Below are 57,671 nucleotides of genomic sequence, written 5' to 3' on the forward strand. Positions count from 1 at the left end.
ACACGCTGGCCGTGCACGGGCCGTCCTTCCCGTCCGTGCTGATCCAGCGCCCGGGCGGCAACATCACCGTCAACGCGTCCGGCACCGGCTCCTACGTCCAGGGCCTGAAGGTGAACGGGACGGCCACCAGCCACAACTACCTGCGCTACCCGGACCTCGCGTCCGGCGGCACCCTCGACTTCACCATGGGCGCGGCGCCCAGCACGAGTTGGGGCACCGGCGCGGGCGACGTCCCGCCCTCCTTCCAGGACGGCGCGACCCCCGTCCCCGCCGCCCCGGAGCTGGGCGCGAACCTCGCCCTGGGCCGGCCGACCAGCGCCTCCGCCCCGTGCGCCGCGGCCGAGTCCGCGGACAAGGCCGTCGACGGCAGTCTGCAGAACAACAGCAAGTGGTGCTCGAAGACGGCCGGTGCGAGCCTCCAGGTCGACCTGGGCTCGGCGCAGCCGGTCGGCTCGGTGGTGCTGGAGCACGCCGGGCTCGGTGGCGAGAACACCGCCTGGAACACCGCCGCCTTCCAGGTGCAGACCAGCACGGACGGCACCTCCTGGAGCACCGCCGCCACCGTCACGGGATCGCGTTCCAGCCGCACCTACAGCCCCTTCCCGGCCCGCTCGGCCCGGTACGTGCGGGTGGTGTTCTCCACCCCGACCAACACCGGCGGCGACCCCTCCGCCCGGCTCTACGAACTGGAGGCGTACGCCACCGGGCCGGGCGCCGGGTCCGGGCCGGTCACCTCGGGCCTGAACGGCGCGAAGTGCCTGGACGACTCCGCCTCCGGAACGGCCAACGGCAACCGGATCCAGATCTGGGACTGCAACGGCAGCGGCGCCCAGAACTGGACCAGGGTCGGCGACACCCTCCAGGTGCTCGGCAAGTGCCTGGACGTCACCTCCTCGGGCACCGCCGCCGGCACCCCGGTCCAGCTGTGGGAGTGCAACGGCAGCGGCGCCCAGCAGTGGCAGGCCGTCAACGGCACCCTGGTGAACCCCGACTCCGGGCGCTGCCTGGACGTCCCGTCCTCCGACACCACCAACGGCGTGCAACTGCAGATCTGGGACTGCAACGGAACCGCCGCCCAGAAGTGGAACCTGCCGGTCTCCGCGTAGCCGGGGCCGCCCCGCCGGTGCCGCCCGCCCCCCGCCCGGGGTGCGGGCGGCACCACCGTTCGGGGCGCCACGGTCAGCCGGCGGCGTCGAGCAGGTCGAGGGCGCTCTGCTGACAGCCGTAGTCGGTGCTGCCGGGGCCGCCGGCCCAGTGCGGGCCGTACTGGTCGAGCGGGTTGCGGTCCTTGGCGTGGGCGGAGTCCGCCCAGGCGGTGAGGGCGGGCGTGTAGGGGTGGTCGGGCAGCTGGGCGTCGAGCCGGTCCAGGCCGCGGACGTAGGCGCCCTTGAAGGACGGTCCGTCGCCGGTGCAGTCGTCGCCCTCGCCGGGTTCGCGCAGCACGCCGCCGCTGGTCAGGCGGGTGGTGGAGGCGTCGGCGAGGGTGCGGGCGGTGGTGAGCAGGGTCGCGTCGCCGGTGGCCCGGTAGAGCTCGGTGAGGCCGCCGAGGACGACGCCCTGGTTGTACGTCCAGGTGGGTTGGCCGTTGTTGGCGCAGGCGTCGTTCAGGCCGTCGTTGACCAGGTGGTCGGCGTTGACCATGCCGCTGCCCCGGAACCAGTTCCACTCCTCGCGGGCGCGCTGGAGGTAGGCGCTGTCGCTGGGGATGCGGTTGTGCAGGGCGGCGGTGAGCTGGAGGTAGAGCTCGTTGGTGACGGCGTTCTTGTAGGTGCTGCCGGTGTTCCAGCGCACTCCGCCGCCGCAGGTGCCGGTCCAGTTGGCGCTCATGTGGTCAGCGTCGGCGCGGGCGGTGTTCAGGTAGCGGCCGTCCCCGGTCAGGTCGTAGGCGTCCACCCAGGCCAGTCCCCACCAGCCGGTGTCGTCCAGGTACTCGTTGGTGAAGTTGCCGCCCTGGGCGCCGAGGTTCTTGTCGTAGGTCTCGGCGACGGCGTAGGTGTAGCTGCCCATGCCGCTGATCCGGGCGTTGTCGATGACCGCGGTGAGCGCGTTGGCGGCGGTCCACCAGCCGTTGCCGCCGAAGAGCTTGGTGGTGCGGTCGAAGGACGTCATGAGCGCGGTCGCGGCGGCGGTGCGCCGGTCCCAGGCGTTCCAGGTGGTGCGGGCCCAGGGGGTGCAGGCGACGGCGCCGCCGACCTGGCCGCAGGCCCGCAGCGCGCCGACGCCGCGGTTGTTCCAGTCGTCGACGTTGTACATCAGGGTGCGCCGGCCGCTGCCGCCCGCGGGCACCCTGGTGTCGCCGAGCTTGCTGCCGCCGCTCCAGGTCCGGCCGCCGTCCGTCGAGCGGTCCAGCCACACCTCGTCGCCGCCTGCTCCACCGGTGATCGAGGCCCAGCCCATCGCGTCGGCGTCGTCGAAGTGCAGCACGAGCGTGCGGCCGGACAGCGTCGCGGACACCGGCTGCCGGTCCTGCGGGCTGAGGGCGGGGTCGCGGGCGTCGCAGTACTTGTTGCACACCGCCGCGGCGGCGGCCGCGGCCGGAGCGGCGGCGGGCAGGGCCGCGGCCAGGACTCCGACGGTCAGCAGGGTGGCGCGCAGGGATCGGGACACGGGCACGGGAGTCTCCTGGATCGGGTGGGGAACGGCGGGGGTGGACGCCGTCGCGGCCGGGCCGGCGAGGACCCGGCCGCGACGGTCGGTCGTACGGGGGCAGGGCGCCCGGGGCGACCGGAGCGGCGGGGTCAGCGCAGCTGCCACAGGTGGTCGGAGGTGCCGTTGTCGGCGAACTGCACCACCTGCGCGCTGTCCGCCGTCGACATGCCGTCCACGCCCAGCACCTTGCCGGAGTTGCGGTTGCGGATCCGGAACCAGCCGTCGCCGTTGTCGACCAGCTGCCACAGGTGGTCAGCGGTGCCGTTGTCGGAGAACTGCACCACCCGGGCACTGTCCGCCGTCGACATCACGTCGATCCCCAGCACCTTGCCCGAGTTGACGTTCCGGATCCGGAACCAGCCGTCGGCGTCGGCGAGGAAGGTCCACAGGTGGTCGGCCGTCCCGTTGTCGGCGAACTGCACCACCCGGGCACTGTCCGCCGTCGACATGCCGTCCACGCCCAGCACCTTGCCGGAGTTGCGGTTGCGGATCCGGAACGGGGCGCCGCCGGTGCTCCAGGGCGTGCCGGTCGGGGAGGTGGTGGGGAAGGAGGAGATCCGCAGCCGGGCCGCGCCCATCGGGACGAGGGTGACGGTCTCGACCGCCGCGGTGCTGCGGGCGGGGCTGCTCTGCAGCGGGCTCACCACGTGCTGGCCGTCGGCCTGCCACTCGGGGATCCGCCGGGCCGGTACGGTGATCCGCACGGGGGTGCCGGCCTGGGTGAAGGGGTTGGCGGCGAGCGTTCCCCCGGCGGCGGTGAAGACCGGGGACCCGGCGTCCAGCGCGAGGCCGTAGTTCCAGGGCGTGGTGGCGTGGACGGCGTACTCGGGGAAGGCGGCGGTGCCCGCGTACTGCTGGTAGCTCTCGCCGATCCGCAGCGCGTACGTCAGCGGCCCGTGGTCGATCGAGACGCTGCCGTGGTTGGCGCTCCAGGTGCGCACGGTGGTGCGCTGGGGCAGGCGCAGCACCACGGTGTCGCCGTCGTGCCAGGTCCGGTTGACGACGGTGTACGCCGGCCCGGCAGGTGCGTTCACGGCGGCGCCGTTGACGGTGAGGGCGGGCGCGGCGCACCAGCCGGGGACGCGCAGGTACAGCGGGAAGGCGAGCGGCTTCGGGGTGCTCAGGCGCAGTGTGACGGTCTCGGCGAAGGGGTAGTCGGTGGTCTCGGTGAAGGTGACGGCCGTGCCGTCGGCGACCTTGGCGGTGACGGTGCCGGCGGCGTACATGGCGGCGGCCAGGCCGTTGTCGGGGGTGGCGAGCCAGAGTTCTTCCAGGAAGTAGGGCCAGCCCATGCCGTAGTTGTGGGGGCAGCAGCGGTACTGGTCGACGCCGGGCTGGTACGCCTGCATGGCGAAGCCGTTCTGGAACTGGCCCTGGGTCTTGGGGGTGTTGTCGAGGTCGACGCTGTTGGCGCTGGTGACGTAGTGCACGGCCTTGCCGTCGGGGTCGAGCGCGGCGGGCAGCGAGTTGAAGGCGAGGTCCTCGCAGCGGTCGGCCCAGACGGGGTCGCCGGTGATCCGGTTGAGCAGTTGGTGGCTGGCCATGAACTCGACGACGCCGCAGGTCTCGAAGCCCTGGCGCGGGTCTCCGTAGCCCGGCCGGGCGTTCTCGTCCCCGGCGAAGCCGCCGCCGGGGAACTGGCCGTACTGCGCCATCACCGCGTCGTAGGTGCGGTACGCGGAACCGGTCAGGGTGGCGGACGGGGAGCGCAGCGCGTACTGGGCGGGTTCGCGGAAGCCCTGCGCGATGTTGACGTTGTGCAGGCTGGGCAGGTTGTCGGTCCAGTTCGCGCCGTGCGCGTGGATCTTGTCGGCCAGGTCCAGCAGGAAGGCGTCTCCGGTGCGGTTGTACAGCCAGAACACGCTGTCCAGCGCGTCGCCCCAGCGCACCGAGACCCAGCTGCTGTTGAACGCGCCGGGCCCCTGGGCGTTCATGTAGCGGAAGAAGGCGCTCAGCAGCGGGACGATCCGGGTGTCGCCGCTGTACTCCTGCCAGCTGCGCAGCGCCCAGGTGAGCGGCAGGAACGGCCAGAAGTCCGGTCCGCCGTTGAGCGAGGTGCGCAGGGCGGTCGGGCCGAAGAAGCCGTCGGACTGCCGGGTGGCGACGATCGCGTCGATCCAGCGGCGGGCGGTGGCGAGGGCGACGGTGTCGCGGGTGGCGATCGCCAGGTCGACGTAGCCGCGCAGCCAGTACGGGACCTCCTCCCAGCCGGGGCGGTCGGGGTGGGTCCAGCCGCTGGTGCTCAGGTCGAGGAAGTGCGAGATCTGGTCGTACCGGCCGCACAGGCCCGCGAGTTGGAGCCGGAGCTGTCCGTCGAGCCAGCCGGCCGCGGTGATGCTGCCCGGGGGCAGGCGGAGGAATGCGACGGGGGCCAGCGGCGCCGCGTTGGGGAAGTAGAGTCCACCGGGAGCCGGGGCGACCGGGGCGACCGGAGCGGCTCCGAGGCGGGTGCGGGGGGCGGCCTGCGCGGCGACCGGGAGGCTCAGCGAGAGGCCGGCACCGACGGCGGCACTGCCGACGAACCGCCTACGGCTCATGGACATGGCACTCTCCTCCGGAAGGCTGTTACAACGTTGGAAAGCAGGGCAACGGCATGACAGCACGCACCGGGCACGAGTGTCCAGAGCAGCGGCGGATATCGTCACAGACCAACTGCCCTGCAATTCAAGGGAGAAGAACCCCACCGGACCGGATCCCCACCGACCGGACCGGTCGGCCCCGCCAGGGCTTCAGCGCCCTGCTCAACGTTGTAGAACCCGGTCGCAGCGGCCTCCACCCGGACGCCTGGCGGCCTTTCGGCCGACAGGACCGCCACACCTCCGGTGCGGGACGGTCGAGTCGACAGGACGACGGGGACGGGACCACGGGAACGGGACGACGGCGACGGGTGCCGCGCGGACCCGGCCTTCCGTACCGCCCCGCTACCGGCCGCCCGGCCGGGGCGGCCAGTGGTCGAGCGGGAGGGGGCCGCGGGAGCGGACGGTGCGGATGGCGAAGGTGGAGCGGGCGTCGCGGACGGGGCCGACGGCGAGGATCTCGTCCAGCAGGACCTGTTCGTAGCTGGCCAGGTCCGGGACGGCGATCTCCACCAGGAAGTCGGCCTCGCCGGAGACCACGTGGCAGGCGACCACCGCGGGGATCGCGCACAGCGACTCCTCGATGTGCCGCGAGGTCTCCCGCGAGTGCTGTTCGACCCGCAGCGCGACGAACACCGTCAGCCCCAACCCGACCCGGTCGCGGTCGAGTTCGGCCCGGTACCCGGCGATCACCCCGTCCGCCTCCAGTGCCTTGGTCCGCCGCAGCGCGGAGGAGGGCGAGAGCCGGACGGCCTCGGCGAGGTCGACGTTGGGGGTCCGGCCGTGCCGCTGGAGGTGGGCCAGGATGGCGCGGTCGATGCGGTCGTACTGGGGGCTCGACATGCTGGGCAGCCTAGTGGTGCCCCGGCGCGATCGTCCCCGCTGCGGCGGTTGCCCGGCATGTCGTGCCGCCTCGCACCGCTGCTGCGGCAGGATCCACCACGCAAACCCGCAGATCCCCGACAGAATCCACCGCGTGACCTGGCCCCTCCCCCGTGGCACGACCTGTCGCCGAACCGCTCTCCGGTGACAGGATCTACCGCGAGGCCCCCTGCGCGGAGCGGATTTCGCCATCGGGTGCCGCGCGATCCGGGCCAGGATCAGGGCATGACCGACACCGCGCCAGCATCCCGCCCCCGTCCCTCCTCGCGTCCCGGCTCCCCTTCCGCCGCCCCCGCCTTCCTCTCCACGGCCGGGGCGTCCGCGCTGTACATCGGCGCCCTGCTCGGCCCCAGCCTGCTGCTGCTCCCGGAGCTGGCGGCCCGCGCGGCGGGCCCGGCCTCGCTGCTGGCGTGGCTGGCGCTGCTCGCGCTGTCCGGGCTGATCGCGGTGGTGTTCTGCGCGCTCGGCACCCGGCTGGGCTCCTCCGGCGGCGTCGCCGGGTACACGGCCGCGGGGCTGGGCGCGCGGGCGGGCCGGGCCGCCGGCTGGTGCTTCCTGGCGGGGGTGGTCGCGGGCGCGCCCGTGGTCTGCCTGATCGGCGGGAGCTACGCGGCGGCGGCCGTGGGCGCGGACGGGGCCACGGCCGTCCGGGCGGGGCTGGGGCTGCTGGCGCTGGTGCTGGCGGTCCGGCTGCTGGGGGTGCGGACGGGGGCGGGGCTGCAACTGGCGCTGGTGTCCGCCCTGGTGGGCCTGGTGCTGTTCGCGGTCCTCGGTTCGGCCCCGGCCGCCCGGGCCGCGCACTGGACGCCCTTCCTGCCGCACGGCTGGAGCGGCGTCGCGCAGGCCGCCCCGCCGTTGATGTTCGCGTTCGTCGGCTGGGAGGCCGCCGCCTCGCTGACCACCCGACTGCGCGACCCGCGCCGCCAACTGCGCCGGGTGGTGCTGATCGCCTTCGCCGTGACCTCACTGCTCTGCCTGGGCCTGGCGGCCGCGACGGTGGCCGTGCTCGGCCCGGGCGCGGGCGGCTCCGTCCCGCTGGCCGACCTGCTGCGCGCCGCGATCGGCTCCCGGGGCCCGCTGCTGGCCGCCGGTGCGGCGGTGGTGCTCACCCTCGCCGCCACCAACACCTACCTGACCGGCGCCGCCGCCCTGCTGGACGCCCTGCTCCCCTCCGGCACCGCCTCCGGACGCCGCGGCTCGCTCGCCGTGGTGGCGACCACCGCGCTGATCGGCGTCCCGCTGTTCGTCCTGGTCGGGACGGGCGTGCTGACGACCGCTCAACTGGTGGCCGTGCCCACGGCGCTGTTCCTCACCGTCTACCTGACCTGCACGGCCGCGGCGGTCCGCGTCCTGGACGGCGCCCCGCGCCTGGCCGCCGCCGTGAGCTGCCCGGCGGTACTGGCCCTGCTGCTGGGCACGGGCTGGCCGGTGCTCGCCGCCGCCGCGGTGGCGCTCACCGCGGCCCTGACCCCCGCGCCCCGAACGGGCGACCACCTGTCGCTCGCACGTTCCGCGGCAGCTCAGGAGGGTTCACCGGCCCGTGGGGTTTGACCCCGAACGACTACCGCGCCGCACCGGGACGGTCCGATGATCGGGCAATGGACCATGCCCCCGGCGATTACCTGTCGCCCCTGCCACCGCTCCCCCCGCTCCCGCCCCTCCCCCTGCCGCACCACCCGCCCTGGCACTGCCACAGCCCGACACCGACGCCGACGCCAACACCGACACCGACCCCCACACCATCCCCCAGCCCGACCCCCACCCCCACTGCACACCCGACGCCGACGCCCGCCCCCGTCCCCACGCCCGCCCCCACGCCCGCCGCGCTACCTCCGACGCCCCATCAGTCCCCGTCCACCTCGCACCACCCCCCGGCCCCGACCCCCCGTCCGCAAGCAGCAACCGTCCGCCCCGCCACTCCCGCCCCCACGCCGACAACCACCGCCACGCCGACCCCGGCCCCGACCGCCACCGCCACGCCGACCCCGACCGCCGCACCCTCGACGCTGGTCGCCGCACCGCCCCCGGACACCCCGGCCGGGCCGGGCCCGATCGAGCCCTCGGTCTGGGCGAGCGTCCTGCTCGTCACCGTCCTGCTGCCGGCCGCGCTCGCGGCCCTCGTCGGGCAGCACTTCGCCTTCTCCAGGAGGAGCCGTTGAATCCCGCTCCGTTGATCGGCGCCGTCGGGGCCATGGCCCTCGCCGTGGGCGCGCTCGCGGTGGCGCACCGGGTGCGTCCCGAGGTTCCGGAGGGTGAGCCGTACCCGGAACCGCACCCGACGCTCGGGGCGATCGGCTCCGGGCTGCTGTCCGGGTTCACCCTGCTGACGGGTTTCCTGATCGCCACCGGCTGGGCGGCCCGCAGCACGGGCATCGTCCCGCCCGACGGCCTGTACGTCGCGGACCTCGCGGCGGGCGGCGCCGTCCTGCTGTACCCGTCGCTCGCGGGGCTGCCGTTCACGCCGCGCTACATCACGGCGGTGTGCCTGTTCGGCCTGCTGGTCGGCTACGTGATGGTGACGGCCGTCCAACTCCGGCCCTGAGCAAGGCCCGGAACCCCGGCGCCCCCGTCGCCGGCCCCGGCGGTGCCTACTGGATGCTCCACCGGTGCGGGTGCCCCGGTCCCGCGGGGCAGGCGAAGACGTTCAGCAGCCCGTACCTGCCGAAGGCGAGCCGGGCGGGACAGGGGTCCTGCAGGTGGCCGGGGAGGAGGCGGTCCTCGACCGGCATCCAGCTGGTGCAGCCGTCCCACTCGTGGCTGTCCAGGGTGAGCAGCAGGGCCATGGGCGCGCCGCAGACCGCGCAGGCCACGGCGTACGGGTCGGTGCCGTGCCACGAGGCGAAGCCGCCGACGCGGTAGCCGGGCGGGATCGACAGGTCGTGCTGGTAGGTGAGCGCCTCGGCGTCCGGGTCCTTGTCCGCCTTCCGTTCCTGCTTCCGCTCCCAGGCGTCGATCCTGGCCTGCAGGCGCGCGGGCAGTGTCCCCGCGTAGGGGTAGGTGGTCACCTGCTCGGGGTGCAGCACGCACGGCTCGGGCACCGCGCCCTCGAAGCCGACCAGGAGCGGCTCCGGTGCGGCTCCCCGGGGTTCTCGCACCTGCTCGGAACGGCGCCAGACCACGCGCAGGTCGAGGTCGTGGCCGCTCGGGCCGTGGGCCTCGAACGGGCACCAGAGCACCTGCAGCAGGTCGCGGTCGTCCGGCCCGACGGGCAGGCCCGGCACGTCCCGCCGGTAGAGCTGGACCAGGCCGACCAGCGGGACCGGATCGGTGTCCGCGATGTCCGGCAGACGGTGTCTCCGCCCCAGTTCCTTCAGCAGGGCCCGCTCGTCGTCCGTCGGCCCCGGGGCCGCGTCGCGCGCCCATGCCTGGGCCAGCAGCCGACGCCGCTGACGGATGTCCGCGATCCGGTGGCCGCGCCCGCGCCGGTGCGGCTCGGTGCACACCGGCCAGGGCTCGTCCGCGGGCCAGAGCAGCGGACCTCCGACCGAACTGACCGAGGCGTCCGGGCGCCCGGCCCGCGGGTGCAGCCGGGTCGTCACCCCGCGGTGGTGGGCCAGTTGCGGGAAGAGCGCTTCGACGTCCGAGGGTCGGGGCGGCGTGGTCCTGGTCATGGCCGACACCGTAGGCCACCGGGCCGGACGGGCCGGATCCGGGATCCGGTCCGTCTGCCGCTACCCGTCCCCGAACGCAGCCGCAACCACAACCACGGCGGGGCAAGGAGGTGCCCCGTCGGCCCACGGGTGGGGGGTGGCCGACGGGGCTGGGGAGGATGGCTCAGGAGGTGGTGCAGGCGGTGCCGTTGAGCGTGAAGGCGGTCGGGGTGGTGTTGTTCGACCCGTAGGTGGCCTGCAGGCCGAAGCTGGTGGAGGCGCCGGCCGCCAGGGTGCCGTTGTAGCCGAGGTCGGTGGCGGTGACGGAGGTCCCGTTCTGGGTGACGGTGGCGTTCCAGGCGCTGGTGATCTTCTGGTCGCCGGGGAACGTCCAGGCGAGCTTCCAGCCGGAGATGGCGCTGCTACCGGTGTTCTTCACCGTGACGTCGGCGGTGAAGCCGCCCGCCCAGGAGTTGGCCCGGTAGGCGATCGAGCAGGACGCGTTGCCGGTCGGCGGCTGCGAGGACGCGGGGGGCGAGGACGGCGGCTGGGAGGTCGGCGGCTGCGAGGTGGGAGGCTGCGAGGTCGGCGGCGTGCTCGGGTCGGTCGCGTTCACCGCCAACTGGTAGGCGATGTCGGGGACGAAGGTCCCCGCCGCGGCGGCGCAGCCGTCGGCCTCGCCCGGGGGCTTGATCCACAGGAAGGCGTCGATGCCGCTGTCGTTGGTGGCGGCGGTCGGGTAGTTGCCGATCTTGCGGCCGGAGGGGTCGCACCAGGCGCTGCCCGAGGGGCCGTTGCCGTTGCGGCTGGTGTCGATGACGGCGTGCAGGTTGCCGGGGTTGCCGAGGGCGTTGAGCACGCCGTGGGCGAAGGAGGTCTCGTTCGCGGTGGTGTTGAAGTTGGAGACGTTGGTGAAGAAGCCGTTCGCGTTGAGCACGCCCGCGCTGCGCAGCCGGTTGGCCTGTTCGGAGGCGGAGTTCCAGGTGGAGTGGCCGCCGTCGAGGTAGACCTTGGCGTTGGGGCTGGCGGCGTGGATGGTGTTGACGGCGCGGGCCAGCGAGGCGAAGCGGTCGTTCTGCTGCTGGGCGCTGAGGCAGGTGGTGAGGGCGATCGAGTCGGGTTCCAGCACCACGATCGAGCGCGAACTGCCGAGCCCGGCGGCGAACTTGCCGACCCAGGCATCGTACGAGGAGAGGTCGGGGGCGCCGCCCGCGGAGGCGCCGCCGCAGTCCCGGTTGGGGATCATGTAGGCCACCAGCACCGGCACCTGACCGGCCTGGGCGGCGGCCGAGGTGACCGTCCGGACGTCGGAGGTGATGGTGTCCGGGCGGTAGTTGGCGAACCAGATGCCCTGCGGCTGGCTGGCGATCCGCTTGGAGATCACCGGCGTCCGGGAGTCCCCGGGGTTGGCGGCGACCCACCGGACGGCCTGGGAGGTCGGGTCCTTGTAGAACTGGGTGCCCGGGTCGAGGCTGCCCTGCACGGCCGCGCCCGCGCCGCCCTGGGCGGCGGCCACCAGGCCGACGGCCGCGGTCACGGCGGCGAGGGCGAGGGCGGCGGCGCGGCGGGTCGGCCGGGCGGGCGGGACGGCGGCGCGACGGTGGGGGTCGGGGGTGTGCACGGTGTGTCCTCCGGGGGTGCTCTCGGGTGGGAGAGGCGGTCGGCATCGAGGTGGGGGCATGCTGACCGGGGACGATGCGGGAACCGGAGCGTGGGAGCGCTCCCGCAGCGAATCGCGGCCGATGCTAGCGGCCCGACCGGCCCCGGCGGCAGGCCCCGCGCACCGCGGACCGCCGCCCCGAACGCCACGGACCGCCGCCCCGGACACCGCGAACTCCCGCCCCGCCGACCGCTCTTGGCGGCCTTTCGCCCGGTCGCGCCACTGTCGAACAGCCGTCGAAGAGGCGCTCCGTACGCGTTGCGTCCCACTTCGGGAGGGGCTCCGAAACCGGTAGCTCCCCGGAAACTTTCACACCGCCGCCCGCCTGCCCATCGGTCCGGGCACCGCCAGGACGCACCTCGCGAGCCTGCTGTCCGAGCCCTGCGCCCGCGGTCGGGTCCACCTGGTCGTCCCGGCCTACGAGTCCGGCCCGGTCACGACCGGCTCCGGCTGACCCCCGGCCCCGCCCGTCCCGCTCGGGCGGCCGCTGGCGGGTTCGGGCAAATCGAGGGTGGCGACGTCCTCCCCCAGCGCGAGCATCCGGTTCAGCAGCGCGGGCCGGCTCAGCAGGGTGTCGCGCAGCCACAGCCCGCGGGCGGTGCGCGGGGCGAGGAAGGGGCCGGTGCGGTCGCCGCCGCGCTGGCAGCGTTCGGCGTAGGGGCGGACGGTGCGCTCGTAGCGGGTGAGGGCGGTGCGGTGGTCGCCGTCGGCGCGGGCGAGTTCGGTGGCCAGGACGTACGCGGCGACCAGGGCGGTGCCGGTGCCCATGCCGCCGATGGTGGCGCCGCAGGCGGCGTCGCCGAGCAGGGCGATCCGCCCGTCGGACCAGGCGGGGACGTCGGCGCGGCTGATCGAGTCGACGTACAAGTCGCGGTCGGCGACCTCGTCGAGGGTGGCGAGCAGCTGCGGGACGGGGTGCGGTAGGTCGGCGAAGCGTTCGCGCAGCAGGGCCCTGAGCGCGGCGGGGTCGTGCCGGTCGAGGGCGAGTTCGGGCGAGGCGAACAGCAGGAAGGCTCCGGCGCGTCCGGGGTCGCGGGGGTCGGCCCCGGCGGCGGCGAGCCGGCCGGGGGTGTTGACACCGGTGGTTCCGGCGGGCAGGCCGAGGCGGTTGGCGAACGGCCAGGTGGCGGCGTAGTAGCCGAGGTGGCGGACGTACTGCCGCTCGGGGCCGAAGGCGAGGGCGCGGACGTGGGAGTGCAGGCCGTCGGCGCCGACCACCAGGTCGAAGCGGCGCGCGGGGGCGTGCCGGAAGGTGACGTCGACGCCGTCGGCGTCCTGTCGCAGGGCGGTGACGGTGTCGCCGAACAGGTACTCGGTGCCGGGGGCGCTGTGCCGGTGCAGCAGTTGGACGAGTTCGCCGCGCCGGATCTCCACCTCGCCCCCGGCGAACTCGGCGGGCAGGTGCAGCCGGGTGCGGCCGCGCAGGTCGGTGAAGGTCATCGGGGTGCCGCCGGTCTGCCGTTCGCGCAGCTCGTCCAGCAGGCCCATCCGCCGCAGCACGGTCAGGTGGGTGGGCCCGCGGAAGTCGACGGCCTGCCCGCCCGCCCGGAGCGCGGGGGCGAGTTCGACCACGGTGGGCCGGTGCCCGTACCGGGCGAGCCAGTGCGCGAGCGCGGGGCCGCCGATGCCGGCGCCGGAGATCAGGATCCGCACGGGGGTCCTCCCTGTTAATTGCGTCCACTGGACGCAGTTCCTTGCTGTGTACGGTAGACACAGTTGCGGGTCGGGCACAAGGCCGGCCCGCGGAACGAGGAGGGGCCGTGACCGAACCGCACCCGGCGCTGCGGCTGCTGTGGGAACCGCCCGCCCGACCGACCAGGGGGCCGAAACCCGGCCTCACCCTGGAGTCGATCGCCCGCGCCGGGATCGAGGCCGCGGACGCCGAGGGCCTGGCCGCGCTCTCCATGCAGCGGGTCGCGGGGCTGCTCGGCCACACCAAGATGGCGCTGTACCGCTACGTCCCGGGCAAGGCCGAACTGGTCGCCCTGATGGTCGAGTACGCCGTGGGCGAGCCGCCGCCCCCGAGCGACGCCCCCTGGCGCGAGCAGCTCACCGACTGGACGCACCGGATGTCCGCCGTCCTCACCGCCCGCCCCTGGCTGCTGGACGCCCTCGCCGCCCCCCGCCCCACCGGCCCGCGCGAACTCGCCTGGCTGGAACGCGTGGTGGCCGCCCTCGACGGCCACGGCCTGTCCGGCGCCGAGCGCATGGACGCCGCCGTCCTGCTCATCGGCCACGTCCGCACCCTCGCCGCCCAGCACCGGCAGTCCACCACCGGCTCCCCCGAGGCCGAGATGCTGCGCGCCCTCGTCCCCCTGATCCACACCCACGCCACCCGCTACCCCGCCCTCGCCGCCGCCCTCACCGAACCCCCCGGGGGCCGCGACAACGCCTTCGACTTCGGCCTCGCCCGCATCCTCGACGGCCTCGCCGCCCTGATCGACCGGCGCACCCGCCCGTGACCCGCCCCCGCCGGGAGGCCCCCGCGGCGCCGTCCCCGACCGAACGGCTCGCCGCCCTGACGGGGTGGCACCGCCCCCGGTCCACCACCACCGACTGGACCCCGGCCGAACGGGCCCTGGGCCTGCCCGTCCCCGGCTCGTTCCGGGAACTCGCCGAACTGTTCGGCCCCGGCGAGTTCAGCCGGTACCTGTTCGTCTCCGGCCCGGGCGACGAACGCACCGCCCACTCCCTCGCGGGCGCGTCGGCCCCCTGGTTCTCCCCCGGCGCCGCCGACCTGCTGCACCCCTACCCGCCGCCCGGCGCACCGGGCGGCTTGGTCCCGTGGGGCGGCACCTGCCACGGCGACACCTTCTTCTGGCTCCCCGGCCCGACCGACCCGGACACCTGGCCGGTCCTCGCCCTGAGCGAGAGCACCGACTGGCACCGCTTCGACCTGACCGCCCCGGAGTTCGTCCTCGAGGCGATCCGCCCGGACGGAACCGTCGCCCCCTTCGCGGTCGGCGACCTCGTCCCGCCGTCCTTCCTCCCCGCCCGCTCCTGACGCCCGAACTCGACCCGCCACCCCGTCGGCCCGCCCCGCCGCCTGACGCCGGATCGGTCCCGTGCGCCGCGCCCGAGCGCGGTGTCCAGCAGTGCCGGTGTGCGGCAGTACGGCGCCGGTTGCAGCGCGGCGATACCGAGCAGGTACCGGGGCGCGGAGTGGACGGTGGCCGTTCCGGCGCGGGCGGCGCCGAAGCCGTCGGCGGCCGGGTTTCGACGGCGGCCACTGCTTCCGCGTCGAGTACCGGAAGCAGCGCGCGCAGCGCGGGTGACGGGCGGTCGGAACTGACGGGCGGTCGGAACTGACGGGCGGTCAGGACTGGCGGCCGCGCGCGGCGGCGCGGTGGCGGCCGCGGCGGCCGGGGGCGCGGGTCGCGGTGACGGCCGCGGCGACGATCAGCGGGGTGAGCAGCAGGGTCATGGTGAGGGTCATCGTGGTGCCTCCGGGTGTCCGGGTGGTCCGGTTCCTGCTGGTGCGGTTACCCGTACCCGGCTCGACCATGTGCTTCGGATCGGCCGGGTCACCCGCCCGGACCGTGCCCCGGCCCTGATCTCGCCCGTTCGGTCGCCCACCGTCGGGTGGTCTTCCCGGGCCGACGATCCGTCAATCTGCTCTACGGGGGCGCTCGGGCAGCACGATCGGCGCGCCCCCGCGCGGGTGCGCGGCGGCGAGCGCGAGGCCGTGCAGGGCGTCGACCACGCCGCGTCCGGCGTCGGCACGTTCCCGGGCGGTCCGCAACACGAGTTCCCGGTGGGGCGGGCCGAGCGCGGCGGTGGGTTGCGTCGCGCCGCAGCGAGCGCCGTTCGGGCGCCCGCGGCCCTCCGCCCCGGCAGGGGCCTACCGTTCGCCCGCCAGCACGGCCAGTTCGCGCAGCCGGGTGAAGTAGTCGGCGGCCTCGGGGTCGTCGGCGAGTTCGGGCAGGATGCGGTGGACGGTCGCTATGCCGGTGCGCAGCGCCGCCCTGCGCCGTTCGTCGAGCGGGCCGGTCAGCGCGGCGGACACGCAGCCGGCCAGGTGGCTGTCCAACAGCACCAGGTCCTCGCCGGCGGGCGAGCGCAGGTAGCAGCTCTGCGGGAAGGGCAGGTGGAGGAAGCCCTGCCAGAGGGTGGCCAGGCGGTCGTCGTGCGTGTCGCTCATGCGGACGATGATGCCCGAGCCCCCGGCCGCCGCGTCACCCGCCCCGGCCCCTCCTCCCGGACACGACGGGGCCCGGCACGGGGCGGTTCCGTGCCGGGCCCTCCCCGCGCCGGCGGCCGCGAGGATCTCCCCGCGGACGGCCGGTTGCGGACGTGACGTCCGGTGACCGCCCGCGGTGGGGTTGATGGGAGTGAGGGGGATTCAGGTGTGGGCGTGGAAGGCCTTCCGGAGGAGTTCGCCGAACTCGGCGGGGTGCGTGGTCAGGCCGGTGTGCCCGCCGGGGAAGTGCTGGAGTTCCGTGCCGAGGCGTTCGGCCAGGAAAGCGGTCGCGCGATGGGGCAGCTCGCCGCGCGAGTCCCGGCCGCCGACCAGCACGAGCCGGTCCGAGAGCGCCCCCAGTCGGTGGATGTCGGGGGCGTAGGCCATGAAGCTGGGCACGATGCTCCCGAGGAAGTACGGCAGGTTCGCCATCGTCCGTTCGGCTCGCGCCGCCGCCTGCGGCGGAAGTGCGGTCCCGGCCTCCGGTGCGGTGGTGTCGCCGCCCTTCTTCAGGCCCGCGGCGAATTCGATCATCGCCGGCCTCAGCCCCTGGGTCCGGAACGTCTCCTGCACCCGTGCGATGAGCGCGCGGTGTTCGGCCGCGTCCGGCAGGACCTCCACCACCGGCGGCTCGTGAGCGACGACGCGTTCGAGGCGTTCGGGATGGGCGGCGAGCAGGTGCAGGGCGGCGATCGCGCCCGAACTGGCGCCGAACACCCGGGCGGGCTCACCGGGCGACAGCAGGTCCAGCACCCGGAGCGCGTCGTCGGCGTGCTCGGCCACGCACTGGTCGGCCCCGGGGTCGTCCAGCGGGCTGCGGGAGATGCCGCGCGGGTCGTAGGTGGCGACGGTGTGCTCGGCGGCCAGGTCGCCGGCGATGCCGTCGAAGGACGCCGCGCCGCCCGCCCCTCCGGGGATCAGCAGCAGGAGCGGGCCCCGGCCGCGCACTTCGTAGTGCAGCGTCGCGCCGTGCACGCGCAGGCTGCCGGTGGTCGGGTCGGTCATGCCGGTTCTCCATCTCGGGACGGGGGCCAGTGCTCCGGGGGAATGTGCAGGGCATCGAGGGCGCGGACCCGGGACCGCTCGGGCGAACGCTCGTACGCGAAGCCGCCCGAGGCCCCGGGGGCGACGAACCCGTGGCAGGTGCTGCGCAGCGGCCGGACCGCGTCGGTCAGGTCGGGTTCCGCCGGTCCGCAGCCGCGCAGCACGCCGTAGGTCGGCTCCGCGGCCGCGATCGTCGCCCGTTCCGTCGTCAGCCCGACCCGCGCCATGGATCCCTCTCAGATTTCCTAGTAGCTCTAGGTATAAGCCAGGGCACCCTAGGAAGGCAAGCCGGGAGCGTGTCCGCGCCGGCGTTGGCGCCGCGGACGACGCGGCACCCCGGTCGGATGGCGTTTCCCCGGTGCCCCGGACCGCGGGGCCCGGGTGGTGACGACGGAAAGCCCTTGCCGACGCACTGTCGGGAAGGCCCCACGGGCCGTTAAATCCCCTGCCGCACCGGCCCCGACGTGCTTGGATGCTCGCCATGGACCGATTGACGCACCGATCGTTCGACGCCCTGGTGGACGAGGCCGCGGCCGCTCCCGTCGAGGGGTGGGACTTCGGCTGGCTGGACGGCCGGGCCACCGAGCAGCGGCCGTCCTGGGGGTACCAGCGCCTGCTCGGCGAGCGGCTCGCGGCCGCCTCCGCGGCGCTGGACGTGCAGACCGGCGGCGGCGAGGTGCTCGCGGGCGCGGGCGCGGCGAACTTCCCGCGGACGATGGTGGCGACCGAGGGGTGGCCGCCGAACGCCGCCCGGGCGACCCGGCTGCTGCACCCGCTGGGCGCCGTCCTGGTGGCCTCGCCCGAGGACGCGCCGCTGCCGTTCGCGGACGGCGCCTTCGACCTGGTGACCAGCCGTCACCCGGCGCGGGTGGACTTCCCGGAGATCGCCCGGGTGCTGGCCCCCGGCGGCACCTACTTCGCCCAGCACGTGGGCGGGCGCACCAACGTCGAGCTCAGCGCGTTCTTCCTCGGCCCGTTCGCCGTGCCCACCGCCCGCGAGCACGAGGTGGAGGCCCGCGAGGCCCGGGCGGCGGGGCTGGAGGTGGTGCAGTGCCGCAACGAGCGGCTGCGGCTGGAGTTCTCCGACGTCGGCGCGGTGGTCTGGTTCCTGCGCAAGGTGGTCTGGACGGTCCCGGACTTCACCGTGGAGCGCTACCGCGAGCGGCTGCGCGACCTGCACGAGCAGATCGAGCGCGAGGGCGTGTTCGTCTCCACGATGTCCCGCACCCTCCTGGAGGCCCGCAAGCCCGCCCGGCCCTGAGCTCCCCGTACGGCCGTCCCTCGCCCACCTGGCGCAAGCGGTCACCCGCACCGGTGACCTGCCGGGTCACCGGGGTGCGCACCGGCAATGCATCCCGCCGCAACGACGCAACGGCAGGGCGCACGGGAGGCGGTCGCAGATGGCAGAGGGAACGGCGGACGGGCGCGCCGAGCTGGACCGCAAGGGCGGGCCGGGGCACACCGTGCTGCTGGCGCTGCTCGCGGCGGTTCCGCTGGTGAAGATCGCCTGGACGGTCGGCGGCGGCTCGCACACCCGCGAGGTGGTCAGCACCCTGGGCGTGCCGAACCTCGGCGAGGTGCTGGTCGGCATGGTGACGACCCGTCCGCTGCTGGGCTCCCTGGTGGCGGTGGTGACCTCCCGGGTGGTGTTCGCCCTGTTCGCGGCCCGCGGCGCCGTCCCGCGCGGGCGCTCGGTGGGCGCGGTGGCCCGGACGGTGGCGCTGACGCTGGTGAACCCGCTGGCGATGGGCGTGCTGTGCTGGGTGTTCTACGGGCCGTGGTGGGGCCTGGGAGTGCTGCTGGCCTCGCTGGCGCTGCGGCAGGGCCTGGTCCAGGAGTACCGCGCGGGCCGCCGCCCCCGTCCGCACGGCCGCCCGCACGACGCGGGCCCGGCCGCCGTCCCCGCGGCGCCGTGGCGGCTGCGGCTGGTGGCGGCCGAGCAGTGGACGGCGCTGCTGCTGACGGTGCTGGTCCTGCCGGTGACGGCGTTCGCGGCCGCGCTGGACGGGCTGGCCTGGGACACCGTCCTGCGCTGCGAGGTCGCGGCCGGTGCGCACAGCGAGCAGTCCCGGCTGATCGAGCTGCGCCGCGTGGGCAACGGCGTGGTCGGCTGGGACCTGCACGCCCGGGAGGTCGTCAACGGCCTGGCCTGCGTCAAGGAGGAGTCGCTGCGGGTCCGCCCGGCCTGGTGGAACTCCTGAGCGGACAGGCGGACGGACGGGCAACAGGCGACAGGCGGACGGGCCGTCAGGCGGGCAGGGTGCGGCGCACGGGGTGGCCGGAGTCGGCGGTGGTGAGCCAGCTGCCGTCGCCGAGCGGGTGGAGGTCGTAGGAGTCCTCGGCGCCGGAGTCGAACGCGCCGAGGATCCGGCCGGTGCGCGCGTCGACCCGGAAGCTGCGGAACCACTCCTCCCCGCTCTCCTCGACCTCGCCGCACAGCACCACCGCGAGGGTGTCCGGGTCGAGGTAGCCGCCGGTCCACTCGACCACGGCCTCGCACTCCTCTCCGTCGTAGCCGAAGTCGTCGACGGTGACGGTGAACACGGCCTCGCCGCCGGGGTAGGCGTGCACGGTGAGGTCCCCCTGCCCGTGGTCGACGGTCAGGAAGTGGCGGCCGTCCGGGGAGAGGTCGATCAGGCAGCGGTCGGTCCACGGGTAGGTCACCAGCTCCGGCGTGCCGTCGGTGAACGAGCCGCGGAAGACGACCGTGCCGTCCTGGCCCTCGCCGACGTCCAGCAGCACCTCGCCGCTGCCGGGGTGGACGAGGTGCACGCCGCCGTGGCCGACGGTCTCCAGGTCGAACCCGCCCAGCGTTTCGCCGGTGGCGGCGTCCAGCACCGTCCACCGGTCGCCGCGGCCGCGGCCGGCCATCGCGTCGGGCTGGTAGAGCCACAGGTGGCGGCCGTCCGGGGAGAGTCCGCAGCTGGGGCGGTGGCCGTAGTGGTCGGACCACTTCGGCTCGATGTCCGAGCGCCACAGCTCGGTGCCGTCCGCGGCGGTGCAGACCGCACTGTCCAGCGTGGCGTAGTAGGCCCGCGTCAGGTCGCGGCCGACCGCGTAACTGGAAAGCTCGTCCCCCTCCCGCGGGTGGAGCACCGCGACGGGCGCCAGCTCGCCGAAGCTCGGGCCAGTGGTGTCGTAGACGCAGATCGCGCCGCCGACCAGGCGGGTGGTGGGCGGACGGTGGGCCCGGGTGTCGCTCATGGGTCCGGACCCTAGCGCGCCCCGCCGACAGCCCCGCCGACAGCCCTGCCGACGGCCCCGCCCGCGACGGCCGGTCAGGCGGGGTGGGGCCTGGTGCACACCGCTGCGGTGCGGTGCGCACGGTCAGCCGTCGGCCCGTTCGGCGGCGACCACGAACACGGTGACGGAGGCCAGGAACGGTCCGTGCGCCAGGTGGTCGAGCCAGTCCCGGGCCTGGTCGCGGGTCAGGTACCCGGCGGTGACGGCGCGTTCGGTGTTGCGCTGCAGGCCGAGCACCCGGTCGGCCTCGCGGACGTCGCGGAAGAGCGGGGTGACGGGGACGACGGAGCGCACGGTGAGGCCGGACCGCGCGGCGAGCCGGGGCAGTTGGCGCCCGATCAGCGGGTTGCGGACGATCCGGTCGGTCAGGTGGCGGGTGAAGGCGCGGGCGGTGGCGGGGTCGGGGTGGTCGACGGCGAGGGTGTCCCAGTCGGGTTCGGCGGCGACCAGCCGACCGCCGGGGCGCAGCACGCGGTGGGCCTCGGCGAGGGCGGCGGCCGGGTCGGCGAGGTGCTGGAGCAGCCGGTCGGTGCGGATACGGTCGGCGGTGGCGGGGGCGAGCGGGAGGCGGTGGACGTCGGCCCGCAGGACGGCGGTGCGCGGCAGGTCGGCGGCGCGTTCGGCGGCCCGGCGGACCATCTGCGGGTCGTGGTCGACGCCCAGGACGCGGCCGCGGGCGGTGGCGGCGCGGGCGAGGGCGGGCAGCGCGGCGCCGGTGCCGCAGCCCCAGTCGAGCAGGTGCTGTCCGGGGCGGGCGTCCAGGGCGTCCAGCAGGACCTGCTGGTAGGCGCGGGCCTGGTCGGTGGCGTTGAGGCGTTCCTGGTAGTCCGTCCGGTCGGGGACGACGGTCTCGAAGAGCTGCCCGGCGACGTCGGCGAGGGCGCCGAGTTCCCGGCCCAGGGCGGTGCGGCCCTCGGCGGTGAGGCGGACGGGGCGGCGACGGCCCTCGCCGGGCAGGTACTCGATCAGTTGTTTGTCGCGCAGCCGGGCGAGGGCGCCGGAGAGGCTGCCGCGGCCGAGTCTGCTGCCGGTCATCCGCTCGATCGCGGTGTTGACGGCGTAGCCGTGCAGCGGTCCGTCCGCGAGTGCGGACAGCACCAGCATCTGGGCGTCGTTGGTGCGCACCTGGTTCCGTTCCTCCGTCCGGCCGCGCTTCTGCATGACACGCGGCGCGTGCTATTGATTGTGCACCATGCGGTCCGCCGATCCGAAAGGCCGTCACCATGCGCACCACCGCCCCGTCGCGCCCCTCCCTGCCCATCCCGCTGCCCGCCCCGCTGCAGGCCCTGCGCGCGGGTCGGCTGCGCCGCCGCCTGGCCGGGGCCGAACTGCCCCGGCACATCGGGCTGATCATGGACGGCAACCGCCGCTGGGCCCGCGAGCGCGGCCTCCCGGACGCCCGGCTGGGCCACCGCTACGGCGCCCGGCACGCGAGCGCGGTGCTCGGCTGGTGCGAGTCGCTGGGGGTGCGGCACGTGACGGTGTTCGTCTGCTCGGCGGAGAACCTGCAGCGGCGCGGCGACCAGGAGGTGGCCTTCCTGATGCAGGTCATCGAGGAGGTGCTGGCCCGCGACCTGGCCGGGCCGCACCCTCGCTGGCGGGTCCGCCTGGCGGGCGACCCGGCCACCCTCCCCGCCTCCACGGCCCGCGCCCTGGAGCGCCTCGCGGCCGCCACCGCCGACTGCCCCACCGGCGCCCACCTGACCCTCGCCGTCGGCTACGGCGGCCGCCAGGAACTCGTCGACGCCGTCCGCGGCCTGCTGCACGCCCACGCCGACACCGGCCGCCCGGTGCGCGAGCTCGCCGAGCAGCTGACCGGCGAGCACATCGCCCGCCACCTGCACACCGCGGGCAGCCCGGACCCGGACCTGGTCATCCGCACCAGCGGCGAGCAGCGGATGTCCAACTTCCTGCTCTGGCAGAGCGCCTACGCCGAGCTCTACTTCTGCGAGGCGTACTGGCCCGCCTTCCGCGAGCTGGACTTCCTACGGGCGGTGGACGCGTACGCCGCCCGCAGGCGCCGCTACGGCGCCTGAGCGGCGGGCCCCGGCCTCGGGGTGTGACGCCTGGGTGTGACGCCCGCCCCTCGTGGGGGGGGCGAGACTTCGTCGGACGAGGTGACGGGCGTCCGACCACCGGGGCGGTCCGAGCGGGCACGCGTCCCGACACTCTCCCCGCCGCCGGCCCGGACGTCCGCTGACCGAAGGACCACGCGCCGTGCCCCGTCGGCAGGTCCGGCGCGACGGTGGGTCGCCCGTCGGCGCGGACCGGCCGCCCGTGCAGGACGTTGAAGGCCGCGAGGCGCACGAGCGTGGTGCCGTTCACCGCCCGACCGTGCAACTATGCTGCGCGGGGCGGGAGTTCCACCGGGTACGGCTCGGCGAAGTCGGCCGAGCGGCTGACCTGCTCCCAGGCGGCCGCCTCCTCCAACTGGCGGCGGGAGTGGTCGAGCGCCATGGTCACCGCGTTGGCGCCGAGCAGCAGGTGGCCCGGGGCGTCACCGCGGCGGACGGTGCGCACGAGGATCTCCGCGGCCCGCGCCGGGTCGCCCGCGGCGCCCGAGGCGCCCTGGCGGACCCGGCGGTTCATCGCGCCGACGGTCTGCTCGTAGGGCTCGGGGACGGGGTGGACGGTCATCGAGTCGCCCGCCCAGTCGGTGGCGAAGCCGCTCGGTTCGACGACGGTGAACCGGATCCCGAACGGCGCGGTCTCCGCCGCCACCGACCGGGTGAAGCCGTCGACGGCGAACTTGGCGGCCTGGTAGGAGGCGATGCCCGGGGAGCCGCCGACCCGCCCGCCGATCGAGGAGAACTGGACGACGGTGCCCGAGCCCTGGCGGCGCAGGGCGGGCAGCGCGGCCTTGGTGACGTGGTAGACGCCCCAGAAGTTGGTCTCGAACTGGGCGCGGAAGTCGGCGTCGTCGGCGCTCTCCACCGGCGAGACGTTGGCGTACCCGGCGTTGTTGACCAGGACGTCGATGCGCCCGAAGCGGGCGAGCGCGGCGTCCACGGCCGCGCGGGCCTGCCCGGGGTCGGTGACGTCCAGCGCCAGGGTGAGCACCCGCTCGCCGTACTGCGCCAGTTCGGCGCGGAGGGCCTCGGGGCGGCGGGCGGTGGCGACGACGAGGTCTCCCGCGTCGAGGGCGGCGGTGACCAGGGCGCGGCCGATGCCGCGGGAGGAGCCGGTGACGAACCAGACCTGCTGCGCAGTGCGCGCTTCTTCGCTCATGCAGTTAGTACAACACCGTTCTCTTAATAACGCAACGCCGTTCTCTTACGCCTTCCTATGATGGGGCCATGACTCAGCCAGCCTTCCGACGGGCCCGCAGCACCGAGGCCAAGCAGGCGCGGGAGACCGCGATCCTGGACGCGGCCCGCGACCTGCTCCGGGCCCGCGGCGTCCGCGACGTCTCCCTGGGCGACATCGCCGCCGAGGTCGGCATGCACAAGTCCGCGCTGCTGCGGTACTTCGAGACGCGGGAGCAGATCTTCCTCGAACTGACCGCGCAGGGCTGGCGGGAGTGGTCCGCGGCGGTGCGCGCCGACCTGGCGGCCCGGGCCGCCGCCACCCCCGCCGAGGTCGCCGGGGCCTTCGCCGCGACGCTGGCGGCCCGCCCGGTGTTCTGCGACCTGCTCGCCCAGGCCCCGCTCAACCTGGAGCGCAACGTCTCGTTGGAGGCGGTGCGCGCGTTCAAGCTGCTCACCCTGCACGAAGTGGCGCTGATCGGCGAGGAGTTGGGCCGCCTGCTGGGCCTGGACGAGGCGCAGGTGCTCGACACGATGGCCACCGCCACCGGTATGGCCGGGGCCCTGTGGCAGATCGCCAACCCCGGCCCCCGGCTGCGGGAGCTCTACACCGGCGACCCCCGCCTCGCGCACGCCGTCGTCGAGGTCGAGCCCCGCCTGCAGCGCGTCCTCACCGCCCTGCTGACGGGGCTGCGCACCCCCTGACCACCCCGGCCGCACCCGGAGGACGCCCCCGGGAGCGGACCCGAGCCGCACCGGGCGGGCTCCGGGCCGGGGCGCCTGTCGGTTCCGCGGGTGCCGGTCCCTTCACCCACTGCCGCCGGCCACGACGGAAGGGCAGCCGGCACCTCGGCGATCCCGGTGTTGCCGGCCCCTGGCCCGCCGACCGGAAGATCCCGTCGTGCAGATGCGCGTGGGTGTCGCACCGCCCGGAGAGCGCGGTCAGCAGCTCCGCCCGCCCGGCCCCGGGCCCGGCCGCCTGCGGCGGCCACTTCCTCCACGTGACGCCGACCGCCCGGTGCCCCACGGCGGAGGTGGCGCCTCACGCCCCCGGTGGCGTCGCGCGCAGGCCGTCGAGGAGGGCGGCGAGGTACCGCCGCGCGGTCTCCGCCCGGTCGGCGGGGGTGCCGCCGCAGACGTTCGCGGCGTGGGCGATGCCGCACACGAGCGGGACGAGGTCGGCGGCGGCGAGGTCGGGACGGACCACCGCGGCCTCGCGGGCCCGGGCGAGCAGCGCGGTGCCGACCGACGCGAGCGACTCCTTGAGCTCGGTGGTGCGCGGCAGGGCGTCCGTGGCCGCGGCCGCGACCGGGGGCAGGGCCGCGTCGGTGACCTGCGCCTCGACGGTGCGCAGCAGGAAGTCGGTGAGGCCGTGCCAGGGGTCGGCCGCGGCCAGCGCCTGCCGTCCGCGGCCGACGAGGTCCTCCAGGCAGGGGGCGGCGACGGTCTCCAGCAGCGCCTCGGGCGTGGCGAAGTGCCGGTAGACGGTGGCGACTCCGACCCCGGCCCGGCGCGCGACGTCGTTGAGCTGCAACGGCGTCCCCCCGTCGACCAGGTCGCGGGCGACGGAGACGATCCGCTCCCAGTTGCGGGCCGCGTCCCTGCGCAGAGGCGTCGTCATGGGCCCATGCTAATCGGATGGTTCATCCGGATGCCCGCCGCTCCCGTGAGGCACCCACCGCAGCGCCGCCCCCGCGAGGCGCCCGCGGCCCGGCGCCTCGCGGGGGCGGCGCTCAGGCGGGGGCGAGCGGTGCGTGCCGTTCGCTGAGCCGGCGGACGGCTTCGACGACGCGGGGGTCGGCCGCCGCCCGGTGCGGGGCGACCGGCTGCGACCGGGGGCCGATGACGAGGCCGGTGCGGCCGGTCAGCGCGCCGTCGGTGGCGGCCGTGACGGAGGGCCCGGCCGCCACGGAGGCGGGCCCAGCGGTGGAGCGTTCGAACCTGCGGCGCACCAGCGGCCACAGCAGGCGCAGGGCGGGCGAGACGATCCTCGGGTCGGCCATGGTGCCGTTGGTCATGTCGGTGGCGGCCCCTCCGGGATCGGCGGCGAAGACCGAGACGCCGGTGCCCTCCAGCCGGGCCGCCAGGTCCAGCGCGTAGGCCAGGTTGGCGAGTTTGGCGCGGCCGTACCAGTGGAAGCCGTAGTAGCCGCCCGGCGGCTCGACGGCGTCGAACGCCCGCTTGGCGACGGCGACCGCGCCCGACGTCACGTTCACGATCCGGCTGGGCGCGCCGGCGGTGAGGGTGGGCAGCAGGAGTTCGGTCAGCAGGTAGGGCGAGAGGTGGTTGACGACGAAGGACGCCTCGATCCCGTCCCGCGTCCCGTGTTCGGCGAACATCGCCCCGACGTTGTTGACCAGCACCGTCAGCGGCTCTCCCCCGGCGGCCCGGTCGTCGGCGATCCGGCGGGCGAGCGCGCGCACCTGGTCGAGCGAGGCGAGGTCAGCGGCCAGGAACCGGGCCCGGTGCGCCGGTCCGGTCGCGTCGATCCGCCGGACGGCCTCGGCCCCCCGCCCGGCGTGGCGCCCCACCACGGTGACCGCGAACCCGGCGGCGGCCAGCCCCAGGGCGGTCTCCAGGCCGATGCCTCCCGTTCCGGCCGTGACCACGGCTGCCTTTCCCATGCGCACCTCCACGCTCCGTCAAACGGATAGGTCATCCGTTTGATCCGGGGAGACCGTAGCACGCAATCGGATGGACTATCCGCTTGCGGCTTGGGCATAGTGCCCGGAGGGCGGGATGAAGGCCCTGTTTCGAACGATCGTCAAGCTGTGCTTGGCGTCCTCGCAGCTCCACAGCTCCTGCGACCCGAGGAGACCGCCGTCACCACCAACTTCTGGAGCGTCGACTCCGGCCCCGTCCACATCCCGCACTCCCACCTCGGCTCGACCGCCGACCACGCCGAGAAGGGGCGCGTGGAACTGCGCCGGGCCCCCGGCGACGCGGCCTCGACCGCGCGGGCCTCGTCCACGGCGGCTACATCGCGACCACCCTGGACGAGGCGTGCGGTCCGACCGCGCCCAGGGCCGGCGAACCCTCGACGCCGTTCCTCACCATGAGCCTTGAGCGTCGACTACGTGCGCCCTCACCCCGAATCGCAAGCCGCTCGCAGCCTCCGCCGCGGGGACGCCGACCGGCGAGGCGACCCGCCCGGGCCCGGCGTCGCACGCCGGGAACGGCCGGGGTCGGGGCGGGGCGTACGGCGGGCGTACGGGAGCACGCCTGGCCTGCGGGGGCGCTCGAGGGTCACGCGGGGAGCGTCAGCGGGCGGGCGGAACGAGCCGGGACGCAATCGGATAAAACAGCGGAAACCGGACAGTGATGCGCACTGGCGAACGAATTGGCATATGACTCGGGACTTTTCCCATTCGCTCATTTGAATGATTACACCAAGATCACGGAGGGATCACCGATCACGACCGCAATGCACCCGACAACGTGATAGGAATAGTTATGTTTTACGGGGGAAGCCGTGCGCCGGGCGGGTCGCCGCCGCACGGCCGTCGCACCGCCGCCCTCCGGTGCGCGGGACGGCCGGATCGGGGGCGGGGGAATACCGGGCATCACGACGGCGGGTCCGGAATGCCGTTCGACGGTGTCGCCGGGCCGACAATCGACTAGGGGTGGGAAACGTGAGCAATCCTTTCGACGACGAATTCGGACGCTTCCTCGTGCTGGTGAACTCCGAGGCGCAGTACTCCCTCTGGCCCGCGCACCTGGACGTCCCGGGCGGCTGGGAACAGGTGGGCGAAGAGGGTTCCCGGCAGGAGTGCCTGGACGTGATCGAGCGGGTCTGGACCGACATGCGCCCGGCCGGCCTGGTCGCGGCGATGGAGTCCGGCACCGGCTGACCCTCCCCGGTCCGCCGCGCGGTGGGATTCCCCCGCGCGCGCACCGGATCGACCGGCAGGGCCGGGTGCCGCGTTCCACGGCACCCGGCGGCATTTCCCCACGCATTCCATCGGGAATTTCCTCCACGGACGCACCCGGGCCGAGCGAACGGCCCGCCCGTGTCCGTGCTGCTCCCGTTCACCGCTGGAAATACCCCCACCGAACAGAGGTGTCGTCGGCATGCCCGAAAACCGTCCCGTCCCGTCGGACGATCCCGCTACCGAACTGCTGGAACTGACCGCGGCTCAGGAGGGCGTGCGGTACGGCCAGTTGCTCGACCCGGACAGCCCGAAGTACAACATCGCCGAGTGCCTGGAGATACGCGGCGGGCTCGACGAGGAGCTGTTCGCGGCGGCGGTCGACCGGGTGCTGCACCTGTGCGACAGCACCAACACGGTGCTGGTGGAGCGGGACGGCCGGGTCCGGCAGCAGGTGGTGCGGCCGCGGGAGCCCCGGCGGCGGCTGCGGGTGGTGGACCTGACCGGGGCGGCGGACCCGACGACGGCCGCGGAGCGGTACATGGCCGAGGAGATGGCCCTCGTCGACGACGTGGCGGCGCCCGCGCACCACCACGCGCTGCTGCGGCTGGGTCCTGACCTGCACTACTGGTACGTCCGCTACCACCACATCGCGGTGGACGGCCTGAGCGGCGCGGTGCTCGCGCGGACCGTCGCCGAGCTGTACACCCGGGCGGTGGGCGGCGCGGACCCGGCGGCGGTGGCGGTGCCGCCGGGCGGCCGGGCGCTGCGCGAACTGGTGGCGGACGAGGCCGCCTACCGGGCCTCGGAGCGCTTCGCGGCGGACCGGGCCTACTGGGTGGGGCGGTTCGCGGACCGCTCGGGGACGGGAACGGGCGGGGGCGGGCTGCTGCGCCGACGCACCGACCGGGACGGCGGGGACGCCGGTGGGCCGGGCGCGGGCGGGCTGCACACGGGCGAGACGCTGGCGCTGCCGGTGTTCGACGGGCTGCGGCGGCTGGCCGCGGGGAGCCGCACGACCTGGAGCGCCGTCCTGGTGGCGGCGCTGGCGGCGTACGCGGCCCGGGTCTCCGGCCGCGAGGAGGTCTGCGTGGGGCTGGCCTCGCACGGGCGTCCCGGGGCGCTGCGGAGCGCGGTCGGGATGACCGCGACGATCCTGCCGCTGCCGCTGGCCGTCCGGCCGGGCGCGACGGTCGGGGAGCTGGTGCGGGCGGTGGCCGCCGAGATGCGCGGGGCGCTGCGGCACCGGCGCTTCCCGCGCGAGCAGTTGGCCCGGGAGCTGAACCTCGCGGACGGCGGGGCGCGGCTGACCGATCTGGTCGTCAACGTCATGGGGTACGACTACGCGTTGGACTTCGCGGGCAGTCCGGCCACCTCCCGGCTGCTGTCGGTCGGTCCGGTCGACGACGTCTCCCTGTTCGTCTCGGAGCGCTCGGAGGGCACCGGTCCGCTGATCGGCTTCGACACCAACCCGGAGCTGTACCACCCCGAGGACGTCCGGCTGCACCAGCGGGCCGTCCTCGGTTTCCTGTCCGCGTTCGCCGCCGCGTCCCCCGACGCCCCCGTGGACGGCCTGCCCCTGGTCGACGAGCGGGAGGCCCGGGAGCTGCTGGCCGCCGGGCGGGGCGCCGAACTGCCCGGCGGGGCGCCGCGGGGCGGTCTGCCGGAGGCGTTCGCCGCGCGGGTGCGCCGTCACCCGGCGGCCCCGGCGGTGCAGGACGGCGCCGGGGTGCTCTCGTACGGGGAGCTGGGGCGGTCGGCCGCCGCGCTGGGCCGGGCGCTGACCGGCCGGGGGGTGCGGGCCGAGGACGGGGTCGGCGTCCTGGTGGGGCGTTCGGCGGCGGTGGTGACGGCCTCGCTGGGCGCGGTGCTCGCGGGAGCGGCGTACGTGCCGATGGACCCGGACTGGCCGGGCGAGCGGCTGGAGCGGGCCGCCGGGGTGGGCCGGGTGCGGGCCCTGGTGGTCGACGAGGCGGCGGCCGGGCGGGCGTGGGTGGCCGAGGCCGCCGGGCGGCTGCCGGTGCTGGTGGTGGACCGGTTGGGCCGGGTGCTGCGCGGTGCGCCGGAGCGTCCCGGCGTGCTGCCGGGTCCGGTGCGCGGGGACCGGCTGGCGTACGTGGTGTTCACCTCGGGCTCGACCGGCCTGCCCAAGGGCGTCGGGGTCACCCACGCGGACGTGGCGGCGCTGGCGGCGGACGCGGCCTGGGCGGACGGGGCGGTGGACGCGGTGCTGATGCACTCCGCGTACGTCTTCGACGCCTCGACCTTCGAGATCTGGGCACCCCTGCTGAACGGCGGCCGGGTGGTGGTCGCCGAACCGGGCGTGCTGGACGCCCGGGCGCTGCGGACGGCGGTGGAGCGGGGCGTGACGGCGGCGTTCCTGACCACCGCGCTGTGCAACGAGATCGCCCGCACCGACCCGGCGGCGTTCGCGGGCCTGCGGGTGGTCGCGGCGGGCGGCGAGGCGGCCGCACCCGACCTGATGCGGCGGATCGCCGGGGCCGCGCCGGGCACCCGGGTGCTGCACGTGTACGGACCGACCGAGACGACCACGTTCGCGACCCGGTACGAGGTGCGGCCCGACGCGCCCGGGGTGCCGCCGATCGGCCGGGCCCTGGACGGGATGCGCCTGTGCGTGCTGGACGCGGCGCTGCGGCCCGTCCCGCCCGGCGTGGTGGGCGAGCTGTACGTGGGCGGTGCGGGCGTGGCCCGCGGCTACCTGGGCAGACCGGACCTGACCGCGGCGCGGTTCGTCGCCGACCCGTTCGAGGGCGGCGGCGCGCGGATGTACCGCACCGGCGACCTGGTGCGCTGGACGGCGGACGGCGACGTCGAGTACGTGGGACGGGCCGACGGGCAGGTCAAGCTGCGCGGCTTCCGGATCGAGCCCGCGGAGGTCGAGAACGCGCTGCTGGCCCTCCCGGAGGTGGACGACGCGCGGGTGCTGGTGCGCGAGGACGTCCCCGGCAATCCCCGGCTGGTCGGCTACGTGGTGCCCGCGCCCGGCGCCCGGCCGGACGGCCCCGGCCTGGCCCGCGCACTGGGGCGGGTGCTGCCCGCGTACACGGTGCCGAGCGCGTTCGTGCTGCTGGACGCGCTGCCGCTGAACGCCAACGGCAAGGTGGACCGGCGGGCGCTGCCCGCGCCGGTGGTGGCGACGGCGCGGACCGCGCCGCGCACCGCGCACGAGGAGGTGCTGGCGGGCCTGTTCGCGGAGGTCCTGGGCCTGGAGCGGGTCGGCGTCGACGACGACTTCTTCGCCCTGGGCGGGCACTCGCTGCTGGCCACCCGGCTGGCCGCCCGGGTCCGGGCGGCCACGGGCGCCGAGGTGGGGCTGCGCGAGGTCTTCGGGCACCCGACGGTCGCCGCGCTGGCGGCCGTCCTGCGCCCCGCCGGTGGAGGTGGCCGGCCCGCGCTCGTCGCGGAGCGCCGACCCGACCCGCTGCCGCTGTCGTTCGCGCAGCAGCGGCTGTGGTTCCTCAACCGGACGGGGGCGGCCGGTGCGGGGGCGGCCTCCGCGGGGGCCGGGGGCGCGGGGGACGACGTCTACAACGTGCCGCTGGTGCTGGAGTTGGACGGGCCGCTCGACGCGGTCGCGCTGCGGCTGGCGCTGGGCGACGTGCTGGAGCGGCACGAGAGCCTGCGCACGGTCCTCGCGGAGCGGGACGGCGTGCCCCGGCAGGTGGTGCTGGAACCGGACGCGGCCGCCGCGCTGGTGCCGCTGGAGGTCGACGCTCCCCCGGCGGGTGACGCGGTCGGCGGGCCGGAGGACGGGCCGGAGGACGGGCCGGTGCGGGAGTGGGTGGCCGGGGTGGTGGCGCGGTCGGCGGCGGAGCCGTTCGACCTCGCCGTCGACCTGCCGGTGCGGGCGCGGCTGCTGCGGACGGGGCCGGAGCGGCACGTGCTGGTGCTGGTGCTGCACCACGTGGGGGCCGACGGCTGGTCGCTGGCCCCGCTGTGCCGGGACCTGGGGGCCGCGTACCGGGCCCGGACGGGCGGTGGCGGGCCGGAGTGGCCCCGGCTGCGGGTGCAGTACGCGGACTACGCCCTGTGGCAGCGGCGGCTGCTGGGCGCGGAGGACGACCCGGAGAGCCTGGCCGCGCGTCAGCTCGGGTTCTGGCGCGCGGCGCTGGACGGTCTGCCAGGGCCGGTCGCGCTGCCGTGGGACCGGCCCCGTCCGGCCGTTCCCGGCCACCGGGGCGCGGCGGTGCCGTTCGAGCTGGACGCCGGGACGTACGGGCGGCTGGTGCGGCTGGCCCGGGAGAGCGGCTGCACGCCGTTCATGGTGCTGCACGCGGCGCTGGCGGTGACGCTGCACGCGCACGGTGCGGGCACCGACGTCCCGCTGGGCACGGCGCTGGCGGGGCGCACGGACGAGGCGCTGGACGAGCTGGTGGGGTTCTTCGTCAACACCCTGGTGCTGCGCACGGACCTGTCCGGGGACCCGGGCTTCCGCGAACTGCTGCGCAGGGTGGCGGAGTTCGACCTGGCCGCGTTCGAGAACGCCGACCTGCCGTTCGAACGGCTGGTGGAGGCGCTCAACCCGGACCGGTCCGGCGGCCACCACCCGCTGTTCCAGACCATGCTGGTGCTGCAGAACCAGCGCCCGGCCGTGCTCGACCTGCCGGGGGTCACCGTGCGGGACCTGTCGGGGCCGCCGTCGACCAGCAAGTTCGACCTGACCTTCTCGCTCACCGAGCTGGACGGGGACGGCGGGGTCCGCCTCGGCGGCCACCTGGAGTACGCCACCGAGCTGTTCGACCGGGCCACGGCGCGCGCGCTCGCGGACCGGTTCGCCCGGGTCCTGGGCCTGGTCGCGGACGATCCGGAGCTGACCGTCGGGGCGATCGACCCGCTGACGCCGGAGGAACGCGCGCGGGTCCTGGCGCAGGGGCGCGGCGAGGCGCGGCCGCTGCCGGGCTCCGACGTGTCCGGGACGGTCGCCGACTGGGCCGCCCGCACCCCGGACGCGCCCGCCGTGCGGGACGCGCGCACCCGGCTGACGTACGCCGAACTGGACGCCCGGGCCGACGCGCTGGCGGGCGTGCTGCGCGGGCGCGGGGTGGGCGGGGGCGCGCTGGTGGCGCTGGCCTGCGCGCCGTCGGTGGAGGCGGTGGTCGCCGTGCTGGCGGTGCTGCGGGCGGGCGCGGCGTACCTGCCGGTCGATCCCGGGTACCCGGCGGCGCGGATCCGGCAGATGCTGGAGGACGCCCGGCCGGTGCTGCTGCTCACGGGGGCGGGCGTGCCGGCCGACCTGGCGGCGGGCCCGGTGCCCCGGCTGGCGCTGGACGCCCCGCTCCCGGACGCCCCGCTCCCGGGTGCGGCCGGTCCGGCCGATCCGGAGGCGGCCGCGTACGTGATCTACACCTCCGGATCGACCGGGCGTCCCAAGGGCGTGGTCGTCCCGCACCTGGCGCTGGCCAACCACATGGCCTGGATGGCGCGCCACCTGGAGCTGACCCCCGGCGACCGGGTGCTCGCCCGCACCTCCACCAGTTTCGACGCCTCCGTGTGGGAGCTGTGGCTGCCGCTGACCTGCGGCGCGGAGGTGTGCGTGACCCCGGCGGAGGCCAACCGGGAGCCGCGCGAGCTGCTCGGCTGGATGCGCCGCTTCGACGTCACGGTGGCCCAGTTCGTGCCCTCGCACCTGGCGCTGGTCCTCGCGGAGGAGGGCGCGGAGCCCGCCGCCGGGCTGCGGGCGGTGCTGTGCGGCGGCGAGGCGCTGCCGCGGGCCCTGGCGGAGGCGGTGGCCGACCGGTGGGGGGTGGCGGTGCACAACCTGTACGGGCCGACGGAGGTGACGATCGACGCGACGGCGCACCGGGTGACCGGGGCGGAGCCGGTGGCGGCGGGCGCGTCGGTGCCGATCGGGCGGCCGGTGGACGGGATGCGGGCGTACGTGCTGGACGGGCGGCTGCGGCCGGTGCCGCCGGGGGTGCTCGGGGAGCTGTACCTGTCGGGGCCGAACCTGGCGCGCGGCTACCTGGAGCGGCCGGGGCTGACGGCCGAGCGTTTCGTCGCCGACCCGTTCGAGGGCGGCGGGGCGCGGATGTACCGCACCGGCGACCTGGTGCGGTGGTCGGCGGACGGGCTGCTGCACCACGTCGCGCGGGCGGACGAGCAGGTGAAGCTGCGCGGGTTCCGGGTGGAGCCGGGCGAGGTGGCGGCGGCGCTGCTGGCGCTGCCGGGGGTGTCGGCGGCCGCGGCGGTGGTGCGCGAGGACGTGCCGGGGCGGCCGCGGCTGGTGGGGTACGCCGCAGGGGCGGGGGTGTCGGGCGGGGCGCTGCGGGAGGCGCTGGCGGGGGTGCTGCCGGGGCACCTGGTGCCGGAGGCGGTGGTGGTGCTGGACGCGCTGCCGCTGCTGCCGAACGGGAAGGTGGACCGGGCGGCGCTGCCCGCGCCGCGAGGCGGGGGCGGCGAGGGCCGGGGCCCGCTGGGGGCGCGGGAGGAGCTGGTCGCGGGGATCTTCGCGGAGGTGCTGGAGCGTCCCGCGGTCGGGCCGCAGGAGGGGTTCTTCGAGCTGGGCGGCCACTCGCTGCTGGCGATGCGGGTGGTGGGCCGGGTGCGGGCCGTGCTGGGCGCGGACCTCGCGGTGCGGACGCTGTTCGACCACCCGACGGCGGCGGCGCTGGCCCGGGTGCTGGATCCGGCGGCGCCGCACCGGCCGCCGGTGGTGGCGGCGCGGCGGCCCGATCCGGTGCCGCTGTCGTTCGCCCAGGGGCGGCTGTGGTTCCTGAACCGGATGGAGGGCCCCGGTTCGGCCTACAACCTGCCGCTGGTGCTGGAGCTGCGCGGCGCGCTGGACCCGCAGGCGCTGCGCGGGGCGCTGCTGGACGTGGTGGAGCGGCACGAGTCGCTGCGCACGGTCTTCCCGGAGCGGGACGGCGTGCCATACCAGCTGGTGCTGCCGGCGGCGCAGGCGGCACCGTGCCCGCCGGTGGAGGGCGTCGCGCCGAAGGACCTGGAGGCGGCGGTGCTGGCGGCGGTCGGCGAGCCGTTCGACGTGCTGGTGGACGTGCCGTTGCGGGCCCGGCTGCTGCGGGCCGCGCCGGAGCACCACGTGCTGGTGCTGGTGCTGCACCACATCGCGGGGGACGGCTGGTCGCTCGGCCCGCTGGTGCGGGACCTGGGCGAGGCGTACCGGGCCCGGCTGGCGGGCGGGGCGGCTCCGGCGGGGCGGCCGTTGCAGTACGCCGACTACGCGCTGTGGCAGCGGGAGCTGCTGCGCGCGGACGGGGAGCTGCTGCAGGAGCAGCTGGCCTTCTGGCGGGGCGCGCTGGCGGGCCTGCCGGGGTTGGTGGACCTGCCGTGGGACCGGCCGCGGCCGTCGGTGGCGGATCCGCGCGGCGCGGTGGTGGAGTTCGAGGTGCCGGCCGCGCTGCACGCGGCGCTGCTGGGGCTGGCCCGCTCGGCGGGCAGCACGCTGTTCATGGTGCTGCGGGCGGCGGTGGCGACGCTGCTGCACCGGCACGGCGCCGGGGAGGACGTCCCGCTGGGGGCGCCGGTGGCGGGGCGGACGGATCCGGGGCTGGAGGAGCTGGTCGGTTTCTTCGTCAACACGCTGGTGCTGCGCACCGATCTGTCCGGCGACCCCACTTTCCGTGAACTGCTGGGCCGGGTGCGGGAGTTCGACCTGGCGGCGTACGCGCACCAGGACGTGCCGTTCGAGCGGCTGGTGGAGGAGCTGAACCCGGTGCGGGCCCGGGACCACCACCCGCTGTTCCAGACCGTGGTGGTGCTGCAGAACCAGCGGGCGGCCCGGCCCGAGCTGCCGGGCCTGACGGTGGAGCAGCGGCTGGTGCACAACGGGCTGAGCAAGTTCGACCTGACCTTCTCGTTCTCCGAGGAGGGCGGGGGGCTGTCGGCGGGGCTGGAGTACGCGACGGCGCTGTTCGACCGGTCGACGGCCGGGGCGCTGGCGGCGCGGCTGGTGCGGCTGCTGGAGCTGGTGGCGGCGGAGCCGGACCGGCGGCTGTCGGGGTACGAGCTGCTGACGGCCGAGGAGCACCGGCGGATCGCCCGCTGGGGCACGGCCCGGGCGCTGTCCCCGGCTCCGGTCGGGGGCGACGGGACGCTGCCCGCGCTGTTCGCCCGCCGGGCGCGCAGCGCGCCGGACGCGGTGGCGGTGCAGGACGGCGGGGAGGCGCTGTCGTACGCGGAACTGGACCGGCTCTCGGCCGAGTTGGCGGCGGTGCTGGCCGGGCACGGGGTCGGGCCGGAGGACCGGGTGGGTGTGCTGCTGGGCCGTTCGGCGGCGGTGGTGGTGGCGTCGCTGGGCGCGGTGCGGGCGGCGGCGGCGTACGTGCCGCTGGACGTGCGCTGGCCCGGCGAGCGGCTGGACCGGGTGGCGGAGGTGGCGGGCCCGCGGCTGCTGGTGGTGGACGAGGGGACCGCGGCCGAGCCGTGGGTGGCGGGGCGCGGCCTGCCGGTGGTGGTGCTGGACCGGCTGGGCCGGGTGCTGCGCGGCGCGCCGGAGCGCCCGGGCCGTCCGGTCGCCGTGCCGGGGCCGCGGGCGCTGGCGTACGTGGTGTTCACCTCGGGCTCGACCGGTCTGCCCAAGGGCGTCGGGGTCACCCACGCGGACGTGGCGGCGCTGGCGGCGGACGCGGCCTGGGCGGACGGGGCGGTGGACGCGGTGCTGATGCACTCCGCGTACGTCTTCGACGCCTCGACCTTCGAGATCTGGGCGCCGCTGCTGAACGGCGGCCGGGTGGTGGTGGCCCCGGGCGGGCTGCTGGAGGCCCGGGGGCTGGACGTGGCGGTGCACGAGCGGGGCGTGACGGCGGTGTTCCTGACCACCGCGCTGTTCAACGTGGTCGCGGAGACCGACCCGGGCGCGTTCGCGGGCCTGCGGGTGGTGTGCGCGGGCGGCGAGCTGGCCTCGCCGGACGCGATGCAGCGGGTGGCGGCGACGGCGCCGGGGACCCGGGTGCTGCACGTGTACGGGCCGACCGAGACCACGACGTTCGCGACCCGGTACGAGGTGCGGCCCGACGCGCCCGGGGTGCCGCCGATCGGCCGGCCGCTGGACGGGATGCGGCTGCACGTGCTGGACGCGGCGCTGAACCCGGTGGCGCCGGGCGTGGTGGGCGAGCTGTACCTGGCCGGGGCGGGCGTGGCGCGCGGCTACCTGGGGCGGCCGGGGGCGACGGCGGACCGCTTCGTGGCGGACCCGTTCGCGGCGGACGGCTCCCGGATGTACCGCACCGGCGACCTGGTGCGCTGGACGGCGGACGGCGAGGTGGCGTACGTCGCGCGGGCGGACGGGCAGGTGAAGCTGCGCGGCTACCGGGTCGAGCCGGGTGAGATCGAGGGCGTGCTGGCGGGCCTGCCGGAGGTCGCGGACGCGTTCGTGCTGGTGCGCGAGGACGCGCCGGGCGACCGGCGGCTGGTGGCGTACGTGGTGCCGGTGGCGGGGGCGCACCCCGATCCGGCGGCGCTGGCGGACGCGGTGGGCCGGGTGCTGCCGGGGTACATGGTGCCCTCGGCGTTGGTGCTGCTGGACGCGTTCCCGCTGAACCCGAACGGGAAGGTCGACCGGGCGGCGCTGCCCGCGCCGGCGCAGGACGCCCCGCGGCGCGGCCGGGCGGCGCGCACACCGCGCGAGGAGCTGCTCTGCGGCCTGTTCGCGGACCTGCTGGGCCGGGCGTCGGTGGGCGCGGACGACGACTTCTTCGCCCTGGGCGGGCACTCGCTGCTGGCCACCCGGCTGGCCGCCCGGATCCGCACCGCGCTGGACGCGGACGCGGAGGTGCGCACCGTCTTCGAGCACCCGACGCCGGCCCGGCTGGCGGCGGCGCTGGACGGCGGCCGGGCCTCGCGCCCCCGGCTGGAGCGGGCGGCGCCCCGCCCGGAGGCGGTGCCGCTGTCGTACGCGCAGCAGCGCCTGTGGTTCCTGCAGCGCTTCGAGGGGCCGAGCCCGACGTACAACGTGCCGCTGGTGCTGCGCCTGACCGGTCCGCTGGACGCGGCCGCGCTGGAGCGGGCGCTGCGGGACGTGGTGGAGCGGCACGAGGCGCTGCGCACGGTCTTCCCCGAGACCGGGGGCGTACCGCGCCAGCTGGTGCTGGACGCGGCGGGCGCGGACCTGGACCTGACGCCCCGGGACGTCGACCCGCGGCGCCTGGACGAGGTGCTGACGGCGCAGACGGCGCACGCCTTCGACGTGGCCGTCGAACGGCCGGTGCGGGCCCGGCTGCTGCGGACGGGCGCGCGGGCGCACGTGCTGGTGCTGCTGGTGCACCACGTCGCGGGTGACGGCTGGTCGCTGGCGCCGCTGGTGCGGGAGCTGGGCGAGGCGTACCGGGCCCGGTCGGCGGGCCGGGCGCCGCAGTGGGCCGACCTGCCGGTGCAGTACGCCGACTACACGCTGTGGCAGCGCGCCCTGCTGGGCGACGAGGCCGACCCGGGGAGCCTGGCGGCCCGCCAGCTCGCCTTCTGGCAGGAGGCGTTGGAGGACCTGCCGGAGGTGCTGGAGCTGCCGCTGGACCGGCCCCGGCCGGCCGCGGCCTCGCACCGGGGCGACGCGTTCGCCTTCCCGGTGGACGAGGACACCCACCGGGCGCTGGACGGCCTGGCCCGGGCCCGCGGCTGCAGCCTGTTCATGGTGCTGCAGGCCGCGCTGGCGGTACTGCTGCGGGCCCACGGCGCCGGGGAGGACGTCCCGCTGGGCACACCGGTGGCGGGCCGCACCGACGAGGCGCTGGACGGCCTGGTCGGCTTCTTCGTCAACACGCTGGTGCTGCGCACCGACCTGTCCGGCGACCCGACCTTCGAGCAGGTCCTGGACCGGGTCCGGGAGTTCGACCTGGCGGCGTACGCGCACCAGGACGTGCCGTTCGAGCGGCTGGTGGACGCGCTGGAGCCGGAGCGCACCGAGAGCCGCCACCCGCTGTTCCAGGTGATGCTGGCGCTGCAGAACAACGCGGACGCCGAGTTCGACCTGCCGGGCCTGACGGTCGCGCAGCAGCCGGTGCGCACCGGCGTCAGCAAGTTCGACCTGACCTTCTCGTTCACCGAGCGCCGGGACGACCGGGGCCGCCCGCTGGGCCTGGACGGGACGCTGGAGTTCGCCACCGACCTGTTCGACCCGGCGACGGCCCGGGCGCTGGCGGCCCGGCTGGTGCGGCTGCTGGGCGTGCTGGCCGGGGACCCGGCGCGGCGGGTGCGGGCCGTCGAGGTGCTGGACGGCGCGGAGCGGGCCGCGCTGGCGGCCGCCGCGCGGGGGGCGGTCCGGGCGGGGGCCGCGCGGTCGGTGCCGGAGGCGTTCCGCGCCCGGTGCGCGCGCACGCCGGACGCGGTCGCCGTGCTGGACGGCGCGCGGAGCCTGAGCTTCGCGGAGCTGGACGCCCGCTCCGACGCCGCCGCCCGGCTGCTGCGCGGGCGCGGGGTGGGCCGGGGCGACGTGGTCGCGCTGGCCCTGCCGGGCACGGTCGAGCAGGTGGTGGCGATGCTGGCGGTCGCCAAGGCGGGCGCGGCCTGGCTGCCGCTGGACCCGCGCTACCCGGCGGCCCGGCTGCGCTTCGCGGTCGAGGACGCCCGGCCGGTGCTGCTGGTGACGGCGCAGCCGTTCCTGCCCGGGCTGCCCGAACTGCCGGTCCCGGTGCTGGTGCTGGACGGGACGGCCCTCGCGGCGGCACCGGTGGACGTGCCGCTGCCGGAGCCGGGGCCGCTGGACGCCGCGTACGTGATCCACACCTCGGGCTCCACCGGCCGTCCCAAGGGCGTGGTGGTCCCGCACGGCGCGCTGGTCAACCATATGGCGTGGATGGCCGGACACCTGGAGCTGACCGACGGGGACCGGGTGCTGGCCCGGACCTCCCCGAGCTTCGACGCCTCGGTCTGGGAGACCTGGCTGCCGCTGCTGCACGGCGGCGCGACCTGCCCGGTGCCGCCGGAGCTGGACCACGACCCGGCGGGCCTGCTCGCCCGGATGCGCGAACTCGGCGTGACGCTGGCCCAGTTCGTGCCCTCGCTGCTGGGCGTCGTGCTCGGCGAGACGACCGGCCGCGAGCGGCCGCCGACCGCGCTGCGGGCGGTGCTGTGCGGCGGCGAGCCGCTGACGGCCGCACTGGCGGGGCAGGCGGCGCGGGCCTGGGGCGTCGCGGTGCACAACCTGTACGGGCCGACCGAGGCGACCGTCGACGCCACCGCGCACCGCTGGCGGCCGGAGGCGGACGGGACGGGCGGCGTGCCGCTGGGCACCCCGGTGGACAACACCTCGGCGTACGTCCTGGACGAGGACCTGCGGCCCGTCCCGCCGGGCGTGCTGGGCGAGCTGTACCTGGCCGGGGCGGGCCTGGCCCGCGGCTACCTGGGGCGGCCGGGGCTGACCGCCGAGCGCTTCGTGGCCTGCCCGTTCGGCGCCCCCGGCGAGCGGATGTACCGCACCGGCGACCTGGTGCGCCGGGGCCCGGACGGGCTGCTGCGCTACGCGGGCCGGGCGGACGACCAGGTCAAGCTGCACGGCCTGCGGATCGAGCCGGGCGAGGTGGAGGCGGCGCTGACCGCGCTGGACGGGGTGGCGGCGGCCTGCGTGCTGGTGCGCGGCGGGCGGCTGGTGGGGTACCTGGTGCCGGGCCCGGAGCCGCTCTCCGACGCCGGGCTGCGGGCCCGGCTGGCGGAGGCGCTGCCGCCCTCGCTGGTGCCGTCGGCGTTCGTCCGGCTGGCGGCGCTGCCGCTGCTGCCCAACGGCAAGACCGACCGGCGGGCGCTGCCCGACCCGGTGCTGCCGGAACGGCCGGCGGGCGGGACGGGACGGGAGCCGACGGCGGCCGAGCGGGCGCTGTGCGAGGTGTTCGCGGCGGTGCTGCGGGTGCCGGAGGTCCGCCTCGACGACGACTTCTTCGCGCTGGGCGGCGACAGCATCCTCTCCATCCAGCTGGTCAGCCGGGCCCGCGAGGCCGGGCTGCGGATCACCCCGCGCGAGGTGTTCCTGCACCGCACGCCGGAGGCGGTGGCGGCGGTGGCCGGGTCCGCCGCGCGGGACGGCGCGGCTCCGGCGCGGGCGGCGGACGGCACGGGCACGATGCCGCCGACGCCGATCGCGGCCTGGTTCCTGGAGCGGCCGGGCCCCACCGACGGCTACAACCAGTCCGCGGTGCTGCGCACCCCGGCGGGCGCGGACCGGGAGCGGCTGGCGGCCGCGCTGCAGCTGCTGGTCGACCACCACGACATGCTGCGGATGCGGGTGGGGCGCGCGGCGGACGGCGCGGCGCTGCTGGAGGCGCTCCCCCGGGGCGCCGTGCCGGTCGCGCCGCGGCTGGAGCGGGTGGACGTCGCGGGCCTGGACGAGGAGCGGGTGCGCGCCGTCCTCGCCGGGGCGGGAGAGCGGGCCCGGCGGCGGCTGCGGCCGGCGGACGGGCGGGTGTTCGAGGCGGTGTGGTGCGACGCGGGCCCCGCGGCGCGCGGCCGGCTGCTGCTGGTGGTGCACCACCTGGCGGTGGACGCGGTCTCCTGGCGGATCCTGGTCGAGGACCTGGCGACGGCCTGGCGGGCGGTCGCCGACGGGGAGGCGGCGGCGCTGCCGCCGGTCGGGACGCCGTACCGCTCCTGGGCCCGGCTGCTGGCCGAGCAGGGCGCGAGCGGCGCCCGGGCGGCCGAGCTGCCGCTGTGGGAGGCGGTGACGGCGGCGCGGCCGGGCGGCCCGGCGCTGGACCCGTCCCGCGACACGGCCGGGCGGACCGGGACGCTGACCACCCGTCCGGCGGCCGGGTGCGTGCGGGAGCTGCTGACCACCGCGCCGCGGGCGTTCCACGCCGGGGTGGACGACGTCCTGCTGACGGCGCTCGCGCTGGCGGTGCGCGCGCGGCCCGTCGGGGACGCGGACGGTCCGGACGGGGTGCTGGTGGGCCTGGAGAGCCACGGGCGCGAGCAGCTCGCCGAGGGGCTGGACCTGTCGCGGACGGTGGGCTGGTTCACCAGCCTGTACCCGGTGCTGCTGGATCCGGGGCCGCTGGATCCGCGCGACCCGGGCCGCTTCGACGCGGGCCTGGTGGACCGGGCGGTGAAGAACGTCAAGGAGCAGCTGCGCGCGGTGCCGGACCACGGCGTCGGGTACGGGGTGCTGCGGCACCTGGACCCGGCGGCCCGGGAGCGGCTGGCGGGCGGCGCGGGGCCGCGGATCGGCTTCAACTACCTGGGCCGGTACCCGGCGCCCGGCTCGGGCCCGGCGGCGGACTGGGAGGTGCTGCCGGACGGCGGCGCGCCCGCCCCGACCGACCCGGGGATGCCGGTGCACCACGTGCTGGACGTCAACGCGCACACCGAGGACGGGCCGGACGGCCCGCGTCTGCACGTCCGCTGGACGTGGGCCGCCGACCTGCTCGCCGAGGCGGACGTGGCCGCGCTCGCCGGGGTCTTCGACCGGGCGCTGCGCGCGATCGCGGAGCACTCCGCACAGCCCGACGCGGGCGGCTGGACGCCGTCCGACCTCCCCCTGGTCTCCCTGGACCAGGCCCAGCTCGACCGACTGAAGAACAAGTGGGGTGGACGCGCATGACCGGGTTCCAGTTGGAGGACGTCCTGCCGCTGACGCCGTTGCAGGCGGGCATGCTCTTCCACGCGCTGTACGACTCCGCGGCGGTGGACGTGTACACCTCGCAGTTCGCGCTCTCCCTGGAGGGCGGGGTGGACGCGGCGGCGCTGCGGGCGGCCCTGGGGGCGCTGCTGCGGCGGCACGCCAACCTGCGGGTGGGCTTCCTGCACGAGGACCTGGACCAGCCGGTGCAGGCGGTGGCGGCCGAGGTGCCGGTGCCGCTGGTCGAGCGGGACCTCACGGCCGGCGGCGGTGACCCCGGGGAGCGCCTGCGGGCGTTCCTGGCCGAGGACCGGGTGCGCCGCTTCGACCTGGACCAGCCGCCGCTGATGCGCTTCGCGCTGCTGCGCACCGGCGAGGACCGCCACCACCTGGTGATCACCAGTCACCACCTGCTGCTGGACGGCTGGTCGGTGCCGCTGCTGCTGCGCGAGCTGTTCGAGCTGTACGCGCGGCGGGGCGACGCGTCCGGCCTGCCGCGGGTCGCCCCGTACCGGAACTACCTGGCCTGGCTGGCCGGGCAGGACCGGGACGGCGCGCTGGCGGCGTGGCGTTCCGCGCTGGCCGGGGTGGAGGGGCCGACGCTGCTGGCGGGCCGGACGACGGCCGCCGCGCACGCGGGCGAGCTGCCCGGGGCGGTGGTGCTGGAGCTGGACGGGACGCTGGCCGACGGTCTGCGGGCCGCCGCCCGGGCGCACCGGCTGACCCTGAACACCCTGGTGCAGGGCGCCTGGGGGCTGCTGCTGTCCCGGCTGACCGGTCGGACGGACGTGCTGTTCGGGACGACGGTGTCGGGTCGGCCGCCGGAGCTGCCGGGCGTGGAGTCGATGATCGGCCTGTTCATCAACACGGTGCCGGTGCGGCTGGTGGTGCGCCCCGGGGAGAGCCTGGCCGCGCTGCTGACCCGGTTGCAGGACGAGCAGGCCGCGCTGCTGGGCAGCCAGCACGTCGGGCTGGGCGAGGTGCGGGCGCTCACCGGACTGGACGAACTCTTCGACACCCTGGCGGTGTTCGAGAACTACCCGCTGGACCGGGAGGGCCTGCGGGCGGCCGGCCGGGACCTGCCGGGCGGGCTCGCGGTGACCGGGATGACGGGCGCGGACGCCGCGCACTACCCGCTCACGCTGACCGTCGCCCCGGGCCGGACGCTGCGCTTCACCTTCGCCTTCCGCCCGTCCGTCTTCGACCGGGCCCTGGTCGAGCGGGTGGCGGACCGGCTGCGGCTGCTGCTGACCGCGATGGCCCGGGACCTGGGGGTGCGGGCCGACGCGGTGCCGGTGCTGCTGGACGGCGAGGGCGGGGCGCTGCTGGCCCGGGGCACGGGCGGGCCGCTGCCTGCCGCCGCCGTCGTCGGTGACCTGGCGGCGGCCGTGGCCCGGGTGGCGGCCGAACGGCCGGACGCGGTGGCGGTGGGCGGCGCGGGCGAGCACCTGACCTACCGCCAACTGGACGCGGTCGCCGACGACCTGGCGGGCGCGCTGGCCGGTCTGGGCGCGGCCCCGGAGGAGGGCGTGGGACTGCTGCTGGGCCGCTCGGCGGCCCAGGTCACGGCGCCGCTGGCGGTGCTGCGGGCGGGGGCGGCGTACGTGCCGCTGGATCCGCGCTGGCCGGCCGAGCGGCTGTCGGCGGTGGCCGCGGCGGCGGCGCCCCGGCTGCTGGTGGTGGACGCGGCGGGCGCCGCGCACCCGTGGGTGCGCGCGCTGGGCCCCGGGGTGCGGGTGCTGACCGTGGACGGCGCGGGCCGGGTGCTGGAGGGTGCCCCGGCGGTGCCCGGCCCGCTGCCGGGCCCGGCGGACGGCGCGCGGCTGGCGTACGTGATGTTCACCTCGGGCTCCACCGGCCGCCCCAAGGGCGTGGGCGTCACGCACCGCGACGTCGCCGCGCTGGCCGCGGACCGCACCTGGGACGAGGGCGGGGCGGGCTCGGCGGTGCTGCTGCACTCGGCGTACGCCTTCGACGCGGCGACCTTCGAGCTGTGGGTGCCGCTGCTGCGCGGCGGGCGGGTGGTGCTGGCCCCGGAGGGCGTGCTGCAGCCCGCGGCGCTGCGGGAGGCGGCCGTCCGGGACGGGGTGCGCGCCGCGTTCTTGACCACGGCGCTGTTCAACGTGGTCGCCGAGACCGACCCGGGCGCGCTGGGCCTGCTGCGGCTGGTGGCCGCGGGCGGGGAGGCGGCGGCGCCGGGGGTGCTGCAGCGACTGGCGGCGGCGTACCCGGACACCCTGGTGCTGAACGCGTACGGGCCGACCGAGGCGACCACCTTCGCCCTGCTGCACCGGGTGGGTCCCGGTGACGGCACCGAGGGGGTGCCGCCCGTCGGCAGCCCGCTGGACGGGGTGCGGGCGCTGGTGCTGGACGGTGCGCTGCGGCCGGTGCCGGAGGGCGCGGAGGGCGAGCTGTACCTGGCCGGGCCGGGGGTGGCGCGCGGCTACCTGGGGCAGCCGGGGCTGACCGCCGCCCGGTTCGTCGCCGACCCCTCGGACCCGTCGGGCGGACGGATGTACCGGACCGGGGACGTGGTGCGCTGGGGGCGGCGGGGCCTGGAGTACGTGGGGCGGGCCGACCAGCAGGTGAAGCTGCGCGGGCACCGGATCGAGCCGGGCGAGGTGGAGGCGGTGCTGCGCGCCCACCCGTCGGTGCGGGCGGCGTGCGTGCTGGTGCGCGAGGACCTGCCGGGCGACCGGGCGCTGGTGGCGTACGTCGTCCCGGCGCCCGGGCGGGTCGCGGACCCGGCGGCGCTGGTGGCGCACGCGGGGCGGCGGCTGCCCGCGTTCACGGTGCCCTCGGCGGTGCTGGTGCTGGAGGCACTGCCGCTGACGGCCAACGGGAAGCTCGACCGGGCCGCGCTGCCCGCGCCGGCCGCCGGGGCCGTCCGGGCCTCGGGCCGGGCGCCGCGCGAGGGACGGGAGGAGATCCTGGCCGGGCTGTTCGCCGAGACGCTGGGGGTGGACCGGGTCGGCGCGGACGACAACTTCTTCGCGCTGGGCGGCAACTCGCTGCTGGCGACGCTGCTGGTGGGCCGGATCCGCTCGGCGCTGGACGCGGAGGCCCAGATCCGCACCCTGTTCGAGCACCCGACCGTCGCCGCGCTGGCCGCGGCGCTGCGGGACGCCGGCCGGCCGACCCGTCCGGCGCTGCGCCCGGGGCCGCGCCCGGAGCTGGTGCCGCTGTCGCACGCCCAGCGGCGGCTGTGGTTCCTGCACCGGTTGGACGGGCCGTCCGCGACGTACCACATCCCGTTCGCGGTGCGCCTGGACGGCGCCCTGGACGTGGACGCGCTGCGGCTGGCCTGCGCGGACGTGGTCGCCCGGCACTCGGCGCTGCGCACGCTCTTCCCGGTGGACGGCGACGGCCCGGTGCAGCGGGTCGTGGCGCCGGGGGCGGTGCGCCTGCCGTTCGCGGTGGAGGACGTGGAGCCGGGCAAGTGCGCCGACCGGATCGCCGCGGCGGTGGCCGAGCCGATCGACGTGGAGCGCGAACTGCCGCTGCGGGCGGTGCTGCTGCGCCTCGCGGCGGACGCGCACGTGCTGGTCCTGGTGGTGCACCACATCGCGGCGGACGGCTCCTCGCTGGCGCCGCTCTTCCGCGACCTGGGCACCGCCTACCGGGAGCGGCTCGCCGGGGCGGCACCGTCCTGGGGTCCGCCGCCGGTCGACTACGTCGACTACACGCTGTGGCAGGAGACGCTGCTGGGCGGGGAGGACGGCCCGGACGGCGTGCTGCACGAGCAACTGGCCTACTGGCGCCAGGCGTTGGCCGGGCTGCCCGAGCGGGTCGAGCTGCCCGTGGACCGGCCGCGTCCGGCCGGGGGCGGGCAGCAGGGCGCCACGCACCGCTTCGCGGTCGACGCCGCCACCGGGCGGGCGCTCGCCGCCCTGGCCCGCTCGGCCCGGTGCAGCGAGTTCATGGTGCTCCAGGCCGCGCTGGCGCTGCTGCTGTCGCGGCACGGTGCCGGGGAGGACGTCCCGCTGGGCACCGCGGTGGCGGGGCGCACCGACGAGGCGACGGCCGACCTGGTGGGCTTCTTCGTCAACACCCTGGTGCTGCGCACCGACCTGTCGGGCGATCCGACGTTCCGCGAACTGCTGGACCGGGTCAAGGAGTCCGACCTCGCCGCGTACGCCCACCAGGACGTGCCGTTCGAGCGGCTGGTGGAGCTGCTGAACCCGCCGCGGGCCGGGCACCACCCGCTGTTCCAGACCATGCTGGTGCTGCAGAACCACTCCCCCGCCGCGCCGGTCGAGCTGCCGGGCCTGCGGGTCGAGCCGGTGCCGGTGGACCTGGGCGCCAGCAAGTTCGACCTGTCCTTCACCTTCGCGGCCGACCCCGGTGCGCAGGGCGGTCTCCTGGCCACCGTCGACTACGCGACCGCGCTGTTCGACACCGCCACCGTCGCCGCGCTGGCGGAGCGGCTGGTGCGGCTGCTCCGGGCGGTCACGGCCGACCCCGGCCTGCCGCTGCACGCGTACGAGGTGCTCGCCCCGGAGGAGCGGGCCCGGTTGGAGCGCTGGGGCAGCGGCCCGGACGCCGACCTGCCCGGTCCGTCCTTCCCGGAGCTGTTCGCCGCGCAGGTGCGCCGCACGCCCGACGCCCCGGCGGTCCGCGACCCGCACGCCGTGCTGAGCTACCGCGAGCTGGACGCCCGCGCCGACGCGCTGGCCCGGCGGCTGGTCGCGCACGGCGTCGGTCCGGAGGACCGGGTCGCCGTGGCGCTGCCCCGCGACGGCGGCCTGGTGGTGGCGCTGCTGGCCGTCCTGAAGGCGGGCGCGGCCTACCTGCCGCTGGACCCCGCCTACCCGGCCGCCCGGCTCGCGTACATGCTGGAGGACGCCGCGCCCCGGCTGCTGCTGACCACCGCCGGGGTGCGCCGGGGCCTGCCGCCCTCGGACGTGCCGCACCTGGACCCGGCCGGGGTGTCCGCGGCGGCGTCCGCGCCGCTGCCCCCGGTGGACCCGGCGCATCCCGCGTACGTGATCTACACCTCGGGGTCCACCGGCCGTCCCAAGGGCGTGGTGGTCACCCACCGGGGCGTGGCGGCGCTGGCCGCGACGCAGCGCGAGCGGCTGCGGGTGACGGCGGCCAGCCGGGTGCTGCAGCTGGCGTCGGTGAGTTTCGACGCCGCGTTCTGGGAGCTGTGCATGGCCCTGCTGTCCGGGGCCTGCCTGGAGCTGGACGACCGGGAGGCGCTGCTGCCGGGCCCGGCGCTGGCGGAGCGGGTGCGCGCGCACGGCGTCACCCACCTGACGCTGCCGCCGGCCGCGCTCGCGGTGCTGCCGCCGGACTCGCTCCCGACCGGGACGACCCTGGTGCTGGCGGGTGAGGCCTGCCCGCCCGCGCTGGCCCGTTCCTGGGCGCGGGGGCGGTTCCTGGTCAACGCGTACGGCCCGACCGAGACCACGGTGTGCGCCACCATGAGCGGCTTCCAGCCCGCCGACGGCCGACTCGCGCCGGAGCGCACCGTGCCCATCGGCGTCCCGGTCGACGGCGCCCGGGTGCGGGTGCTGGACGCCCGGCTGGCCCCCGTCCCGCCGGGCGTGGTGGGCGAGTTGTACGTGTCGGGCGCGGGCCTGGCGCGCGGCTACCTGGGGCGGCCGGGGCTGACCGCCGCCCGGTTCGTCGCCGATCCGTTCGACCCGTCCGGCGGCCGGATGTACCGCACCGGCGACCTGGCCCGCTGGGGGCGGGACGGGCAGTTGGAGTACGCGGGACGGGTGGACGAGCAGGTCAAGCTGCGCGGGTTCCGGATCGAGCCGGGCGAGGTGGAGGCGGCGCTGACGGCGCTGCCGGGCGTGGCCGCGGCCTGCGTGCTGGTCCGGGAGGACCGTCCGGGCGACCGCCGCCTGGTGGCGTACACCGTGGGCGGGGACGGGCCGCAGGAGCTGCGGGCGCGGCTGGCGCAGGTGCTGCCCGAGCACCTGGTGCCCGCCGCGATCGTGCGCCTGGACGCGCTGCCGGTGACGCCCAACGGCAAGGTCGACCGGCGGGCGCTGCCCGCGCCCCGGGGCGCGACGGCGGCCGGGCGGGGGCCGCGCACCGAGCGGGAGCGGGTGCTGTGCGAGGTGTTCGCGGAGACCCTCGGCGTGCCGGAGGTCGGGGTCACGGACGACTTCTTCGCGCTGGGCGGGCACTCGCTGCTGGCGGTGGCGCTGGCCCGGCGGATCGAGGAGCGCTGCGGGCGGCGGCTGTCGCTGCGGGCGCTGTTCGCGGCGCCGACGGTGGAGGGCGTCGGTCGGCTGCTGGAGGAGCCGGCCGACGGGCCGGGGGCGGCCCCGCCCGCGGAGGCGGTCGACTGGGCGGCCGAGGTCCGGCTCGCGCAGGACGTCACCCCCGCCCGCCGCGGGCCCGCCCGCCCCTCCCCCGTGCCGCTGCTGACGGGCGCCTCCGGGTTCCTCGGCGCGTTCCTGCTGCGCGACCTGCTGGAGCTCACCGGCGGCCCGGTCGACTGCCTGGTGCGCGCCTCCGACGAGCAGGACGGAGCCCGGCGGCTGGAGGAGAACCTGCGCCGGTACGGCCTGTGGCGGGAGGGGTACCGGCGGCTGGTGCGGGCCGTCCCCGGTGACCTGGCCGCGCCGGGCCTGGGCCTGGACCCGGGCGCCCGGGCGGCGCTGCTGCGCCGGCTCGGACCGGTGCTGCACAACGGCGCCCGGGTGAACTTCGCGGCCGGTTACCGGGAGCTGCGGGCGGCGAACGTCGGCGGCACCGAGGAGTTGCTGCGCCTGCTCGCGGACTCCGGCTCGCCCGGCCTGCACCACGTGTCGACCACCGGCGTCTACCCGCCCGCCGACGCCCCGGCGGCCGTCACCGAGGACACCCCGACCGGACCGGTCGAGGCGCTGCCGGACGGGTACGCGCGGAGCAAGTGGGTGGCCGAGGGCCTGGTCGAGCTGGCGCGCGGGCGCGGCCTGCCGGTGACGGTGCACCGTCCGGGCCGGATCAGCGGCGACACGACCAACGGCGCCTGCCAGGACCGCGACCTGCTCTGGCAGTTGATCAAGGGCTGCCTGCAGGCCGGCGCCGTCCCCGACCTGCCGGCCGGCTCCACCGGCTGGGTGCCGGTGGACTACGTCAGCGCCGCGGTCACCGCCCTGGTCGGCGCCGGCCGCACGGGGACCTTCCACCTCACCCACCCCGACCCTCCGGGCCTGGACCGGGTGTTCGCCGTCGCCGGGACCCTCGGCTACCGGCTGCGCACCCTGCCCGCCGAGCAGTGGCGCGCGGCCGTCGCCGCCCGCCACGACAACGCCGCGCAACTGTTCCTCGGCGAGGAGGGGCCGTCCGGCACCGCGCCGTCGGCGGCGCGCCGCTTCGACTCCCGCCGCACGGCCGGGGCGGTGGCGGAGCTGGGTGTCCGGCTGCCCGCGCTGACCGACGAGGTCCTGGTGCGCTACCTGACCTACTTCCGGGAGACGGGGTTCCTCCCCGCGCCGTGAGGACGGGGGCGGGGGCGGGGGGCGGGGGCGGGGGGGGGCGGGCGGGGGGGGCCCCCCCCCCCCCCCCGGCGGGCGCCCGCCCCCCCCCGGGGGGGGGCCCCCGGGGGGCCCCCCGCCGGCCCCACCCACCCCCGGCCCCCCCCCCCCCCCCCCCCCCGCCCCGCGGCCCCCCCCCCCCCCCCGGCCCCGGGGGGGGGGGGGGGGGGGGGGGCGCGGGGGCCCGGCCGGATGTTGCCGGCCGCCCAGCCACCAGGAGTGGCAGCGCGCCTCGCGCGGCTGGAAGCGCCGCTGGAGGAGCGCCGCCGGACCATCGAACGCCTGGAGGCCGAACTGACCGGCTGCATCGGCTGCGGCTGCCTGTCGATGAAGGCCTGCGCGCTGCTCAACCCGGACGACAGCCTCGCCGAGGACGGCTCCGGCCCGCGCCGCCTGTAGCGGGGGCGGCGGGGGTGCGCGGCGGACTGACGGGGCGCCAACGGCGCAGGGGCCGAGGTCGGACGCTCACCCGGAACCCGACGGGCGCTCACCGGTGCAGCAGCGCGTAGACCTCGGCCAGCCCGCGCAGGATCCAGGGCGAAGCCAGGACCAGCACCGCCACCGCTCCTGTCGCCGGCGCGAACTGCACCGCCACCGATCGCGTCTCCCGCCGCACGCCCCGCCTCCGTCCTCCGCACCCGGATCCGCCCACCTCCAGGACGCCGCACCGGCCCGTACCGTTCCGCTCCTACTCCCCCGGCCCCAGCACGCTCCGGCGCACCAGCACCCGGCACTCCCGCGACCAGCGCCCGTCCGTCTCCCGCCCGCACAGCGGCTGGACCAGCACCTCGTCGGCCGCCACGCCCGCCGCGTCGATCCCCCGCTCCCGGAGCCACCCGGCCACGGCCTCGGCCACCGGCGGCCGCCCCTCCCCCGCCTCGCACCGTCCGAGCTCCACCCAGCCGTTCACCCTCGCCCCCCGCCGTCCAGGAACGCCGCCACCTCGGCGGCCAGGGCGGCGAGTTGCTCCCCGGCCTCCAGCCGGGTGGTCGCCTCGGCCCGCCAGTCGCCGTCGGCGGCGCGCCAGGGGCGCAGCGCCCAGGTCAGGTCGACGTGGCCGCCGGAGCGGAACACCGCGCGGAGCGCCAGGTCGCCGTCGGCGTTGTGCCAGCTCCGTTCGCCCGCCCAGCCCCGGAAGTCCGCGGCCAGGGCGGCCAGGAAGCCCGCGAGCCCGACGTCCGGCGCCAGGTCGACCACGTCGGCCAGCCGGGCCGTCAGGCCGGGGGCCCGTAGCCGTACCGTGAACCGTACGAGCCCATCGTCCTCCTGACGGTCCGTCAGCGAGACACCGGCCGTCCGGTCCCGCCCGCAGCGCACCTCCAGGTCGCCGTCCTCGCCCCGGGCCTCCCCGCTCATCCGGCGATCATCCCGGCCAGCGCGAGGTCGAGCAGCCGGTCGGCCTGGGCGGGGGTGTCGTGCGCGCGGGCCCAGGCGGCGGCGTTCATCAGGGTGAACACGTCGGCGCCGGTGGTGTCGCCGCGCAGGGCACCCGCGGCCCGGGCCCGGGCGACCAGGCGTTCGCCGATCGCCGTCAACCGGTGGCAGGAGTCCTGGAGTTCGTCGGACCGGGCGGCCAGCGCGGCGGCCAGGCCCTGGTAGGCGGCGGCGTGCCGGACGACGGCGCGCACCCAGTCGGCCAGCGCCCGGGCCGGGTCGGGGTGGTCGGCGAGGGCGTCGCCGTGCGCGAACAGCTCCTGGTTGCGGGCGTCCAGCAGGGCGGCGATCAGGGCGGCCCGGGTCGGGAAGTGGCCGTACAGGGTGCCGATCGCGACCCCGGCCCGGCGGGCGACGCCCTCCAGCGAGGCGTCGGTGCCCTGTTCGCGGAAGACCGCGTCGGCCTCGGCGAGCAGCCGTTCGCGGTTGCGCAGCGCGTCGGCGCGCGGGCGGCGGGGGGCGGTTCCGGCCACGGCAACTCCCTTTCCGGGCCGGGCCCTTGCGCCCGGCCGACAAGTCGAGGCATCCTCGATTTACATCGAAGTCGAGGGATCCTCAGTTTAACCGGGGCGCCACCCTCCCCGTACACCGTCCGTCCCCGCAGTGCCCGCCCGCACAGCGCCCAGACAGGGAGAACCCGTCGTGATCCTGCTGACCGGAGCCACCGGCTCGATCGGCCGCCACCTGGTCCGCCGACTCGCCGACCGGGGGGTCGAGTTCCGCGCCCTGGTCCGCGACGAGGCCAAGGGCCGGGCCCTGGGCTGCGCGTACGCCGTCGGCGACTTCGACGACCCGGCCTCGCTGGCCGCCGCCTTCGCGGGCGTGGACCGGCTGTTCCTCGGCGGCCCCGGCGCGCTGCCGGTGGACGGCGAGCAGCCGATGGTCCGGCAACTCACCGCCGCCGTCGAGGCGGCCGCCGCGGCGGGCGTCGAACGGGTGGTGAAGGTCTCGGTGTGGCACGCCGCGCCCGACAGCCCGCTGGCCCAGGGCGCGCACGGCGTGCTGGACCGCCGCCTGGCCGACGCGCTCCCCGGCTGGACGCTGCTGCAGCCCTCGGGCTTCCTGCAGAACCTGCTCCTCCCCGGGGCGTTCACCCCGGACGGGCGGCTGGTCGGCCGCTACGGCGACGCGCCCGTCTCGCACCTGGACGCCCGGGACGTCGCCGAGTGCGCGGAGGTCCTGCTGACGGGGCCGCCGCGCCCGGGCGAGTCCTTCGTCCTGACCGGCCCGCAAGCCCTCACCGACCGGGAGTTGGCCGACCGCGTCGCCCGCGCCCTGCGCCGCCCCGTCGGTCTCCTCCCCCTCACCCCGGACGAGACCGCCGCCGCCCTGAGCGCCCAGGGCGCCCCGCCCGCCTTCGCCGCCGACCTGGCCGCGCTGCTGCGCGAGGTCGCCGCGGGCTCACTGGCCGAGGTGACCACCGCCGTCCCCACCCTGCTCGGCCGCCCCGCCCGCACCGTCGACGCCTTCCTCACCGACCACCTCCCGGCCCTGCGCACGGCCGTCGGCCACCACCCGTGAACCGACCGGTGTCCCCGCCCCGCCTGCTCAGCCGCCGAGTTCCCGGGACCGTCCGGCCCACCGGACCACGAACGGCACGGCCAGACCGGCCGCGACGAAGACACCGCCCATGACCAGCCAGCCGGGGGCGCCCAGGCTCAGGCAGAGCAGGCCGAGCAGGCCCGGGGCGACGGTGTAGCACAGGCCCGTGCCGAGGCCGAACACGCCGGAGTACTGCCCCTGCGCGTGCGCGGGGGCCAGCCGGAACCGCAGCTCCAGCGACCCGGCCGCGTGCCACAGCGAACCCACCGTGTGGACGGCGACGCCGAGGGTCACGACCGCGGCGGCGGCCGGACCCGGGAGGGCCGGGGCAGTCGCGATGACCGCCATGCCGACCAGGAACGCCAGCCCGGCGCGGCGGGTGGCCCGACCGGCGGCCCGGCCGCCCTTGATCCCGCGGCTGGTCCGGACCTGCAGGACGACCACCATCACGGTGTTGACGGCGAGCGCGACGCCGGTGAACCAGCGCGGCGCGTGGGTGTGCAGGACCACCCACAGCGGCAGCGCGTAGGTCACCACCTCGCCCTGGATCCACAGGATGCCGTCCAGCACGACGAACGCCACGTACGGCTTGTCCCGGAGCGCGAGCCACCGGTCCGCCCCGGTCGGCGCGGGCAGCGGCTCCAGCGCGGGCAGCCGGAGCACGACGGCCGCGCAGCCGACGAAGGTCAGGGCGTCGGCGACGACGAGCGCGCGGTAGGCGGAGCCGGAGTCGAGCTGGATCACCGCACCGGCGGCCAGCGCGCCGAAGGTACTGGCCAGGAAGGCGGTCGCGCGCAGGTAGGAGCGGAACTTCGGCACCTCGTCACCGCCGAGGCGGCGGATCATCGGGCCGCGCGCCGCACCCCCCGAGGCGCCGGCCAGGTCGGTCACCGCCATGGACACCGTGAACGCCACGAACGAGTGGGCGAACAGCAGCGACAGCACGGAGACGGCCTGGACCAGCAGGGTGACCAGGAAGACGCCGCGCGGGCCGCGGCGGTCGGCGAGGTGCCCGACCGGCGGCCCGGCGAGCAGGCCGACCACTCCCGCGATCCCGAGGGCGAGGCCGACCTGTCCGATCGTCAGGCCGACCACCCGCAGGGCGTACAGCGGCGCCGTCGCCAGGAAGGCCGCGCTGCCGAGCTGGTTGACGAACCCCCCGAGCGCCAACCCGCGCCGGGGGCCGGACTCCGGGAGCAGCCCCCGGCGCACCGGCCAGGGCCTGCGCTCCGGGGCGGTGTCCTCCTGCCGGTCGTCGGAAGACAGCGTGCCGGTCGAACTCACCTGGTGCTCCTGGACGTTGGTCGCCACTGGACGGGGACGGGCGGTGCGGCACAGTGCCCCGCCTGACGGATCGTCAATCCGTTCCGGAAGATGCCCGTACCGCCCCGCGGCCCGAGCCCCTTTCCGGCGCCCGCGCGGTCTGAGTACGCGTACTCTAGGCGAAGATTCACCGCATACGGAATGATGATCGCATCGCCGGGCCGCTCGGGCCCGCCCCCGCCGACCGGAGCGCCCCCACCGTGAAACGTCCCGCCCTGGCCGCGACCGCCGTCCTGTTCGCCGTCGGCGCCCTGCTCACCGGCTGCGGCTCCGTCCACGGCTCCGACGGCACCACCGCGGGTGCGTCGAAGCCCGCGCCGCAGGGCGCGTCGACGGCCGCGTCGGAGGCCCAGCAGAAGTACCGGCAGCAGGCGGAACAGGCGGCCGCCGAGCACGACCGGGCGTTCCCGGCCGTCGCGCAGGCCTGCGCGGGGAAGTCCACCGCCGTACCGACCGCGGCGGCCCCCACCTCCTCCTCCGGCCCGCAGCCCGAGAACCCCAAGTACGCCGAGAACCACGGTTACTTGAAGACCACCGAGCTGAGCCCCCTCGCCCAGTGCCGCGGCGACGCGCACGCCGCCCGCCTCGCGGCCGAGCTCGCCCGGCAGACCCCCGCCGACGCCGAGCAGGCGAAGGCCCTGCTCGCCCGCCTCGGCTACCCGGAGGCCACCGTCGCCCGGGCCGGTCAGGGCGTGCAGTTCTCCTTCTTCGTCCCGCAGGTCGGGCCCTGCCTGTCGGGCACGCTGTCGAACCCGCCGCACATCGAGGTGCACGGCCCGTACGTCGAGGGTGGCTGCGAGGCCTCCCGGGGCGGTCACTGAGCCGGCCCGGCCGAAACCGCCTCGCCTGCGGCCAACTGCCCTGTCAGGATGGGGCGGTGACGGAAGATTCGCTGCTCCGCCGGGCGGCCGGCCTGTGGGAGGGGCTGGCCGCCGAACCGGTCGTCCTCCCCGCGCCGGGCGCGGCCGCCGTCGTGGTGTCCCCGCGCTCCGGACTGTGCCCGCCCGGCTGGGTCGGCCTGCTGACCCTGGGCGGCGCGGTGCTGGCGACCGCGCCGGACGCCCGGCGCGCCGAACTGCTCCGCACCGCGCTGCGCTCCTGCCCGGAGGCCGCCCGGGACACCGCCCGGCTGCGCGCGGCCCTCCCCGTCGGCCGGATCCTCGGCCCCGCCGCACTCGCCTACCTCGCCCCGGACGCCCTCGTCCCGCAAGCCCCCGCTCCGGGCACCGTCCGCCGACTCCCGCCCGACCACCCGGCGTTGCGCGAGCTGGAGGCCGGGGTCACCGAGGAGGAACGCGGCGAGGCCGCCCTCGGCTACATCACCTCCCCCGCGTTCGCCGTCCTCCGCGGCGAGCGCGTGCTGGCCGCCTGCGGCTACCGCACCTGGCCGTACGAGACCGCCCAGTTCAGCGTCCTCACCGCCCCGGACGCCCGTGACCGCGGCCTGGCCCGCACCGCCGCGGCGGCCGCCGCCGCGCACGCCCTCGCCGCCGGCCTGCTCCCGCAGTGGCGCGCCCGCGTCCCCGCCTCCCGCCGCGTCGCCGCCCGCCTCGGCTTCCGCGAACTGGGCACCCAACTCTCCGCCGAACTCCCCTGAGCCACGCCCCCGACCGTCCCGGGCCGACAGGCGGGCAGACGGACAGGCGGCCCGGCCCAGCAGGCAGGCGGCCGCTTCAGCGGCGGGCCACGGCCAGCAGGGCGGCATGCGGAAGAGCCAGGCGCGGAGCCCGGCCCTGCTCGCCGCCCCGCCCGTCCGGGGGCTCAGCCCTGCTCGCCCTCCCCGCGGACCTTCGCCAGGAAGGCGGCCAGGTTGCCGCGCAGCCGCTCGATCCGCTCCTCCACCGTCAGCGATTCGTGGATCTTGGTGCCGGTCTCGCGCAGGCCGCGGACGTACAGCGAGCAGGCCAGGTCGCTGCACATGTACGCGCCGACCGAGTTCCCCTGCCGTCCGGCGGGGCCCGCCAGGGGGGCCACCAGCAGGGAGACCCCGCCGGTGTGGGTGGTGACGCAGAGCGAGCAGATGCTGCGGCGGGGCTGCCAGGAGGCGCCGGAGGAGGCGCGCAGGACGACGGCCTGCAGGCGGCCGTCGAGCTCGGTGGCCAGGTAGGCGCGGTCGGGGGCCTGCGGGTCGCGCCAGCCGAGGAAGTCCAGTTCGGCCCAGGGCTGCTCGGCCAGCTCGCGGGGCAGGTTCGTGCGTTTCGCCTCGCCCTTGGAGCAGTTCAGGAAGGCGGCACGGATCTCGGGGTCGGTCAGCTCTCTCACGGGGACCACGCTAGCTGTGCCTAGGATGTTTAGGCAAAAGATTAATCAGCCAAGGGGCGCCCGCCGCCGCCCCGGACGCGACGCGGCGGCGGCCACCGTCACCGGTGACCGCCGCCGCTTCACGCCTTCACCCCCGCACGCCTCCGTCGGCGCCGCCGCTCAGGCTCCTTCGCGCACCGGCAGCTTCCACCCCGGCCGCGGGTAGTGGCAGGTGTAGCCGTTGGGGTAGTGCTGCAGGTAGTCCTGGTGCTCGGGCTCGGCCTCCCAGAAGTCGCCGAGCGGGGTGACCTCGGTGACGACCTTGCCGGGCCACAGGCCGCTGGCGTCGACGTCCGCGATGGTGTCGAGGGCGGTGGCGCGCTGGGCCTCGTCGGCGTAGAAGATCGCCGAGCGGTAGCTGCTGCCGATGTCGTTGCCCTGCCGGTCGAGGGTGCTCGGGTCGTGGATCTGGAAGAAGTACTCCAGCAGCGTCCGGTAGCTGATCCGCTCCGGGTCGTAGACGATCTCCAGCGCCTCGGCGTGGCCGGGGTGGTTGCGGTAGGTGGCGTGCGCGTTCTGGCCGCCGGTGTAGCCGGTCCGGGTCGACTGGACGCCGGGGAGCTTGCGGATCAACTCCTGCATACCCCAGAAGCACCCGCCGGCCAGGACAGCGCGGTCCGTGGTCATCTCGTACTCACTCCTCGCATGGGACGTCGACTCGTCCCGCCCGGGGCACCACCCCGACGGGACCATCCGGTCCAACCGTCCGGCCGCCCCCGGTGTTCCCGCCTACGGCGATCCCGCCCCCGCTGTTCCCACACCCGGTGTTCCCGCTCGCAGCCGTTCCCCTCCCCGGTCGGCCGGGGCTCAGCCGGCCAGCCCCTCCAGCACCTGCGCCCCGGGCAGCGCGGCGACGGCCGCACCGGGCAGGATCAGCTTCCCGCGCCGCCGCCCGCTGCCGACCAGCACGTACGGGGTGGCGGCGACCGCGGCGTCCACCAGCAGCGGCCAGTGCGCGGGCAGGCCGACGGGGGTGATGCCGCCGTACTCCATGCCGCTCTCGCCCACGGCGGTGTCCATCGGCGCGAACGAGGCCTTGCGCGCGCCCAGGTGACCGCGGACCGCCTTGTTGACGTCGAGCCGGGTGGTGGCCAGCACCAGCCCGGCGGCCAGCGTGGTCTCCCCGCCCCGCTTCGCGGCGACCACCACGCAGTTCGCGGACGCCTCCGGCGGAACGCCGTAGGCGGCACAGAACGCGGCGGTGTCGGCCAGCTCCGGATCGGTGTCCACGTACAGCACCTGCCGGGCCCACTCCGCCTCCCAGCCCTCCAGCGCCCCGGCCACCGGGGGCGCCAGCTCCGCCACGACGTCCACCGCCCGCCGCACCCGCGGGAACTCCCCGAACGGCGCCCGCACCACCTGCTCCACCTGCTCGCCCATGCCCCGACTCTAGGGCGGGCGCCGGGACGTGATCAATCCGGACCGGAGGCGCCGCCGGCAGCCGACCGCGCCTCTGCGGGCGGGGGCCGAGCGGGAGCGGGCGGAGCGGTGGCCCTTGATCGACGCCGCCGGGCTTCGTACCCTCGCCCGATGGGACATGACGACCTTCCGGCCCTCGAACTCGCCTTCCCCGGTCCGGAACGCGACCGGGGCGTGTCGGCGATCCTGAGCGGCCGGAAGACCGCGCTCACGGGTCTCCTGGAGATCTACGAACACGCCGGGGAGGCAGTGCCGGTGACCGGTCAGCGGTTCTCGGTGCTCGACTCCCGGGGGCGCCCGGCCTGCACGATCGAGGTCGTCGACGTGCGCGTCGTCCCCATGAAGGAGATCGATGACGACTTCGCGCGGGCCGAGGGGCGCGGCTACTCCGACGCGGCCGCATGGCGGGCTGCCCACGAGGCGTTCTTCCGGAGCGACGGCGTGAGCGACTACCTGGGACGCACCCCGGTCATCGACGACCACACCCTCGTCGTCGCGGAACGCTTCCGCCTGGTCGAGTCAGACGACCCGGGCGGTTCGTGAGCCGGCCCGGACTCGTGACGGACGGCGAGGTCGTCGGGCTCGGCGTCGGCGCCGCCGGGAGGCTCACGCGTTCGGTGCGACCGCCGGACCGGGGCCGTAGGTGCTGATCTCGATGAGGTTGCCGTCCGGGTCGCGCAGGTAGGTGCTGGTGAGCGGCCCTCGGGCGCCGGTC

General features: G+C 76.5%; 39 protein-coding genes and 1 pseudogene (2 of these 40 cut by a window edge). 17 read left to right on the forward strand and 23 right to left on the reverse strand.

Translation table 11 applies throughout. From position 1 onward, the window contains the following. Positions 1-1,106, forward strand: the final stretch of a protein-coding gene (locus tag ACFY00_RS14785) for a GH92 family glycosyl hydrolase (RefSeq protein WP_388031209.1). 2,014 nt of this gene lie to the left of the window's left edge; only the last 1,106 of its 3,120 coding nucleotides appear in the window; its start codon lies beyond the left edge, outside the window; it ends in the stop codon at positions 1,104-1,106. A 73-nt stretch (positions 1,107-1,179) separates the two neighbouring features. Here the strand turns inward: ACFY00_RS14785 and ACFY00_RS14790 are convergent, their stop codons facing one another. From ACFY00_RS14790 to ACFY00_RS14800, 3 genes are all read right to left on the reverse strand, one after another. Beyond that, positions 1,180-2,595: a glycoside hydrolase family 76 protein gene (locus tag ACFY00_RS14790; RefSeq protein ID WP_388031447.1), complete on the reverse strand. Its 1,416-nt coding sequence runs from the start codon at positions 2,593-2,595 to the stop codon at positions 1,180-1,182. Between the two features lie 143 nt (positions 2,596-2,738). Beyond that, positions 2,739-5,192 carry an RICIN domain-containing protein gene (locus tag ACFY00_RS14795; RefSeq protein WP_388031211.1) on the reverse strand — a complete coding sequence of 818 codons (2,454 nt, stop codon included), beginning with the start codon at positions 5,190-5,192 and terminating at the stop codon, positions 2,739-2,741. Positions 5,193-5,570: 378 nt separating this feature from the next. Continuing rightward, positions 5,571-6,068, reverse strand: a complete 498-nt coding sequence (locus ACFY00_RS14800) for an Lrp/AsnC family transcriptional regulator (protein ID WP_388031213.1) — start codon at positions 6,066-6,068, stop codon at positions 5,571-5,573. 264 nt (positions 6,069-6,332) lie between these two features. Here ACFY00_RS14800 and ACFY00_RS14805 point away from each other — a divergent pair, with 264 nt between their 5' ends. Further along, complete coding sequence (locus tag ACFY00_RS14805; RefSeq protein WP_388031216.1) at positions 6,333-7,658, forward strand: APC family permease; 1,326 nt, start codon at positions 6,333-6,335, stop codon at positions 7,656-7,658. A 604-nt stretch (positions 7,659-8,262) separates the two neighbouring features. Beyond that, the gene (locus ACFY00_RS14810) at positions 8,263-8,649 is read left to right on the forward strand and encodes a hypothetical protein (protein WP_388031217.1); all 387 of its coding nucleotides are present in this window, start codon (positions 8,263-8,265) and stop codon (positions 8,647-8,649) included. Between the two features lie 46 nt (positions 8,650-8,695). Here the strand turns inward: ACFY00_RS14810 and ACFY00_RS14815 are convergent, their stop codons facing one another. The 3 genes from ACFY00_RS14815 to ACFY00_RS14825 form a co-directional block, all read right to left on the reverse strand. After that, on the reverse strand, positions 8,696-9,718 hold the full coding sequence (locus tag ACFY00_RS14815; RefSeq protein ID WP_388031220.1) for a hypothetical protein: 1,023 nt from the start codon (positions 9,716-9,718) through the stop codon (positions 8,696-8,698). Positions 9,719-9,881: 163 nt separating this feature from the next. Next, positions 9,882-11,318, reverse strand: coding sequence for a glycoside hydrolase family 6 protein (locus ACFY00_RS14820; protein ID WP_388031223.1), 1,437 nt, complete (start codon positions 11,316-11,318; stop codon positions 9,882-9,884). A gap of 456 nt (positions 11,319-11,774) precedes the next feature. Continuing rightward, a complete protein-coding gene (locus ACFY00_RS14825; RefSeq protein WP_388031225.1) occupies positions 11,775-13,010 on the reverse strand; it encodes an FAD-dependent monooxygenase in 1,236 nt (411 codons plus the stop codon). A gap of 107 nt (positions 13,011-13,117) precedes the next feature. Here ACFY00_RS14825 and ACFY00_RS14830 point away from each other — a divergent pair, with 107 nt between their 5' ends. Beyond that, positions 13,118-13,819: a TetR/AcrR family transcriptional regulator gene (locus tag ACFY00_RS14830; RefSeq protein WP_388031227.1), complete on the forward strand. Its 702-nt coding sequence runs from the start codon at positions 13,118-13,120 to the stop codon at positions 13,817-13,819. Then, positions 13,816-14,361, forward strand: coding sequence for a hypothetical protein (locus ACFY00_RS14835; RefSeq protein WP_388031229.1), 546 nt, complete (start codon positions 13,816-13,818; stop codon positions 14,359-14,361). The genes ACFY00_RS14830 and ACFY00_RS14835 overlap by 4 nt, the downstream gene beginning before the upstream one ends. A gap of 603 nt (positions 14,362-14,964) precedes the next feature. On the opposite strand, the pseudogene ACFY00_RS14840 reads toward ACFY00_RS14835, so the two are convergent. From ACFY00_RS14840 to ACFY00_RS14855, 4 genes and pseudogenes are all read right to left on the reverse strand, one after another. Continuing rightward, positions 14,965-15,141, reverse strand: a pseudogene (locus tag ACFY00_RS14840) (hemin ABC transporter ATP-binding protein); the annotation flags it as partial. Positions 15,142-15,198: 57 nt separating this feature from the next. Next, entirely contained in the window at positions 15,199-15,498 is a 300-nt protein-coding gene (locus ACFY00_RS14845; protein ID WP_388031230.1) for a hypothetical protein, read from the reverse strand. 201 nt (positions 15,499-15,699) lie between these two features. After that, positions 15,700-16,542: an alpha/beta fold hydrolase gene (locus tag ACFY00_RS14850; protein WP_388031233.1), complete on the reverse strand. Its 843-nt coding sequence runs from the start codon at positions 16,540-16,542 to the stop codon at positions 15,700-15,702. Beyond that, a complete protein-coding gene (locus tag ACFY00_RS14855; protein ID WP_388031236.1) occupies positions 16,539-16,808 on the reverse strand; it encodes a TetR-like C-terminal domain-containing protein in 270 nt (89 codons plus the stop codon). Before ACFY00_RS14855 ends, ACFY00_RS14850 begins: the two co-directional genes overlap by 4 nt. Before the next feature lie 245 nt (positions 16,809-17,053). On the opposite strand from ACFY00_RS14855, the gene ACFY00_RS14860 reads away from it, so the two are divergent. Next, entirely contained in the window at positions 17,054-17,842 is a 789-nt protein-coding gene (locus ACFY00_RS14860; RefSeq protein ID WP_388031239.1) for a class I SAM-dependent methyltransferase, read from the forward strand. A 139-nt stretch (positions 17,843-17,981) separates the two neighbouring features. Next, positions 17,982-18,782, forward strand: coding sequence for a hypothetical protein (locus ACFY00_RS14865; RefSeq protein WP_388031241.1), 801 nt, complete (start codon positions 17,982-17,984; stop codon positions 18,780-18,782). A 46-nt stretch (positions 18,783-18,828) separates the two neighbouring features. On the opposite strand, the gene ACFY00_RS14870 is transcribed toward ACFY00_RS14865, so the two are convergent. Both ACFY00_RS14870 and ACFY00_RS14875 read right to left on the reverse strand, forming a co-directional pair. Beyond that, a complete protein-coding gene (locus tag ACFY00_RS14870; RefSeq protein WP_388031243.1) occupies positions 18,829-19,785 on the reverse strand; it encodes a hypothetical protein in 957 nt (318 codons plus the stop codon). A 123-nt stretch (positions 19,786-19,908) separates the two neighbouring features. Next, on the reverse strand, positions 19,909-20,949 hold the full coding sequence (locus ACFY00_RS14875) for a methyltransferase domain-containing protein (RefSeq protein ID WP_388031245.1): 1,041 nt from the start codon (positions 20,947-20,949) through the stop codon (positions 19,909-19,911). 98 nt (positions 20,950-21,047) lie between these two features. Between ACFY00_RS14875 and uppS the strand changes: the two genes are divergently transcribed. Continuing rightward, positions 21,048-21,860 (forward strand): polyprenyl diphosphate synthase, encoded by an 813-nt coding sequence (uppS, locus tag ACFY00_RS14880; RefSeq protein ID WP_388031246.1) that lies wholly within the window; start codon positions 21,048-21,050, stop codon positions 21,858-21,860. A gap of 304 nt (positions 21,861-22,164) precedes the next feature. Here the strand turns inward: uppS and ACFY00_RS14885 are convergent, their stop codons facing one another. After that, positions 22,165-23,052, reverse strand: coding sequence for an SDR family NAD(P)-dependent oxidoreductase (locus ACFY00_RS14885; RefSeq protein ID WP_388031247.1), 888 nt, complete (start codon positions 23,050-23,052; stop codon positions 22,165-22,167). 68 nt (positions 23,053-23,120) lie between these two features. Between ACFY00_RS14885 and ACFY00_RS14890 the strand changes: the two genes are divergently transcribed. Then, the gene (locus tag ACFY00_RS14890) at positions 23,121-23,774 is read left to right on the forward strand and encodes a TetR family transcriptional regulator (protein ID WP_388031249.1); all 654 of its coding nucleotides are present in this window, start codon (positions 23,121-23,123) and stop codon (positions 23,772-23,774) included. Positions 23,775-24,111: 337 nt separating this feature from the next. On the opposite strand, the gene ACFY00_RS14895 is transcribed toward ACFY00_RS14890, so the two are convergent. Further along, positions 24,112-24,690, reverse strand: coding sequence for a TetR/AcrR family transcriptional regulator (locus tag ACFY00_RS14895; RefSeq protein WP_388031251.1), 579 nt, complete (start codon positions 24,688-24,690; stop codon positions 24,112-24,114). A 112-nt stretch (positions 24,691-24,802) separates the two neighbouring features. Continuing rightward, positions 24,803-25,693, reverse strand: a complete 891-nt coding sequence (locus tag ACFY00_RS14900) for an SDR family NAD(P)-dependent oxidoreductase (protein WP_388031253.1) — start codon at positions 25,691-25,693, stop codon at positions 24,803-24,805. A 1,008-nt stretch (positions 25,694-26,701) separates the two neighbouring features. On the opposite strand from ACFY00_RS14900, the gene ACFY00_RS14905 reads away from it, so the two are divergent. The 4 genes from ACFY00_RS14905 (at position 26,702) to ACFY00_RS14920 (ending at position 49,336) form a co-directional block, all read left to right on the forward strand. After that, a complete protein-coding gene (locus tag ACFY00_RS14905; protein WP_388031255.1) occupies positions 26,702-26,920 on the forward strand; it encodes an MbtH family protein in 219 nt (72 codons plus the stop codon). A gap of 220 nt (positions 26,921-27,140) precedes the next feature. Further along, positions 27,141-41,438, forward strand: a complete 14,298-nt coding sequence (locus tag ACFY00_RS14910) for an amino acid adenylation domain-containing protein (RefSeq protein ID WP_388031256.1) — start codon at positions 27,141-27,143, stop codon at positions 41,436-41,438. Continuing rightward, entirely contained in the window at positions 41,435-48,901 is a 7,467-nt protein-coding gene (locus tag ACFY00_RS14915) for an amino acid adenylation domain-containing protein (protein WP_388031258.1), read from the forward strand. Before ACFY00_RS14910 ends, ACFY00_RS14915 begins: the two co-directional genes overlap by 4 nt. Positions 48,902-49,156: 255 nt before the next feature. Further along, positions 49,157-49,336, forward strand: a complete 180-nt coding sequence (locus ACFY00_RS14920; protein ID WP_388031260.1) for a hypothetical protein — start codon at positions 49,157-49,159, stop codon at positions 49,334-49,336. Positions 49,337-49,625: 289 nt separating this feature from the next. On the opposite strand, the gene ACFY00_RS14925 is transcribed toward ACFY00_RS14920, so the two are convergent. Genes ACFY00_RS14925 through ACFY00_RS14935 form a run of 3 tightly spaced genes read right to left on the reverse strand, consistent with a single transcriptional unit; the run spans position 49,626 to position 50,844 of the window. After that, positions 49,626-49,835 (reverse strand): hypothetical protein, encoded by a 210-nt coding sequence (locus ACFY00_RS14925; protein ID WP_388031262.1) that lies wholly within the window; start codon positions 49,833-49,835, stop codon positions 49,626-49,628. A gap of 8 nt (positions 49,836-49,843) precedes the next feature. Further along, positions 49,844-50,293 carry a DUF6228 family protein gene (locus ACFY00_RS14930; RefSeq protein ID WP_388031263.1) on the reverse strand — a complete coding sequence of 150 codons (450 nt, stop codon included), beginning with the start codon at positions 50,291-50,293 and terminating at the stop codon, positions 49,844-49,846. Beyond that, the gene (locus ACFY00_RS14935; RefSeq protein WP_388031264.1) at positions 50,290-50,844 is read right to left on the reverse strand and encodes a TetR/AcrR family transcriptional regulator; all 555 of its coding nucleotides are present in this window, start codon (positions 50,842-50,844) and stop codon (positions 50,290-50,292) included. The genes ACFY00_RS14930 and ACFY00_RS14935 overlap by 4 nt, the downstream gene beginning before the upstream one ends. Before the next feature lie 169 nt (positions 50,845-51,013). On the opposite strand from ACFY00_RS14935, the gene ACFY00_RS14940 reads away from it, so the two are divergent. Next, a complete protein-coding gene (locus ACFY00_RS14940; protein WP_388031265.1) occupies positions 51,014-51,892 on the forward strand; it encodes an NAD(P)H-binding protein in 879 nt (292 codons plus the stop codon). A 27-nt stretch (positions 51,893-51,919) separates the two neighbouring features. On the opposite strand, the gene ACFY00_RS14945 is transcribed toward ACFY00_RS14940, so the two are convergent. Continuing rightward, the gene (locus ACFY00_RS14945) at positions 51,920-53,197 is read right to left on the reverse strand and encodes an MFS transporter (protein WP_388031267.1); all 1,278 of its coding nucleotides are present in this window, start codon (positions 53,195-53,197) and stop codon (positions 51,920-51,922) included. Positions 53,198-53,436: 239 nt separating this feature from the next. Here ACFY00_RS14945 and ACFY00_RS14950 point away from each other — a divergent pair, with 239 nt between their 5' ends. Further along, positions 53,437-54,057, forward strand: a complete 621-nt coding sequence (locus tag ACFY00_RS14950; RefSeq protein WP_388031269.1) for a hypothetical protein — start codon at positions 53,437-53,439, stop codon at positions 54,055-54,057. 56 nt (positions 54,058-54,113) lie between these two features. Beyond that, positions 54,114-54,833, forward strand: a complete 720-nt coding sequence (locus ACFY00_RS14955) for a GNAT family N-acetyltransferase (protein WP_388031271.1) — start codon at positions 54,114-54,116, stop codon at positions 54,831-54,833. Between the two features lie 164 nt (positions 54,834-54,997). Here ACFY00_RS14955 and ACFY00_RS14960 read toward each other — a convergent pair whose 3' ends face one another. The 3 genes from ACFY00_RS14960 to ACFY00_RS14970 all read right to left on the reverse strand — a co-directional run bounded on the left by ACFY00_RS14960 (position 54,998) and on the right by ACFY00_RS14970 (position 56,893). Beyond that, entirely contained in the window at positions 54,998-55,498 is a 501-nt protein-coding gene (locus ACFY00_RS14960; protein ID WP_388031274.1) for an FBP domain-containing protein, read from the reverse strand. A 159-nt stretch (positions 55,499-55,657) separates the two neighbouring features. Then, entirely contained in the window at positions 55,658-56,164 is a 507-nt protein-coding gene (msrA, locus tag ACFY00_RS14965) for a peptide-methionine (S)-S-oxide reductase MsrA (RefSeq protein ID WP_285739478.1), read from the reverse strand. A 180-nt stretch (positions 56,165-56,344) separates the two neighbouring features. After that, complete coding sequence (locus ACFY00_RS14970) at positions 56,345-56,893, reverse strand: YbaK/EbsC family protein (protein WP_388031449.1); 549 nt, start codon at positions 56,891-56,893, stop codon at positions 56,345-56,347. 174 nt (positions 56,894-57,067) lie between these two features. Here ACFY00_RS14970 and ACFY00_RS14975 point away from each other — a divergent pair, with 174 nt between their 5' ends. Continuing rightward, a complete protein-coding gene (locus tag ACFY00_RS14975; RefSeq protein WP_388031276.1) occupies positions 57,068-57,499 on the forward strand; it encodes an ASCH domain-containing protein in 432 nt (143 codons plus the stop codon). 63 nt (positions 57,500-57,562) lie between these two features. Here the strand turns inward: ACFY00_RS14975 and ACFY00_RS14980 are convergent, their stop codons facing one another. Beyond that, positions 57,563-57,671, reverse strand: partial view of a VOC family protein gene (locus ACFY00_RS14980; RefSeq protein ID WP_388031277.1) — the 3' end only. It continues 914 nt past the right edge of the window; the window shows 109 of its 1,023 coding nt (coding positions 915-1,023); the start codon falls outside the window, past its right edge — the gene reads right to left on this strand; its stop codon occupies positions 57,563-57,565.

Source organism: Kitasatospora sp. NPDC001540, assembly GCF_042894345.1.
Taxonomy (GTDB): domain Bacteria; phylum Actinomycetota; class Actinomycetes; order Streptomycetales; family Streptomycetaceae; genus Kitasatospora; species Kitasatospora phosalacinea_C.

Bases quoted from the DNA above. Each gene is read 5' to 3' on its own strand.
- ACFY00_RS14795 (WP_388031211.1), bottom strand. From the start codon at position 5,192: ATGTCCATGAGCCGTAGGCGGTTCGTCGGCAGTGCCGCCGTCGGTGCC.
- ACFY00_RS14800 (WP_388031213.1), bottom strand. From the start codon at position 6,068: ATGTCGAGCCCCCAGTACGACCGCATCGACCGCGCCATCCTGGCCCAC.
- ACFY00_RS14805 (WP_388031216.1), top strand. From the start codon at position 6,333: ATGACCGACACCGCGCCAGCATCCCGCCCCCGTCCCTCCTCGCGTCCC.
- ACFY00_RS14815 (WP_388031220.1), bottom strand. From the start codon at position 9,718: ATGACCAGGACCACGCCGCCCCGACCCTCGGACGTCGAAGCGCTCTTC.
- ACFY00_RS14845 (WP_388031230.1), bottom strand. From the start codon at position 15,498: ATGAGCGACACGCACGACGACCGCCTGGCCACCCTCTGGCAGGGCTTC.
- ACFY00_RS14850 (WP_388031233.1), bottom strand. From the start codon at position 16,542: ATGACCGACCCGACCACCGGCAGCCTGCGCGTGCACGGCGCGACGCTG.
- ACFY00_RS14855 (WP_388031236.1), bottom strand. From the start codon at position 16,808: ATGGCGCGGGTCGGGCTGACGACGGAACGGGCGACGATCGCGGCCGCG.
- ACFY00_RS14860 (WP_388031239.1), top strand. From the start codon at position 17,054: ATGCTCGCCATGGACCGATTGACGCACCGATCGTTCGACGCCCTGGTG.
- ACFY00_RS14865 (WP_388031241.1), top strand. From the start codon at position 17,982: ATGGCAGAGGGAACGGCGGACGGGCGCGCCGAGCTGGACCGCAAGGGC.
- ACFY00_RS14870 (WP_388031243.1), bottom strand. From the start codon at position 19,785: ATGAGCGACACCCGGGCCCACCGTCCGCCCACCACCCGCCTGGTCGGC.
- uppS (WP_388031246.1), top strand. From the start codon at position 21,048: ATGCGCACCACCGCCCCGTCGCGCCCCTCCCTGCCCATCCCGCTGCCC.
- ACFY00_RS14885 (WP_388031247.1), bottom strand. From the start codon at position 23,052: ATGAGCGAAGAAGCGCGCACTGCGCAGCAGGTCTGGTTCGTCACCGGC.
- ACFY00_RS14890 (WP_388031249.1), top strand. From the start codon at position 23,121: ATGACTCAGCCAGCCTTCCGACGGGCCCGCAGCACCGAGGCCAAGCAG.
- ACFY00_RS14895 (WP_388031251.1), bottom strand. From the start codon at position 24,690: ATGACGACGCCTCTGCGCAGGGACGCGGCCCGCAACTGGGAGCGGATC.
- ACFY00_RS14900 (WP_388031253.1), bottom strand. From the start codon at position 25,693: ATGGGAAAGGCAGCCGTGGTCACGGCCGGAACGGGAGGCATCGGCCTG.
- ACFY00_RS14910 (WP_388031256.1), top strand. From the start codon at position 27,141: ATGCCCGAAAACCGTCCCGTCCCGTCGGACGATCCCGCTACCGAACTG.
- ACFY00_RS14915 (WP_388031258.1), top strand. From the start codon at position 41,435: ATGACCGGGTTCCAGTTGGAGGACGTCCTGCCGCTGACGCCGTTGCAG.
- ACFY00_RS14930 (WP_388031263.1), bottom strand. From the start codon at position 50,293: ATGAGCGGGGAGGCCCGGGGCGAGGACGGCGACCTGGAGGTGCGCTGC.
- msrA (WP_285739478.1), bottom strand. From the start codon at position 56,164: ATGACCACGGACCGCGCTGTCCTGGCCGGCGGGTGCTTCTGGGGTATG.
- ACFY00_RS14975 (WP_388031276.1), top strand. From the start codon at position 57,068: ATGGGACATGACGACCTTCCGGCCCTCGAACTCGCCTTCCCCGGTCCG.